We start from the raw sequence: 53,711 nt of genomic DNA on the forward strand, positions 1-53,711 counted from the left end.
TTTGCAGCGCTCTCAAGATCGAGCGCCGCCCGCGCGGCGCATCGCTGGCAAGCCAGCTCCCACATCTGTTTCGGGCCAGTCACTCCTGTGATTGCACCGCTGTCCGCCTTGTTGGCACGACGCGGTATCAGTGTAGGCATTGCAACCGCTGCGCCAGACTCAAGGCATGCACCGCCGCAGGCGCCGCCTCTTGCGCAGGATTACCGCAGTAGAAACAGATTTGGCGATGACCGGTCACCGTCCGACGCCGAGGTTGCCATGGCCAGAACAACGTTGAACCTTCCGGAAGATCTTTTCGACGCTCTCGCTGAACTTGCCAAAGCCAACGGCGTAAAGGCGAGCTGCCTGGCGATGCACGTTCTGGGTGACTACATCGAGTACGAAAAATCCCTGACCGCGCAGATTAGGCATGGGGTGGAAGAAGGCGATGAGGGTGGATTCGCGACCGATGAGCAAGTCGCAGCATTGCGTGCACGGCGCTGGAATTGGAATGTGGTCTGAGCACCGTTTCCAGCCATCCACCCGCGCCTTGGATCGCAGCCAGTGCAAATGGCACTGAGCCTTGAGCGCTGCAGCGTCTCGCCGCTTCAGCGTGGCGCCGATGATGGATTGGGTATACTTTTCAAAAAACCCTTTAAAAACAATCAATTAAGAGCAAGAAGACATTATACGTACCAATTTTGTACCAACGGCTTCTTGCGCCTTTTTGCTTCTCAGCCCACTCCCTCTGGCCCAACTCTAAACCTCACTCATCGCCGCACGCGACTCGACATCTAGACGCCCCTATAGCAGAGTGCCATGATCCATCTTCATTTCTTAAAAGTTTTCGAAACGGCTTAACAAGGAAATTTAATTGAAAGAATTCACCAGCCCTTTCTCAAACATCCCTATGGCCCTTTCTTCAGAGAGACACTTCTCTGAGGCCTTGACCAGATGGAACTACTTCCCCAATCAAAAAGACTCGGCAAGCGAACTCCCCCCTTGCTTCACAACACGACGATTTACGCCGGAAATAGCCGAAGAACTCTCAAAAGTTGCCATTCAAGATCTTCGCAGGCAACACTGGTTCGATCTCGCCGAATACCGTGTAACCAGATACAACAACATCTCTCGAACACTTGGCCTATTACACCCACTTGCTTATGCAAGACTACATGCGAGAATCATGGAAAACCATGAGGAGATATCAAAACTAACCTCCAGCACCCAAAGCGCCATCAAAATAGAAGAGCACATCGACGGACGCATGATTATCATGAATTATGAGAGTCATGAAGCTCGAACCAGTGCTGCTCTCGAAGATACATTTGGAAAGCGATTTCGCGCCCACACTGACATATCAAACTGTTTCGGTTCAATTTACACGCACTCCTTAGAATGGGCCATCCAAGGATACGACGAAGCGAAGAAAAATCTCTTCTCCAAACCGAAACACTGGAGCAGCCTTCTAGACACTGCCTTCAGAAACTCCAAGAGAAACGAGACATCTGGACTACCTATAGGACCAGCAGCATCAAACATTGCTGTAGAAATAATCCTATGCAAAATCGACAAGATACTTGAGAGCAATGAATTCATTTTTACACGATATATTGATGACTACACTGCATACTGCGAATCGCATGACGAAGCGCAGAGCTTCATCCGAATCCTAGGACATGAACTTTCGAACTACAGACTATCCCTAAACTTAAATAAAACAACCATAAAAGAATTACCCGAACCCTTACAAGACCCATGGACCTCCCTGCTAAACAATGCTCTACCCAAACGCACAAATAGTGACGGAGCACTTACCCTAAGCACAAGCGAGGCAATAAATTTCCTTGATTATGCCGTCCGACTTAACAAAGAAACTCCAGACGGAAGCGTACTCAGATATGCCGTTAGTACAATTGCCCCCAGAGCAACTGACGACACCGCGACCGCCGTTCTTAATTACACCTTAAACCTTGCCTGGCATTTCCCAGCCCTTCTCCCGCTACTTGAAAAAATTGACGCTCGATCCGACCAGTACGATATAGACGCAACGCATGAAAAACTTAACAAGATCATTACGATAAATGCTCTACATCGTCGCTCAGACGGAATGTGCTGGGCACTCTATTACTTAAAGCAACTAAGCCGCGAGCCTGGCAACGACCAGATAAAACAAGTACTCGAGTCAAAAGATTGCGCAGCAATAACAATGCTATGCAAATTCAACAACTCCATCGCCTCAGCCAAGGAGTACGCACAGGGAATTATCGACAATGCCACCCTGTATGAATTAGATCAAAATTGGCTATTACTTTACGAGTTATTCTTAAGCAACCACATTGACACCCCTTACAAAACAGAGAACACATTCGAAATTTTGAAAAAATACGACGTTGCGTTTTTATATCCTGCTGACCTTTCAAGTCATGCAGAGCAATACTGCCACGTCCTTTCAAACCCATTCCAGCTCCCCGGTCAAACAGTAAATTTCAACCAGTGGATGCAACAGCGTGTAGCGCCTCGGGCACCCCGTAATCCACCATCTCTTTTTGGATGAAAAATTCAAAATACGGACTCCCCTAGCGTAGTTTGATTTATAGCACACCCCGATTGTGCTGGAGTATTAACGAGAAAAGGCGCCCAGGCCCCTAAACTCAGGGCTTGAGCGCCTTTTTTGCAACAGTGCATCAGGGCCGCAAAGGGCATTGGGTGGCATAGAATGGCGTACGGTTTGCCCCATTTTTGCCCCACTCAACCAGGTCAGATGGCGGGGATCTGCTCTCCCGCTCACCCTTCAATGGCGTATAGGCTTTGGGACACCTCCGAGTGCCGCCGCCACTAACCTGGCCGCGTCTAGAGCATTTCGCACCTCAACCAGCGCACGATCTCTAGCCTCAATGTTCTCCGGCTCAAACGAAGCCAGTTCGAATCGAGCTTCGGCACGCTCAAGACTATCAATTACACTTGCAATTTCAGACCTGACTTTAACTTCAAGACCGTCAACCATCATGCATTCTCGATGATTAATGCGAAATGCTTTTAGAGCCTTTCTGCAGATTAAATGCTTGAGGCAAATGACCGTCGAGCTCCCCTTGCATATCGCCAATGAAGCAAATTTTTGAATTTGCTGGCGCACGTTTCAAAGCCGCTTTGATTTTATTTCTGAGTGGTGTTTCACCAATCTTCAACTCTTGGATGATCAAAGCATCATCACGACCAAGCGGTAAATTTGAAAGAGTTTCAAGTGCCGCCTGCCCGACTAACGTTAGATACGGCTCGCCGTCTTTCACCTCCCCGCCAGACCAGCAGCAATAGTATTTCTTTCGATCATAATCCACTTCAAAAACCATAAATTCAAGAGACTGCCCTGGACGAGCGCCATACTGCGCTTGAATTTTTTCAAGTGTTGCGGCCTCAGGTTTTGCACCTGCAAGCAAAGTGGTTTTGATAGTAGGCATCGTTGCTTCCCTAGATAACGTCACAATTCCGTCACATCCCAACTAGCCAGTTCCCAGCCAGCTGAAGGCACTTTCGGCGGCACGACTCGAACCGACCAAGACAGACGATATCACTCAGCCACCATCAGCTCAAAAGCTGAGCTTAACCGGACGTGACACCAAGGTAGCGTAAAGGACGTGGAGTCCAAATGTTGACACGCCAAGCCGACCACGCTAATTTCCGCCAGTTGCAGTAAATCCTGCAGCCTGGGATTGGCCTCCCGGAAATTCACAGGCGGACGTAATCACCGCTCTATAAGCGGTTTTTTTTCGTCCGCAGCATGGCAACGCCTGCATTATGGGCGGAGCCGTGTGGGCACCCGAGAGGGTGGCCGGCCCCTGTGAGCCGGTAGGCCAACCTGCACGGTTCCGTCCACCCGATTGGCCTCGGGCGCGGAGCCTCCTACCTCACAGGAGATCCACCATGAAAGCCATCGCATCTGTTGCCCCAGTAGTCGTAGAGCTGATTGACGGCCATCCGACTACTACCAGTCTTGATGTCGCCGCCCACTTCGGTAAACGTCACGACGACGTTCTTAAGCGCTTGCGTAGCCTGGACTGCTCCCCCGAATTCACACTCCGCAATTTTGCGGAGTGTTCCCGCCCAGGTTCGAACAACAAGCCTGAGCCGTACTACCGCATGACCCGCGATGGCTTCACCTTCCTATGCATGGGCTTCACTGGCAAGGAGGCGGCGAAATGGAAAGAGGCGTACATCACCGCTTTCAACCAGCTGGAACAGGCGGTCTCCGAGAAGAGTAATCTGCCTGCCGTGCGGGACACCATGGTCGAGCAACGCGCCTTCCGTGGTCACCTCATCCTGATTGCTGAGTTGGAAGGTCAACCCTGGCTCAGCGCCGGAAACCTCTGCTCCGCGCTTAGCCTTGGCAGCTCTGACCGGTTAGTCCGCAGTCTTGCACCCCAGCACAAACGCAAGCTGCGTCGAGGTAATCGCGAACTGTGGATGATCGATACCGTAGGCGCCGAGCGCGCAGCAGACTATTGCAAGGCCGAGCTGGCTGGCGAGTACCGGGAATGGCTTCACCGCCAATTTCCTAAGCCGACATCAGCGAAACCTGCTGATGCTCCATCGCTGATGGGGCGGCGCTGGCTGATATCATTCGATCACTCCGGCAAGGAGCAAATTCGACCGATCCCAGAAGACGCCGGCGTGATGACGCTTCGGGAAATGCTCAGCGCCGTTTCCACCGGCGACCTGTTGCTGTCCACCGAAGAGCTGTTTCAGCTCTCAGCCGCCTTGCACCATCGAATTGAGCAGCGCACGACAAATCAGGCTCAGCAACTGAAGGAGCTGCAGCAAAGAGTTGTGATGGGCCGATAGCACACGAATTGACGGGCCCAGGGCGGCCTGCCCGCCCTACGTCAAAATAGCTGCCCAAGCCCCTCGGGCTGCCAGTTCATGATCACCAGCTCACCGGTCACATCGGCTTTGCCGTGCCGCTGGTTCGCCGTGGTGTAGCGGATATCCAGGCACTCGAAGTGGAAGCCGTCGAAGGCCCGCCGGATGTCCGGGTGGTCGTTGATGCTGACCATCACCCTGCCCTTGCAGCGCCGCATGAAGTCGGCTATGCGCTCGTACTCTGCGAACGGGAAGTCGACGCCATAGCCGGCGGTCTGCCAATACGGCGGGTCCATGTAGAAGAACGTGTGCGCTCGATCGTAGCGCTCGGCGCAGTCGAGCCAGGACAGGTTCTCAACGTAGGTGCCGGCGAGGCGCTGCCAGGCTGCCGAGAGGTTCTCCTCGATGCGCAGCAGGTTGATTGCCGGCCCAGTGGTGGCGGTACCGAACGTCTGCCCAGTGACCTTGCCGCCGAAGGCATGCTGCTGCAGGTAGAAGAACCGGGCCGCGCGCTGGATGTCGGTCAGCGTCTCGGGGCGGGTCATCTTCTGCCACTCGAAGATCTGCCGGGAGCTGAGCGCCCATTTGAACTGGCGGACGAACTCCTCGAGGTGGTTCTGCACTACGCGGTACAGCGTCACCAGGTCGCCGTTGAGGTCGTTGAGCACCTCACTGGTGCGCCCAGGCTGTCGAACTCGATCCCCTCAACCAGGTCAACCCGATCCATGCCGCCGTTCGGGTTGCCGACACGGTCGGACTCGATCAGCTGCAGGCGCGTGCTGAAAATGCAGCCGGGGCGCTCCTGGTCGGGGCTGGCCACGAACACGTCACCCGCCACCATCGACGACACCAGCACCAGGGCCTGCAGCTGATAATGGTTGAGCGTCGCTTCCGCGTCGCACTCCCTCGGGTCATCTGCGTACAGCGACCACAACCGATCCAGCTGGCTGTTGAGCTGCTCGGCCTCTTCCTCGGTGATGCCCAGCGCCTCATGGTCGACCTGGGCGCGGCAGACCAGCCCGGTGCCCACGACGTTGGTACGCAGCCGCGTGATGGCGGCGCGGGCCACCAGGTGGTTGCGCATGGCATCACGGGAGCGTGCCACCAGCATCCGGCGCTCGGTTTGGTTGAAGTCGCGGCGAGGACTGCCGAGGCCGGGTATCCAGCTGGCCACGCTACGCAGCACCCGCGAGGCGCCGCGCCAACGGGTCTCAACACCGCCACCTCCGCCCTGGGCAACTATCGGCTTATCCTCGACCGATGCCCTGGCCACGCGGATCGCTTCGGCCATCAGCTGCTCGGCAGCAGACTCCCGCTTTTGAAACGGCCACTTGCTCCACATGGTCAAAGCCCCACGTAGGAAATGCGGCTGCGGCCACGGCCCTGCTGCGCAGCCCGCTCTTGGGCGACCTGCTCAACGTACTGTTTCTCCAGCAAGCGCAGGCTATTGAGTTCGGCCAGCCGGACCTCTCGATCCTGCCGGCGCAAGCTCTGACCGTTTTTCAGGACACGCGAGATCGCCGCCCGGACCTCGTCAAGGCGTTGTTGTGCTTCAGTCATGGTGACCTCGGTTATTGGACGCGGCTCCGCGTACCCCGACCGCGCGTGACCACCCGGCGAGGAACCGGCGCCACCGCCTGTTCAGTAGTGAAGAGGGTGGGCTGAAGCAGTTGCTGCTCCAGCTGGTCCCACTCGTGATCGCGCAGCAGGTGCGTCTTCAGGCTGCGCGCCGCGTGCAGGGCGTACACCTCGCAGTCCAGCGCTTCGTTGCGCCGGCCGGCTTTCTTCTGCCATACCATCTTGCTGGGCTGGCGGGGGTGCGGGGCCAGAACTTCGTTGGTGACCTGCTCGTAGTAGTCCGCGCGGATCTCGCTGTACCAGTGCATGCGCCCCGGCCCAGCGCCGGTGAGTTTCATCCGGCCATCGATCAGCGTCTTGGCCTTGTGGGTGCCGACGATGTAGACCCGCAACCCGTATTTCGCTGCCTTGGTGTTGTCCTGGCTGGTGTCCGCCGACTGGGCCGGCTTGGTGAAGATCTCCCGATCCCGGCTGTCGATCGATGCGCCCTTGATCGCCATGATGTTGAAGCGTTGGCGATCTCGAACGTAGGTGTACACCGCATCGCTGGTGTTGCCGTCAGAGCTGTCGATACTGACCGCCGACACGGAGAGCTGAGCGCCGCTTTCGGTGGGGATCGGCTTAGCGATCATCTTGTCCAGTTCGGTCCACACCGGATCGTGGGGATCGATGGGGTTGCCGTCCAGCTCGCCCCAGTACAACCGCCAAGACTCCTCCCCGCGCCCCCAGCCCGTGAAGAGCACGGCAAGACGATCGCCCTGCACGTCGACACCGACGGTTACCAACAACACGCCCCTGGGGGCGGTCAGCTCGGCATAAGGCTCGGCGCGCTTCTCCAGCTCGTCGGTCTTCGGTGCGTCGCTCTTGTATTCGTAGCTCTCACCCATCGAGCTGTTGGTGAAGGCGATCAGCCATGGCACGGCACCAACCCCACACGCTTGTCCGACAGTTCCAGTTCGGCGTCGATTGCCGACAGGCCTTTGATGGTCGGGGTACCGCCGATGATGATCTTCGACCGCCGGAACGTCTTTAGGCGTTCCTTGGCGAGCTTGATACTGTCCCCCTGAGCAGCCCTTCGTGCTCCAGCTGGATGAGCAGCAGCTGGCCGCCGCAAGCCTGACCGAATTCGCCAACGCGAGCACGCAGCGCACGTTCAGCGCAGGCGAGCCACTGCGCACTCAGGTGGCCCAGATCAAGGGCGGCCATTTCGCCCTGGCCGCAGTCCACCTGACCCACCTTCCCCATCATGGGGACCGTTCGGGCTACCCCGCTTCCGAGTCCACCCGGACCATCACCGGGGCAAACCGAGGCGAACAAGCACAGGTCACTGCGTCGATGATCACCCTGCGCAAAGGCTCCACCGGCAACGGCACGGGCCACCCCGTAAACGACCTGACCACCGGCAGCGGTCACCACGCGGTCGCTGCATGCCACTTCGAGCAGGCGAACGGAGGCTTCTACAAGGGCGACGGACGAGCAGCCAAGGTACCACTGAGCACCATTCTCGGGCGCGGCACCAACCAGCGCCTGGCCAGTGCGTACCTGGTGAAGTACTACGGTACCGGCGGGCAGTGGCAAGGTATGGGCGAACCAATGCACACCCTGCCAACCAAAGAACGCATGGCGCTGGTCACCATTGTCCAGGTGCCCGCCGCGATCCTGCCGCCCGAGCTGCTGGTGAAGGCTCGCAAGTGCGCTCACTTCCTGCACAAGTATCTGCCGGAACACTTCCCCGAGCCGGTCGACCTGGTGCTACTCGGCGAACACGCACTGGTCGACTTCACCCTGCGCATGCTCAAAGCCCCGGAACTAAAGCTCGCCCAGGGCTTCAGCCCCGACTACATCCTTGATCGCGGCCTGTTCGAAAACCTGGAAACCGGCCAGTTGGAATGGCGCCCCATCAAGAACACCGACCAGATCCGACTGATCGGAAACAGCGTCTGCCCTGACGAGGCCGAGGACTTGATTGCCGCCAATGCGAAAGACCTGATCGACCTGTACCAGCAGGAGGCCGCATGAAACCCACAGCCAACGATTGCCCGGTACCGGACGCCGAAGACAACGCAGCCGCTTGGCTCGGCCAGGCCGGGCTGTACCGCACTCGGTTGGAGGCCGTGCAAAACGGCGAGCAGCACGTGGAGCCTGTTTCCGACGACGAACTGATCGAACTCGCACGCGGCCACGTTCGCGAGGGCCTCTGCCATGCCCAGCCGCAGAAGGAGAAACATTCATGAACACAGCTTTTGTGTTGATGGCGCAGTACAACGGCCTAGCTATTATCTCGCTCGAGCAGGTGTGCGCCGACTACTTTACGCACCTCACGCCGCTAGTATTCCAACGCAAGGTACTGGCCGGTGAGATCAAGCTGCCCATCACTCGACTTGAACCAAGCCAGAAGAGCGCCCGAGGTATCCACATTGCCGATCTGGCCCTTTACCTGGATCAGCAGCGGGATGCTGCGCGTAAAGAGTGTGCGCAACTGAATAAGACGTTACGGGCAGGCTGACTGGGACAGTGCACCTCACTTGATCAGTGTCTATCACGCGCACGATCTACTTGCTTGCTTACGACCCTTCCTGTCAATTGGATTCGCATTGACCACCCTGCAGCGATAGCCGCCTACGATCGGCGGCTATCGACCCAGAGCGGTCGCGCAAAAGCGGACGACAGAGGATTGAACTACTTACCGTTATGGCTTTACTTGGCTTTCCTACCCCCCAGCTCGTTGGGGTGATTCGCTCAGCCACCTAGAATCATTTCATGAGTTGGTCTTAGTGACACTGAACCTCCTTAATCTCGGAAAATAAAAATTCTTCGAGAGAACAAATTAAGGCATCTAAGGAGGGGGATTTACCTCGGACGGTTACATAAAGCTCTTCGTCGCTTAGAGCATCGACCGTTCGATTGATCTGACTTGTTTTTTTCTTGTAAGCCAATCCCCACTCCGAATAGATTTCGTGTAGCTTAACTGCAGGCTGTGGCCAAGCCTCACCACGAGTTGATTCAATATTGTGACCTTTTGCCACAATCGACTCTAAAGTCATGCTGGCGTCGATGCGCTCATAATGGGTATGCTCGTCAATGAACCAAGCTTCTACCTCTAGAATAGCCAATACAATTTCTATTGGTGCGCCCTGCTCCGGAAGTCCGACAGCAAGAAACTGTTGAACTTTTTGCAACTGATCGTGCCCGTGGGGAAACACATCCCGCAACCCTATAATTTTTGAATATCCATTGCGGGTTAGTGCTGCGTGCTGAGCTATGACCTGGGACTTAACTTGCGCATCGTTCTTGCAATTCACCATCAACACAAAAAATTCAGCACCCTCAGTTTGTCGCATTTCCACAAGTTGCAGCAGCCCACAAAATTGCTCTTGAATTTCGAATGTTACCCCCCGCATCCCTGCGATAGACCGGATCAATTTAATGACAAATTGCTGTTCAGTGAAGCCCTCGACAAAAATAGCGACCTTTTTCATTGCTCAGCCTCACATAAAATAATTGGAGGCAAAGAAGTCGAAATTATTCAATCCTATGAATTTAAAATCTTCAAATTCCTTCGGTGAATTCCTTTCATTTACCACACTTACAGTTGTTCCTGTGCGAGTAAGAATAGACCAGTACTCCAACGGCACTTTATTCATAACAAACTGATCATTAGTAGTCATCACAAGCTGACTACCGGACGCTTTCACCTTTGTTATCAAGAGTTCAATCAGTGAATTAGAGCGGCTAAAATCCAAACCTTCGCCAACATCGTCAACCACAATAAGATTTTTATTGTCGTCGAAAATTGAATAGCCCAATGAGATTGTTAGCGCCAATGCCCGATACATACCCTGAGACATTGAAGCGTGGATAACAGGAAATTCAAAACCTTTCTCCCGAACAAACAACCCAAAAACACTAGTTGTCAATCCTGGCACACTCACTGGTATATTCGTGCATCCGACCTCAACCAAATCGTATCCCAGCAGTCGCATATCTTCCATGATTGCCTTATCAAACTCTTCTCCAAATCTTCTATACCCGTCTAGGTACACCTCAATAACATTGCTCGGTTTTTGCAATATCTCTAGAGGGGTTTCCATCCTTGAGTTAACATGATCACGCGTGATCAGTTCTTGTCGTCCAAAATCCGATCCGAAGTGGTACATTTCAGAGGACTCACCCCAACTAATAAGCGGGACGAGAAACGAATGCTGTATTTCATCTTGCTTGTGCGCAATCGCGATCACATCCCGAGGAACTTTAAATTTTAAAAACTTTTGTTCCTCTTCATAAAAAATGTTGCCCGATCCGTCCTCACTGCGATCCAGCTTTAACTCAGAGTTAATATGCAGGCTCTCTTCAACAACAACCCCCCCTGCAATTGACACCTTATATATATAGACATTACCCTCATCTTCGAGCACAACCTTGTACTTGCCTGAATCAAGTCCTTTTTGTGTCTTTCCGGCAAAGATCTGTGTGACTCCAAATATTACTTTTGCAGTTCTAGTTTTGCCGGCAGAGTTTTTACCAACTAGTAAATTTATATCTGTCAACTCAAAGTTGGCAAGGACCCAGTTGTTAGGTAGCCCTTCATACTCACTGTATTTTACTTCTTTAATTCGCATAGATCAGTCCACTCGCTGTAGCCAAGAATAAATCCGGCATGGGATTCCTCACAGTCTATTTCGGAAAAATGCTTTACGCTAACCTTTTGTGCCCTAAAACTGCCCCGCTGAGCATCTCTCGGAGTATGCCTGTGTTGGCACACTGCCTGTGCGGTTATCCCGAACCTGAAAGGCGAGCGCCTCCAAGAGCGGTTCAATTTTTTTGATGGGTCGATATAGGGTTTGGGTGGTGCAGCAATTGGTACTGAGGGCTGGGCATTTTATATAAGTCGTTCGCCACGCTGACCGATTGGAATTGTGAGCGACAGCTCCTGGCCGATTGCTGCACCGCACGAAGGGCAGCTATGGGTCGATTGCAGCCGTCACAGACCTTCGTTGATTTCTTCGCCGGCACCGGGCCTTCTATACTGCCTTGGTCAAACTACCAGGTTATCGCCGTGAAACGATCCATCGAGGGACTAGCAGAAGCTGGTGAGGAACTGATCCAGAAAGCGATCGATGCACAGCGCCGCCTGCGGCAAGCTGAGGCAGACGGTGCGCTGCCTGAAGAGATCGAACTATTCAGGGCAGTCGCGGATTTGCGATATCGATTGGTGACCGACCATCAGCTCATCATCCGCGGTAAGGCACCGCACATCCTGCATTGACGTAGGGGGAGTGATTCGTGAACCGCGATGTGACGAAAGTTCTCCTTCCAGATCACCAGGCCTTCTCAGATGCGATGGAGGCTTTGAAGCGCTACCAGGAAGCAAAGGATTTTGGGGCGCCGCCTGAAGAGATTGAGCGCTTGAAGATCCTGGCCGAGTCGCTGTTCCAAGCCCTCAACGACTACCAGCTGCGGGTGCTCGGCGGACTTGGTTGCACCACCCACTGACAAGGTGTCGCTAATCGGACGTTGCCCAGCCGGACTACTCAACCCGTGCACCGAGGGTAACTGGAGCCCGGATAATCCGCTCTAACCACTTCCATTCTGTGTATCGATCGTCCCGTCCACGCAGGTGGGTATAGCGCCGCAATGAGTTCCAGTCACGATGACCGGACACACTCGACACCCGTGGGATATCCCAATTCATTTCGAACAGCCGGCTCACGCCCTCATGTTCTACTAACATCAAGGTGTTGCTAAAAGACCTCCCTTTGAGTCAACACACTACAATCTTGATGCTGGTAGAGAGATGCGTATGCGCTTGTTCTACACGGATGAGAGCTTTGAGCTGAATGGCGTGGCCTTGCCAGGGATTCCGTTCCTGGCCAACGACGATGCAGAGCTGATCGGGTCGGTCAATCGTTACCTATTCCACATCGCGGTTGTGCGAGGGCGCACTCGCTCTCCCGCCACTTGGCGAACCTACGCTGACCATCTCTACGAGTTTTTCTCCTTCCTCGAAGAGAACGCTTTGTTTTGGACTCGGGTCAACCAGGAGCACATCGCGGTTTGGCGCAACTCGATGCTGGATCGTGGCCTGTCCCGCTCCACAATCAACAAGCGCCTTTCGACCACCAGTGCATATTACACCTGGTGCGCTCGCCAGGGCTTGGCTGAACGGCTGCCATTCGAAACTCAGGAAGTGTTTGTGTCAAAACCAAAGGGTTTTTTGGCCCACGTCGATGCTTGGGGGAATCGCCTGCAGGCCAATGAGTTGACCTTGCGTACTCAGAAGCAACTCCCCAAGTTTCTAAGCATACCGGAGGCCGTCCAGTTTATCGGGGCGCTGTCACCCCGCAGGACGCAACTGGTAGCCTACTTGATGTTGCTATGCGGTCTACGTCGTGAGGAGGCTTGCGCGCTCGATGTTCGGGTTCTGCCGACGCCGGCCGGACATTCCCCCAGTAAGGCCATCAAGATGACGCTCGATCCGCGTCTTACGACGACTAAGGGCTCTAAGGAGCGCTGGGTGATGGTGCCATATGACTTGGCGGGCCATCTGTTCGACTACATGATGCGGGAGCGACCGAAACTAGCCGGCATGTACCACAAGCGCCATGGCGCTGAGACAACCACGCTCTTCCTGACCCGTGATGGAGCTGAATTGTCGCTGGATGGCTTGGATGTGACCTTTCAACGAGCCTCGGCCAAGTCTGGGGTTAAGTGCACGCCTCATCGTCTCCGACACACCTTCGGCACCTACGAATTTTTGCGCATGTCCGAGCGGCGCGGCACGGATGGCGCGTTGCACTGGGTACGGGATCGTCTGGGCCATTCGAGCATCACCACCACCGAGGTTTACGTGCATGCGGCGGACCTGCTGAAACATGATGAGGTGGACGGCTACATTGAAGAGGTTCTGCAGCGCGTAGGGAGTCGGTCATGATTGGTAGGAAGCGAGTTGTTCGGAGAGTTGAGTCCATCACCCTGGAAGGCACTATCGTCGACTTGCCGCCGTCATGGTGCTTCACCATTCGCTGTCAGCATCACGGTGAAATCCGCTTCGATTTCGACCCATGGTGCCGGCGTGGTCGCGATGACCTAGTAATGCATGTACGGGATGCCGTGTGGTCGCTGCGACATGAGCTGGTGGGAGTCACCCTGCAGGGGATATTTCAGCAGCTCGCTACTTACTTCTTGCCATTCTTGGATGAGCTTGAGAAGAGTGGCTGCGTCGTCAGCCGCTTGGCTCAGATTGACGAGAAGGTTGTCAGAGATTTCCTGGCGTGGCTCGAACGACGTATTGCCGGTGGGGGGCGACGAGTCGGCCAACCGCTATCGCTCTCAGCGAAGAAAAACGCCTATACGGCACTGAAGACAGCGCTGACCAACCGAATGAAAAAGACGCCGGACTCGGTCAGCGCCCAGTTGCGGTTCCCCAAGTCGCCTTTCCCCAATATCAATCGCTTGGTGCCGAAGCGCGCGTCCTATAGCAAGGGCGAGCAGAACAGGATCGTTGCAGCGTGCAATCAAGACTTGAAGCGTATCCACGACCAGCGAGGCGGAGACGCTTTGTCGCCAGCCCAGGTGCTGGCGGTGCACCTGATCGTCTTGGCATTGGCCACCGGCCGGAACTTTCAAAGCCTACTTGAGCTACGGCGAGATAGTCTAAAACCCCATCCTCTCAAGGATCGGGAAGTCCTCATCACTGAAAAGCGCCGCGGCGGTTCCACGCAGGTCGCATCATATCGGGCGCAGGGCGCCGACCAGGGGACTGAACAAGAGCATGTACGCACGATCCCCACAACTGTGGGCAACCACTTCCGATGGCTGGCCGACTTCACCCGCTCACTGACCGAAGATGCGCGCGCCGAAGATCGCGAATTGGTATTCCTGTGGCAGGTGCCCCATACCGGACGCCACCCAAGATCAACTCGTCAGGGACAGGTTAACCGCTTCACCCAAGTGGATGCCCGAAACGCCATCGCGGATTTCGTGGCACGACATGAGCTGGTGGATGACCGGGGAGAACGTTTTCTCTTCAGCGTCACTCGCTGTCGCCCGACCTTCGGCACTAACCTGTACGACCGAACACGAGACATTCGCAAGGTCCAACAAGCGCTGGGCCATACATCCGCCGAAACCACCGCACGCCACTATGTGTCGTTACCGGCAGTTGCTGAGCGGGATCATGTTTTTGTCGGGCAAGCGATGGTGGGCTGGATCACTTCCGCAGATGAGAAAAAAACCACGGCGCTGGCCGCCGATGGGAGAATTCCGCTACGGAACGTGCACGAACTCCTGAGTGGCGGATACAACACCGTCGTTGCTCGCTGCAAAAATCCCTTTCGCGAGGGTGGAGAAGTTTGTGGCAAGTACATGGTCTGCTTCAGATGCCCGCAGATGGTGGTTTTCGAAGACGACCTCTGGAAGATTTTTAGCTTCTACTACAAGCTGCTTGCCGAAAGAAACAAGATCGCCCCGCATCACTGGGTCAAGACATACGGCTGGGTCATCAAGACCATCGACAACGACATAGCAACGCAATTTCCGGCTGACCTGGTCGAGGCAGCAAAGAGCAAGGCCGCGCAGACACCTCATCCCGCCTGGGCGGTTGTCGGAGCCGCAATATGATCCCGCTGCAGCTTGACGTTACTCGCCTGGCTGGCCTGCCTTTCCCACAAAAAGCACGTCTACCTGTTTCGGTCGCCGTCAATACGACGGGCTCGCCGATTGTAATCAGCCGGTACGAAGATGACGTCTGGAATTTCTGGCCGTATATCTCGCGAGAGAATGCCAAGGACGGTGAAAAGCGGATCATCTGGAGTATCGCGTTGCCGGATGGTTCAAGGCTGACTGATGTAGCGCATCGCAGGTTGTTGGCTTCGGCCAAGGATTTCATTTGGTCCCTTCATGTCGATCCCATCGAGGGCGGGAAGCGCCCGGGGCTGAAGACACTGATCACCCTGATGGGTAACCTGACGTTTCTGCTGCGTTGGATGGTCAGTCAAGGCATCACCAGGTTTGCCCAGTTGGATGGCAGAACCCTGGAGTACGTAGTGGCAGTAAAGGATGGAAAGGTCGCCAAAAGTACCGTGATGAAGAGGTTGCTCCTGGTCGAGAAGTTGTATGCGCAGGCGGAGAAGATCGATGACTACCTGCCGTCTCATCCCTGGCCCTTTGAAAGCGCTGCCCTGCTGGCCGGCATGGATCAGCGCATGGCCCATCGAGTACCGAAGACGCCGCTGATTCCCGAGTCAGTGTTCGTGCCGCTTGCTCAGAAATCCATTGAATACGTTGAGCAACGAGCATCGGCGATCTTGGCTGTTCAGGCCGAGGCGGAGCAGGCAATGGTGGCAGCCGCGGCGCGTGGTGTGAAAGGACCTGCTTATCGGCATGTATTTGGTACGGAAGTGGCCAGGGCACACGGCTATGCAGGGCTCCGAGAACTGCATGCCGAAATGGCGCTGCTCAGGACGGCCAGCTACATCTGCATCAACATGTTCTCCGGCCTGCGCAACTCCGAAATGATGTCCTTGGAGTCCGGGTGCATCTCCAGGGAGCCCGGAATCGATGGCAGCTATGAGTGCATCTGGTTGCATGGCACGATCTACAAGACCGGCGAGCGACCGCACAAATGGTTGGTTCCGCCGATCGTAGCGCGGGCGGTAGATCTTGCTGAGCGCATGATCGAGCCTCTCCAATTGATGCTTCGAGATGAAGAGCGGAAGGTTCGCAAGCTGGAAACCATCGAGTCGAAGCATGCAAAACGCTTGTCGGAAATATCTAGGAGCAGGAACAAGTTGTTCCTTGCGACGCACTTTAGCCAGCAGGGGCCGGTGGCCGTGATGCCGGGCGGTGCCGCCGTCAACAGATGGCTGAAGGACTTCTGTCGGCATTTCAAGATCCGTGACGACAGCGGTGATGTTTGGGACCTTGCTTCCCACCAGTTCCGGCGCGCGTTCGCATACTACTATGCTCGTTCGGAACTGGGGGATCTGCTGTACCTGAAGGAGCACTATGGGCACTGGAGTCTCGACATGACCATGGTGTATGCCGACGGCGGGGCAGACGAGTACCAGATTGATAACGGTCTGCTGGACGATGTGGTCCGTGCGAAACAGGAACGCCAAGCGGAGATACTGGCCGGTTACCTCGACTCCGATACCCCCTTGGCCAAAGGTGAGGATTGGCTGGGCACCTGGCGCCCCATGGTTCGCACCGCGAAGAACAAGGACGAATTGATTCAGGAGTTGAGCAGCACGATTACTCTCAACGGTACCGGGCATAGTTGGTGTGCCGGTAATGCCAAAGGGGGCAGCTGCGGTGGGCTGTGTCTATTCGAGGCAGATATGTGCGTCGACTGCAATATGGCGCTGATCGGCCCTGAACACCTTCCTGTTTGGAAGGAAATTGCTGGGCAGCAACTAGTGGTGCTGCAACTACCCGATATGGGTGTGCCGGCCAAGAGCCGGGCCAACCGCATTCTGGAGAAAGCGAATCAGGTGATCAGCAAACTCGACGACGGCAGGTCGGAAGCATGAGCCGCATGGATACGGCAGGCAATCCCGAGGCGTTGCGGACGCACAAGGAAGAGTCGCAGCGGCAGACCCGGCAAGAGCTAGAGTTGGCATTCGCTCGCCTGAGAAATGGCAATCCGCGCCGCGTTAAGCGCGGTGCTTCCATCAGCGCAACGACAGTGGCAAGAGAAGCGGGTATAGATCGTTCCACGATTTATCGTTTCCACGAGCCCATCCTTACAGCGATTCGCAAATTCAATGAAACCACGCCGAAGCAACTACTGGAGGCCAAACAAGGGGAGCTGGGGGAAGCGCGGTCCAAGGCCCGCGAGTACCGGGAGGCGCTGAAGGCAGCGCGAGATGAAATTACTGCATGGGCTCGTCAGAACTATTTGCTGACTCATCGTGTACGGGAGCTTGAAGCCACTATCCAGCAGCGCGATAAGCTCATAGCGGAGTTGCAGACTAGATTGGCCGCGACTGCGAAGTCGGCTACGCTGAGGTCGGTCGCGGGGCCCCGCGATGACTCCGAGTGAGCCTTGGGCACTACACTTTAAGACCACTCTACGCATTGCTCACGGCGTTATGAGTCGGCGTTCCGACTCAACACTGCGGGTTACTAAGCCCAGATCACTTGCAGAACGCAGCTAGCCATAGCCAACGGCGCCGTTGGCTCGGATCTTTATTACGCATCGCTTCCATGAGTCGTTCGGCGGCCTCAGCATGGACGGCAGGATCTGCTTCCCGAATAGCCTTCATCAGTTCCTCGCGCCGCCGAGCATTGCCCCCCATGATCTCCGCAAAGCTACTATCTGACTGGTGAAAGTCGCTCATCTGGGCGCTCTCGTGGTTAGGCCTATTCTCTATCTTGCCCTCTATAACGCGCTAATGATCAATTACTGCAGGAGGCTCTAAAGAATTAAGGTGCGTAGATTGGGCCGCTCAGAGGAGCCCTATGTGCCATCATCATTCGGTAGAAAGCTCTTCAAGAGGAGCGCTGTGCAGAAAAAATTTTGTCTATCTCCCTATATTTCTCCATCCTCCCAGTACGGGCAGCGGTGTAAGTCTCTCCGCCAGCGACGACATACATAAATCCTAACTCCTCGGTATCTTCGTAACAGATAGAGCTCAGCTCCAGTAGCGGCTCCAGGCTCCACTCTTGGCGTCCATTGATATGGGGAGGGCTCACCAAGCTGATGCTCTCCACTCGAAGCACCTCTGATGGCTTTTTGAGGAGTCTCTGCAGATCTCTGGCATGAGGGATCATCAGCATGCTGCAGTACTCGTCATCACCGATACCTCGCACTATTTCTACGTAAAACCAAGGCCAGATGATTTCCTGCTCCACGAAGCTCCATACCTGCTTATCCGCGTTTTCCGGGCTAAGGTCGAAATGCATCTCTGCCGCCCGGTAGGTCGTAAACATAGCGCGCTCTCCAAATGAGTCCTATAGATTGTAGTCCTATAGGTTTCGAAGAGGCTTCATTTTCCATTTTGTGGATGCAGCAAAATGGATCTGAATCCGGCCTTTGGCCTTGCTCTCAAGCTGATTCGCAAGCATAAGGGACTAACACAGGAGGATTTTTCGAGCGTGAGCAGTCGGACCTATCTGAGCTCGCTAGAGCGCGGTCTGAAAGGTGCAACGATCGAAAAGGCTGACCAACTTGCTGGAGTCTTGGGTGTTCACCCCGCGACTCTTTTGATATCCGCTTACCTGATGAAGGACGGCCAAGCTACTGATGGCAAGGATGCATTACTGCTGAGAATTCACGACGAGCTTCAGAAGCTGTGTGATTGAAGCGTAACCCCGGAGAAGGGTTGTCCTAACCCCTGAGGGGCCAGGTAAGGCGGTTGTTGCTTGCACCGACCATAGGGAATTCAGATGCACATTCGCCTCGCTCAACACAGTGATGTTCAGGCCATTGCCGAGATCTACAACCAGGGGATCGAAGACCGCAGCTCTACGTTCGAGACCCAGCCGCGCACCGCCATGGATGTACAACCCTGGGTTGCCGATATGTCCCGCTATCCGGTGCTGGTCGTCGAGGTCGACGGGACGGTAGTGGCGTGGGCAAACCTGAGCAGCTACCGCGCGCGTTCGTGCTACGCCGGCATCGCCGACTGCTCGATCTATCTGCACCGTGACTTCCGCGGACGTGGCATCGGCAAGGCGCTGCTCAAGGCATTACTCAGCGAGGCTGAGGCACGTGGTTTCTGGAAAGTCCTCTCCCGCATTTTCACCTTCAACGAGGCGAGTCTCGCGCTCTGCCAGTCCTGCGGTTTCAGGACGGTTGGCGTCTATGAGAAGCACGCTTGCCTTGAAGGCCGCTGGCTGGACTGCGCGATCGTTGAGCGGGTGTTTCCGTCGAACCAACCCGTTCCAGATGACGAAGTAGCTGGGGCATGAGATAGCCCGCGTCAGCCCCTACACCTCTGAGGGTTGCCGAGGCGAAATTCCTTTGCTTGGGCAACCCGACGAAGTATAGGCCGGGCACCTGATCTGCCACGCCGTTTCGCTGCAGGACACGACTTTGCTGGTCGGCGACTGGAAGCTGTGCCAGAAACTCCAGGTTCGGCCGGAAACCGGTGGCGAAGATCAGCGCGTCGGCCTGATGGGTGGTTCCATCCGCCCAGACAACGCCATCGGGCAATACCTGCTGGAACATCGCTTTGCGCTGGAGCCGCCCGGAGTCCAGGGCAGCCCGGTACTTGCCGGTATCCAGCACAGGCGTGCTCTGGTCACTCAACCAGCGCGTGTGCTCCAGCCGGGTGAGTTTCAACCAGGCGTGAAAATCGAGCCCCAGGATCCGCTGCGGGAAAAAGCGGATTTTCTCGCGAGTCGCCAGCACTACCTGCGCAACGCCGGCAAGCTCATAGGCAATTTGAACAGCCGAATTCGCCGCACCAACTACGACGACACGCTGGCCGGCAAAGGCCTCAGGCGTTCGATACGCAGAGCTGTGCAGACAGGTCCCTGAGAAGCTTTCCAGGCCAGGAATGTCAGGCATGTTTGGACGGCTGAAGCCCCCCGATGCCACGACCACCGCACGCGCCGTGAAGGTCGATCCATTGGCGGCGAGAACCTCAAATGCCTTGTCCTTCTGCACGACTTCCAGCACCCGGGTACCGCCCTCAAAAGGCAGCTGAAATTCGGCGGCGTATGCCTCCAGGTACTGCACCACGTCGTCTCGCAGCGGGTAACTCTTGGGATCACCGGGAAACACCATCCCCGGTAGCGCTGAATACTCCGCCGGGGAGAACAGTTGCAGGCTGTCGTAGTAGTTACACCAGTTTCCGCCTGGGCGCGCCTGCTCATCCAGGATCAGAAAGTCCAAGCCGTGCTGCTGCAAATGCCAGCCTAGCGCCAAGCCCGCTTGCCCACCACCGATGACGATCACATCCAACGCGCAAGTCGATTTATTCATGCGTGCGCACTCATGCATGTATCAGGTCAAAAAAGGGCACGAGCTACGGGCAGCACAGCGAAACCAGACCCTTGGTTCGCTGGAGCAATCCCTCAAGGCGCTCGACGATCGCCCCACCATTCACTTCGTAGAACACCTGCCTGCCCACCTTGGTGGCTTTCACGATCTGGGCATCGTGCAGCACCTGCAGATGCCTGGAGACCACCGAGCGCTCCTGCGGCAGCTCTTTAGCGATTTCGCCGACATCCGCCCGGCCCAGCAGAAGCACGCGCTTGAACACCGCGACCCTGGAGGGCTCGCAGAGTGCTTTGAAGAAGGCTTCGTCCAGCGACTCGATGACAGCGTCGATGGCTTGGGTGCGGAGGTTCTGGTTGGTCGTCATGCCGCCAATATATGTGCGCGAATATGCACATGTAAAGCCATCCGTCATCGGCGGGGTTGCGATACATTCGAAAAAGCGTATATTCGAAAAATCATATATACACAGAGTACCTCGTGATGACTGGCAAGATCCGCGTTCTGTTTGTTTGCACCGCAAACGCTGCTCGCTCCCAGCTCGCCGAAGCATTGCTCCGACACACAGACCCTGTGCGCTTTGAAGCTTTCAGCGCCGGCACTCAGCCTGGCGAGGTCGATCCGCGTACCTACGCGGCGCTTGAGCACCTCGGTATCGATGCCAGCGGCCTGCGCAGCAAGTCCATCGATGAGTTCGCCGACGAACACTTCGACTACGTAATCACCCTTTGCGACAAGGCGGCGCTGGAATGCCAGGTCCTGCCGGAATTCGGGGAGCGCCTGATGTGGCACTTCGAAGATCCAGTCCCCAGCGACAAGCACGATGCCTTCCGCCACACGCTTCACGAGATCCATGAGCGCATCAAGATGTTCGTCCTCGTGAAAACCAAACACTGAGAATCGCTATGACTGATCCACTGACCCCAACCAAGGTTTTCAAATGCCTCGCCGACGAGAACCGCATTCGGATGATGCTGCTGATCGCCCGCGAGGAAGAGCTCTGCGTCTGTGAGCTGATCTGTGCACTGGAAGAAAGCCAGCCCAAGGTTTCCCGCCACCTGGCGCAGCTGCGCACGTGTGACCTGCTGGCAGACCGCCGCCAGGGCCAATGGGTTTACTACCGGCTGCATCCAGAGCTGCCCGCCTGGGTACGCGAGATCCTGAAAACGACGCTGGAGGCCAATAGCGAGTGGCTGAACAGCAGTTCCACTCGATTGGACGCAATGGGTGACCGCCCACAGCGCGTCGCCTCCTGCTGCTGATCACTGCCGAGCAAAACCGATGAAAGTTCTGTTCCTCTGCACCGCCAATAGCTGTCGCAGCATCCTGTCAGAAGCCGTGTTCAACCACCTGGCCCCGGCCGGTATGAAGGCCTACAGCGCCGGCAGCCAGCCCAAAGGCGAGGTACATCCGCTGTCCATCTCCGCGCTGCAGCGCGCCGGTATTTCCACCGATGGCCTCAGCAGCAAATCCAGCGATGCTCACGCCGAGCTGGCACCGGACTTCGTCATCACCGTCTGCGACAAGGCCGCCGGCGAAGCCTGCCCTGTGTTCTTCGGGCCGGCAGTAAAAGCCCATTGGGGGCTTTCCGATCCGTCGGACCTGCAGGGCAGCCCCGCCGAGTTGAACGCAGCGTTCGACATCACGCTTGAGCAGATCAAGCGACGCCTCAAGGCATTCCTCGCACTGCCTTTTGAACAACTGGATGCCGCGCAGTTCAAGGCCGAGCTGGCCCGCATCGGAACGCTCTGACGTTTAGGGAGATCCACCATGAGCAAAAGCCGACTTTCCTTCCTCGACCGTTACCTGACGGTCTGGATCTTTCTGGCCATGGGCCTGGGTATCGCCCTGGGCAGTTTGTTCCAGGGATTGCCCGCGTGGCTGAACAGCCTGTCGGTAGGCTCGACAAACATCCCCATCGCGATTGGCCTCATCGTCATGATGTACCCGCCGCTGGCGAAGGTGAAATACGAGGAACTGCCTAAGGTTTTCAAGGACAAGCGCATCCTCGTGCTGTCGCTGGTCCAGAACTGGGTAATCGGCCCGGTACTGATGTTCGGGCTGGCGGTAGTGTTCCTCTCCGACAAGCCGGAGTACATGACCGGCCTGATCCTCATCGGCTTGGCGCGCTGCATCGCCATGGTGCTGGTGTGGAACCAGATCGCCGGTGGCAACAACCAGTACGTGGCGGGCCTGGTCGCCTTCAACAGCATTTTCCAGATCCTGTTCTTCAGCGTGTACGCCTGGATCTTCCTGGGCCTGCTGCCGCCGCTGTTTGGTCTTGAAGGTAGCGTCATCGAGACCAGCTTCCTCGAAATCGCCCAATCGGTGCTGATCTACCTGGGCATCCCGTTCCTGGCCGGTTTCCTGACCCGCAAGATCCTGATCAGTAGCAAGGGCGAGACCTGGTACCAGGAACGCTTCATTCCGAAGATCAGTCCGCTGACGCTCGTGGCGTTGCTGCTGACCATCGTGGCCATGTTCAGTCTGAAGGGCGACATGGTGCTGCAACTGCCGCTGGATGTGCTGCGCATCGCCATCCCGCTGACCATCTACTTCGTGGTGATGTTCTTCATCAGCTTCTGGATGAGCAAGCTGCTGGAGGCCGACTACCCACGTACCACCGCGCTGGCGTTCACCGCAGCGAGCAACAACTTCGAACTGGCCATTGCCGTGGCCATCGCCACCTTCGGCCTCGCATCGCCGGTCGCGTTTGCCACCGTCATCGGCCCCTTGGTGGAAGTGCCGGTACTGATCTCTCTGGTGGGCGTGGCCTTGTGGCTCAAGCGCCGCTGGTTCGATCAGCCCTCTGGTGCCTTGTCTCAGGAGTAAATCATGACCGAACACCACATCCCCAATATCGACAACGAGCTGGTCGACCTGCCGACAGCAGACAAACTGGCAGTCGAGCAGCAGTCCACCCATAAACCGCGCATCCTGCTGCTGTACGGATCGACCCGCGAACGCTCCTTCAGCCGTCTGCTGACAGAAGAAGCGGCACGCCTGCTGGAGCACTTCGGTGCGGAGACGCGGATCTTCAATCCCACTGGCCTGCCACTGGCGGATGATGTGTCCGATGACCACCCCATGGTCAAGGAACTACGTGACCTGGTGCTGTGGTCGGAAGGCATGGTCTGGTGCTCGCCTGAGCGCCACGGCGCGATGACCGGCGTGTTCAAGTCGCAGATCGACTGGATTCCACTGAGCATGGGCGCCGTGCGCCCGACGCAAGGCAAGACCCTCGCAGTGATGCAGGTCTGCGGCGGCTCGCAGTCGTTCAACGTTGTGAACCAGCTGCGCGTCCTCGGCCGCTGGATGCGCATGTTCACCATCCCCAACCAGTCATCCGTACCCAAGGCCTACCTGGAGTTCGACGAGGCCGGCCGCATGAAGCCCTCGGCGTACTACGACCGTGTCGTCGACGTGATGGAGGAGCTGGTGAAGTTCACCCTGCTGCTTCGCGACCGCTCCGACTACCTGGTCGATCGCTACTCCGAACGTAAAGAGTCGGCTGAAGAACTATCCAAGCGTGTCAATCAACGATCCATTTGAGGCTTTGTGAGCATGCAATTGCACCCGTATTCCGTGTTGGCCAATTCCGAACTGGTCGGCCAGCTGATCTTCACTCCGTGCCCAGGTACCAAGGACACCTCGGTATCTCAGGCGCTGGCAACGCTGCGCGAAGCCGGTGCGAGTGCACTGGTGACCCTGATGCCAAGTGAAGAACTGCTCCAGAACGAGATCGATCTGCTGCCCGAGGAGTGCCAACTGCTCGGCCTCGAATGGTTCCACCTGCCGGTGGAGGACGACCAGGCACCCGGCGAACTCTTTGCTGCCGCCTGGGAGATCCACCGGGAACGTCTGAAAGAGTTGGTGATGACTGGCAAGACGATCGCCATTCACTGCAAAGGTGGCTCCGGCCGCACCGGCCTGTTTGCGGCCCGCCTGATGATCGAGTGCGGCATTCCAGTGCAGGAAGCTGTTGCTCAGGTCCAGGCCCTGCGCCCACGTGCAATTCAGAACCCTGCGCACGTCGACTACATCAACCAGTTCGCCAATACCCTCTGACCGTCCGCTGACGGCTACGCGAGAACAACAACATGGCAATCAAAGTAGGCATCAATGGGTTTGGCCGCATCGGTCGCTTGGCGCTGCGCGCGTCTTGGGACTGGCCAGAATTCGAGTTTGTGCAGATCAATGACCCGGCCGGCGACGCCGAGACCCATGCCCACCTGATCAACTTCGACTCGGTCCACGGCCGCTGGCATCGTGAAGCCCGTGCTGAGGGCAGTATGGTGGTGATCGACGGCAAGCGCATTCAGGTCACCGCGAACAAGACCATCGCCGACACCGACTGGTCGGGCTGCGACCTGGTCATCGAGGCCAGCGGCAAGATGAAGTCGGTAGCCGTGCTCCAGGCCTACCTGGATCAAGGCGTCAAACGTGTGGTCGTCTGCGCTCCAATAAAGGAGAAAGGCGCACTGAACGTGGTGATGGGCGTCAACCAGCACCTGTTCGACCCGGCGCTGCATCGTATCGTCACCGCCGCCTCCTGCACCACTAACTGCCTGGCCCCGGTGGTCAAGGTGATTCACGAGAACCTGGGCATTCGCCACGGCTCGATCACCACCATTCACGACCTCACCAATACCCAGAGCATCCTCGATACGCCGCACAAGGACCTGCGCCGCGCCCGTGCCTCGGGCATGAGCCTGATCCCAACCACCACGGGCTCGGCTACTGCGATCGCCGAGATCTTCCCCGAGCTGCGCGGCAAGTTGAATGGTCACGCCGTGCGCGTACCGCTGGCCAACGCCTCGCTGACCGACTGCGTGTTCGAAGTGGAACGTGAGACCACGGCTGAAGAGGTCAACGCGCTGCTGAAGGCGGCGGCCGAAGGCCCGTTGAAAGACATCCTGGGCTACGAAGAGCGCCCCTTGGTGTCCATCGACTACCGCACCGATCCGCGCTCCTCGATCATCGACGCACTGTCGACCTTGGTGGTCAATGGCACCCAGGTGAAGCTCTACGCCTGGTATGACAACGAATGGGGCTACGCCAACCGTGCAGCGGAACTGGCCCGCCTGGTCGGCGCAGCGGAGTAAACAGCGATCATGAAGGCGTTGTCAGCCCTGTCTGCGGAAGTGCGTCAGTACCTGCTGGTTACCGGCAACTACTGGGCCTTCACCCTCACCGACGGCGCATTGCGCATGTTGGTGGTACTGCACTTCCATTCGCTGGGCTACACGCCGCTGCAGATCGCCGCGCTGTTCCTGTTCTACGAAGTGTTCGGCGTGATCACCAACCTGGTGGGTGGCTACCTCGGCGCCCGCCTAGGGCTCAACCGCACCATGAACATCGGCTTGGGCATGCAGGTCGTAGCCTTGCTGATGCTCACGGTACCGGCGGCTTGGTTGACAGTGCCCTGGGTGATGGCCGCTCAGGCGCTGTCCGGCATCGCCAAGGACCTGAACAAGATGAGCGCCAAGGGCTCTATCAAGCTCCTGGTTCCGGACAGCCAGCAAGGCACTCTCTACAAATGGGTGGCCATACTGACGGGCTCGAAGAACGCGCTCAAAGGCGTGGGTTTCTTCCTCGGGGGAGCACTGCTTGCGTTGCTCGGTTTTACCCTGGCAGTGCTGGCCATGGCAGCAGTACTGGCCATGATCTGGATCGGCAGCCTGGTGCTGCTGAAAAAGGACTTGGGCAAAGCCAAGGCCAAACCCAAGTTCCGCGACATGCTGTCCAAGAGCCGGGCCATCAACATCCTTTCGGCCGCACGGCTGTTTCTCTTCGGTGCCCGGGACGTCTGGTTCGTCGTGGCGCTGCCGGTGTACCTGAGCACCGCGTTTGGCTGGGACTTCTGGCTGGTCGGTGGCTTCTTGGCCGCGTGGATCATTGGCTACGGCATCGTCCAGTCGTTTGCTCCTCACATCACTGGCAAGAAGCGTGGTCATGTGCCCGACGGCCGGGCAGCCTTCATCTGGGCGATCGCCCTGGCTGGACTGCCTGCGCTTATTGCCGTGGGCCTATCGGCGGGGTGGTCGGCGCAGGTAGTGCTGCTCGGTGGGTTGATGTTGTTTGGCGTGCTGTTCGCGGTGAACTCATCACTGCACAGCTACCTGATTGTCAGCTATGCAAAGGAAGACGGCGTCTCCCTGGACGTTGGCTTCTATTACATGTCCAACGCGCTTGGTCGGCTGGTTGGCACGCTGCTTTCAGGTTGGGTGTTCCAAGCCCACGGGCTAGAGGCCTGTTTGTGGGTTTCCAGCATTTTCGTATTGGCTGCTGCGCTCATCTCGATCGGGTTGCCCAGACACAGCGAAATGACGCAGCAGATCCACTAATCACAGCGGAATAGCGGGGGCACTCACGCCTCCGCTTTCACCAGAAACTGCTCGATCTCAGCAACAGTGCTCCGGGCTGTGCGTGTCACCCCGATCAAGGTCGCGGATGCAGAGCCTGTCCACTCGCCATAACCCAGCAGCCATAGCCCAGGCGCATCCACTGCACGTGTACCTGTAACTTCGACGCGTCCATCCACCGTGACTACCCCGAGGCTCGCCAAGTGCCCCAGCGCTGGCTTAAATCCGGTGCACCAGATCACACCGTCGGGGTTGAAGAGAACGAAGGGCCGCAAAGCGTGCAGAACATCTCGTTCACGTGCCTCGACCACAGGCGGGACCATCACGATATCGCCCAACCCGCCGACTAGCTGCTCATTGACACGCCCTCCATCTGTGATTTTCAGCGCTATGTCGCCCGTTCGAACACCACTCGACCATCCACATCATCAGACAGGAAAATTGGGCCGGTGGCTGTTACCCAGGTCGCATCCGCGACTTGGGAAGCCTCTGCGAGAATTTGTGCCCCGTACTTGCTGCCACCGACGACCAGTGCCCGCTTGCCCGATAAGGTCTGCGGCTTAACATAATGGACTGAATGCAGCTGCTGACCACGAAAAAGCTTAGCACCGGGGTAAGTAAGGATATTCGGATTGCTTCAGGTGCACGTGGCACTGACCAGTGCTTTGGCATCCCAATACCCGTACGCGGAATGAACACGCAATACACCGACGAGGCACTTGACGGAGGTGACAAGCACTGGCCGCTTAATAGAGAACTGATAGCGCGCTTCGTGGTGGATCATCAGGCACCTCCTGGCGCAGCTGTAGGGTTGCCTGCGATTGTCACTATCGAAGCGTGTGCTGGCTTGCTCTTGATAAATATCGAGGCATCCTGGCACCTTCGCCACCCTTTGCCTGAACCAGTAAGCGGCCATCAAGGCGGCCATCGCTGCGGAGGACACCATCAACGCTCTGACGCGACTGTTGTTGATCTGCCACCATCGGTTGTACCAGGCAACGCCCGGCCTCGGTACGGTCCGCAAACAAGGTCTGCAACGCAAGGTCACGCGACATCCGTTACGCCCGTGCTGCGATCCGCGCCCTCCATTCATCGAGCTTCCAGAGAACAGCAACCTCTTGGTGTCAAGGCGTGGTTGCACTGCCTTCTTCGGGTATCAGATCGAACTGCGCGAGGCAGCGATGCTCATCAGCGAGGGTCAGCGCCCTCAGGCCGCTCACTTCCTGCATCGGGGTCTCGAACAGAGCCAGGCGGATCACCCCATTACGCTCCAGAAAGGTTTGCGCCAGGCAGGTGCACACGGGCTTGCCGACCAACGCCGAAAGCTGCTCTTTTTCGGGCACCTGTACCTGTGCCTGCAGGTTGGCCGCACAGTTTTCCACGATCTGCGCCACGGAGCGCCCGGCCAGCCATACGGTGGCACCGCCCAGCACCGCCAGGAGCAACAGCATACCCATCAGCACGTTCGATTCCCGGGTGATCGAGCGCAAAAATGCCAGCCTGGCCTGCCAGCCCGACTCCTGGCCGTTGAAAATTGCTTTGCCGACCGTGCGTTTCACGCCGCGCTGCACTGCCCAGCCCAGCGCCACACTCAATGCCAGCAGGCTCAGGAGCACGACCGGATCACGCATGGGCATGCGCCAACTCGGGCTCACGGCGCGATAGACAGATGCCGCAAGGAGTATCGCGGCGATGGCCACGATCCAACCTAGGCTGCCCCTGGGGCGGTGTATCCAGGCCCGTAGTTTCGCTCGTGCTTGCGTGTTCATGACTACCTCCATCGCTGGGTTCAGCGCACAGTGTCTATGGCAACGGTTTCCTGATATTCCGGCACGCACACCTGCCAGCCCAGCTCCAGGCTGATGCGCCGTCGCAAGGTGTCGGCGGCATGTGGCTCGCCATGGATGACGTAGGTCTGCCGCGGTGGCCGGGTGAAGCCGCGCAACCACTCCATGATTTCGTCGGCGTCGGCATGGGCGGAAAGATTTTCCATTGCGTGCACCTGCGCCCGGATGGGTACGTCCTCGCCCTGCAGGCGCACGCTGCGGGCACCAGCGACAATATCGGCGCCCCTCGTGCCTCCCGCCTGGAAGCCGGAAAACACGATACTGTTACGCGGGTTCGGGGCCAGCGCCTTCAGGTGGTGCAACACACGCCCACCGCTGGCCATGCCACTTGCGGCAATGATCACCGCCGGCTCGCGCAGCTGGTCCAGATAGCGGGACTCATCGACCGTGCGGATGATCTGTGTGCCCTTGCACATCGCAGCGCATTCCGCCGCCGGTAGCCGATGCTCGTTGCGAAACTGCTGATACAGGGCGGTGGCATCGGTGGCCATCGGGCTGTTGAGGTACACCGGGATATCCGGGATCAGCCGGTCACGCTTGAGCTTGTAGAGGTAATACATCAGCAGTTGGGCGCGCCCGACTGCGAATGAGGGAACCAGGACGATGCCATGGCGCAGGAGTGTCTGGTTGATGACCTGGGCCAGATATTGCTCTGTCGATTCTGCCGGGTGCTGGCGATCACCGTAGGTGGACTCCACCAGCAATACATCCGCCGTGCGGATCAGCTCCGGCGCCCGCATGATCGGGTCTTGCGGCCTGCCCAGGTCACCCGAGAAAATCAAGGTCTGTCCCTCGGCGCTGATCTGCACCGTCGCCGCCCCCAGGATATGGCCGGCCGTGCGCAACAGCAGGTCCATGCCCTCGGCGATCGACGTTGCCTGATGCAGCTCCACCGGGCGCATCAGTGCCAGCGCCCGCTTCGCATCCTGTTCGGTGTAGAGCGGCCGCGCCGGCGTGTGTTTGGAATATCCGTGGCGATTGGCATGTTCGGCCTGTTCCTCCTGCAGCCGCGCGCTGTCGAGCAAAAGCACTTCAGCCAGGGCGCAGGTTGCCGGGCTGGCATAGATCGGACCGCTATAGCCTTCCCTAGCCAGCACCGGCAGGTAGCCGCTATGGTCGAGATGGGCGTGCGTCAGCACGACCGCATCGAGCCCCCGAAGTGTCGGTGGCAAGGGCTCCCAATTGCGTAGGCGCAATTGCTTGTAGCCCTGGAACAACCCGCAGTCGACCAGTATCCGCGTGCTGTTGTGGGTCAACAGGAATTTGCTGCCGGTCACCGTACCGGTGCCACCTAGAAAGGTCAGTTGCATGGCCAAGGCTCCTGGGCTTCGAACACAGAGGGATGAACCGCGAGCACGCTGCACGGAGGGTGGCCGACGATGCGTTCAGTGGTGTCGCCCAAAAGCTTGTCCAGCCCTTTCGGCTGCACCACGCCCATTACCACCGCGTCGACCTCCAGGGTCGCGACCTGTTCGCGGATCACCTGCACCGGCCCGCCCTCCATGAAATGCCGGCGGTCCGGCGCCACCCCTTCGGCTTCGGCCAGGGTGTTGAAGGGCTCCTGGAGTGCTTCGCGCATCTCCTCGACCCACGCCTGGGTGACGCTGATATCAGCCGCGAACACTCCAACCATGTTGTAGGCAGACAGCAGGTGCAACTGGGCATCGCACTGCAGTGCCAAGGCCTGGGCGACACGAATGAGCCCTCGGTTGAACTGTTCCTGAACGGCTGGCGTCTCGCTGAAGCTGGTGTCCACGGCTACGAGAACGCGCCGGGGTAATGAAACGGCTGCCATCGGCACGAACAGAGTAAGCCCCTTGAAGCCGCGCATCAGTGCACAGTCCAACGGTGTGCCGAATAGCCGCGCCATGGCCGAAGCGGCTTCACTGTCCTTGATGACCATGTCCGGCTGCAGTTCGCTGATGTACTCAATGGCCTCGCTGCGGATATCGTCGGCGGCGAGGCTGTCGACCGTCAGCGCCACGCCGCTGCCGCGGTGCCGCTCGACCAGCGTTCGCAATTGCTCGCGATAGTGATCGTACTGGCGCTTGATATCGGCCTCATTGAGCCGCTCTTCGCGCAGCAAGTGTGCCTCGCTCGGCTCGAACAGCCCCAGCACGTGCACGCTGGCTCCGCTGGCATGCGCCAGCGCCAGTCCCCTACGCAGCGCGGCCGAATGCGGATCTACATCGGTAAGTAGCACCAGCAAGTGTCGATATTGACTCATGGTGGACCTCCGGGCTTGCGCCGCTGGGGTGTGATGACCGGGATTTTCCAAGGGCGGTCGCGCTGGCGCTTGATGCATATCAGAAACGATTGATCCAGCCCGAACTTGACGATTGTCAGAACCGCAGCGACCGGCCACGTTACAACGGTTTCAGGCATCTATCCGGATAGCGGGAGGCAACATGAACACACTGCAGACTGAGCATTCGGACGCCGGCGAGCACTGGGTTGAAAAGCTAAATGACGGTACGCCCGTGCTAATACGCCCATTACGCGAGGAAGATCACGACCGCGACCGACGTTTTCTCAGCTCGATCGCTTACGAGGCCCGGCGCTTTCGCTTCATCGCCGGGATCAGCAGCGGCCTGCCCAGCCTGGACCCGCAACGGATGCCCATCGACTATCATCAGCGCATGGGCTACATCGCGCTGGCCCACGTCGACGGCTGTTTGCAGCAGATTGGTGTCAGCCGTTACGCTGGCATACCAGGCAGCCTGCGATGCGAATGTGCAGTCGCGGTGTGTGAAGACTGGCAGCGCAAAGGTCTGGGCACGCGCCTGCTGCTGCACCTGATCGAAGCGGCACGGCGCAATGGATATGAATGGATGATTTCCAGGGACAAGGCGAACAATTACGCTATGCACCGACTGACCAAGGCACAGGGATTCACCTCACTCTACCTGGGCGGCGATGTCAGCGAGATCCTTCACGAACTTGACCTGCGTGCCTGAAAAACAAGGCCCTTGCGGGCCTTGTGTCTTACCCTTGAGAATGTTCGGGGGAAATCACCAGCACGCTGCTGGACAACCGATGCAGTACCCGCTCGGCGGTAGTGCCAATGAACCAGCCGATACCGTGGTGGTGATAACTGCCCATCACCAGCACATCGATATCATTGTTGTCCATGAACACTGCCAGAACCTTGGCCGGGTCGCCTATGCGCATATGGCGGTGCTCGACGGCGATGCCATTGCGCTCGGCAAGGACCTGGAAAGCATCGCTCTGGACCTCGTGAAGCGTCTGGGCGAGGTTGGAATCGAACAGGAACGAATGCTCCCGGCTGCCGTCGGCGTCCAAGTACATCGAACCCAGATCGTAGGCATACAGCAGTTCGATCTGCGCCTTGCACTGCAGGGCCAGTTTCAACGCTTCGCTGATTATCTGGTCGTTGAAGCCTTCGAATTGATCCTCGGGCCTGGACAGGTCCACGGCCGCGAGGACCCGGCGCGGCAGCGCATGGCTGGCCTTGTGCACCAGATGCAACGGAATGCGGGTTTCGCGCAGCAGCTGGATATCCAGGGAGGTGAACATGGCCCGCATCCACCATGGCTCATGCTCGAACTCCTTGATCAGCATGGCGAAAGACTGCTCGCGCAGATGCACCAGAATCTCGTTCAAGGGATGCTGCACCCACACCACTTCGGTGGTAACCGTGACACCGTTGCGCCGCATCGGCTGCGCCTGGCTTTCCAGCCACTCTCGGTGTTGTTGCACATAGCCTTCGCGCATCACTGCCAGAGCCTGGTCATTGACCAGGCCCGCCGTGGCAAGCCCTTCCACATAATCGAAAGCCACGATGTGCAGCGCCATGCCCTTGGCCTTGGCCAAGGCGGCAGCTCGGTCGTAGACGGGGGTTCGGCGCATCAGAGGCGATGCAATCAACAGCAGTCTTTGCGGGGTCTCCATGGCACACCTCGGCGGTTGTGGTACGTACCCGAAGCATCGGTTACCCGTGCTTTGCTGACTTGACGTTTGTCAACTGACGCCCCAACGGACCAACGGCATTTCCAACAGAACGCAATCTTGACGAGGATCAACGTATCGCCGATTAGTGGGCGCACGCTACTCCCATATCAACAACAATCTCCAGCCCCGGAGGCGTGCCATGGCCCTCATGAAAGCAGCGGTGTTCGTCGAAAAGAACCGTATCGTGCTGGACGAAAAACCCATACCTGACATCGGCCCGCTGGACGCCCTGCTACGCATCACCACTACCACGATCTGCGGCACCGACGTGCATATCCTGCGCGGCGAATACCCGGTGGCCAAGGGGCTCATCGTCGGCCACGAACCGGTTGGTGTGATCGAGAAACTCGGCGCGCAGGTTCAAGGTTTCCATGAGGGCCAACGCGTCATTGCCGGCGCCATCACTCCCAGCGGCCATAGCAACGCCTGCTTGTGCGGGTGCAGCTCACAGGACGGAGTGGACACCGCGCATGGCTTCAAGGCCATCGGCGGCTGGAAGTTCGGCAACATCATCGACGGCTGCCAGGCCGAATACGTGCGAGTGCCGGACGCCATGGCCAACCTCTCCCCCATTCCCGATCAGCTAAGCGACGAGCAGGTACTGATGTGCCCAGACATCATGTCCACCGGTTTTTCCGGGGCCGAACGCGGTGGCGTGACTCTGGGTGACACCGTGGCCGTGCTCGCCCTGGGGCCAATCGGCCTGTGCGCGGTCGCCGGGGCACGGCTGCTCGGCGCGACCACCATCATTGGCGTCGATACCGTGGCCGAGCGGATCAGTGTCGCTCGCCGCATGGGCGCCGACCACATCGTCGATTTCAGGCAGGGTTACGTGGTCGAGCAGATCATGGCGCTCACAGACGGGCGCGGCGTGGATGTGGCGATCGAAGCACTGGGCACGCAAGCCACCTTTGAGGCGGCGCTGCGGGTGCTGCGGCCAGGCGGCACCTTGTCCAGCCTAGGCGTGTACAGCGCCGACCTGCGCATACCACAGGGCCCGTTCGCCGCTGGCTTGGGTGACTACCGCATCATCACCACCCTGTGCCCCGGCGGCAAGGAGCGCATGCGACGGTTGATGGAGGTGGTCGCCAGTGGCCGGGTCGACGTTTCGCCACTGGTAACGCACCGCATGCGCCTCGATGACATCGAAGCCGCCTACGAGCTGTTTGCCCACCAACGCGATGGCGTCATGAAAGTGGCGATAACGCCCTAAACCTCGCGGCTGGTCGGCAGGGACGCCTTCACTTCGCATTGTTCCTGCCCATGCATGCTCCGGAGGCAAAAATGAACATCTACGTCGAGTGCAAAACTGAACAGAACCGCTGGTGGGTCCGTATGGACGACTGGCGGGTAAGTTTCAACACGGCTGCTGAAGCCCAACAGTTTGTCGAGCGGCTCAACGCCCGCCTCAACGCCCCCCATTCACTGGACATGCTGGCGGACTGGTCGTCCCGCCCAAGCGTGACGCCCCGCGCGGATCTGCGATATGCGAAGGAGGCCTGAACATGTCAGGCCAACTGAAAGTCACGCTGCTCGAGCAGGCTGCTTCGCCTCCGGTTCACCTGGAACCACTGGAGACGCTGTGTCGCGATTGTCGGGTCAGCGGTTTGTGTCTGCCCACCGGTCTGCCCCTGCATGACAACAGCTGCCTGGGCGTGCTGATAGGGCCGCGCATGCGCATCCGCAAAGGCACGGCTTTGTTCAATGCCAATGCCCCCTTGACCACGCTCTATGCCGTGCGCTGCGGTAGCTTCAAGACCAGCCTGAACAGCGCCGAAGGCCAGGGTGTAGTGATCAACTTCTGGATGCCTGGTGACGTGCTTGGCCTGGATGCCATCGCTACCGACCACCATGTCTGCGACGCGATTGCGCTGGAAGACAGCGAAGTCTGCCCGGTCCCGTATCGTCGCCTGCAAGCGCTTACACGGGACTTTCCGGTATTGCAGCAAAGCCTGAACCGCTTGATGAGCCGGGAGATTGTGCGTGAGCACGAGCGCGTACTGATGCTGTGCAACCTCACCGCCGAGCAGCGCCTGGCCAGCTTTCTGATCGAGCTGTCAAGGCGCTTCGTGAACCGTGGCTACTCCGCCCATGGTTTCATGTTACGCATGTCGCGCGAGGACATGGCATCGTACCTGGGCCTGCGCCTGGAGACGGTATGCCGATCGGTCGCCCGCTTGCGTGCGCAAGGCATCGTCAGTCTGCGTGGCAGGCTGGTGGAGATACTCGACATGCCAGCACTGATAGTGCTTGAACAAGGCGACCCTTACAGTGAACGCAAGCACACCCTGAAAGCGCCATGCTCGACACGCTGAATGTTGGTCACGGCGCCGTGGCGCTGGGCATCGGCATGCTGGTGGGCCTTGAGCGCGAACGCAAGAAGCGTCGCGACGAAGAGCCTGCCGCCGCCGGATTGAGGACCTTCGCCATTACCGCCCTGCTGGGCTACGTCAGCATGCTGCTGGCAGGAGCGGTGCTGGTCGGAACAACAAGTCTGGGCCTGGTACTGATGCTCTGCCTGCAGAACCGCCTCTCGCCCAAGAAAGCGCCGGATGTCACTGGCGAGATTGCTCTCTTGCTGGTGCTTGTCCTGGGCGCGCTGAGCGTTGCCGAGCCTGAACTCGCCGCCGCGGCAGGTGTGGTCTCGACCGTACTGCTGGCGCTGCGTCGTGAGCTACATCATTTCGTGCTGCAGCAATTGAGCGAGCAGGAGCTACGCGATGGCCTGACGTTGCTGACGGTAGCCTTGGTCGTATTGCCACTTACACCCGACCGCTTCCTGGGCCCATATAATGTGCTCAACCCACGTACCCTATGCACCTTGGTCGTCCTGCTGATGGCGGTGGCGGCGTTGGGCCATATTGCCATGCGCCTCATGGGCCCGCGCTATGGCCTGCCTTTAAGCGCTATCGCTTCAGGCTTTGCTTCGGGTTCCGCAACCATTGCTCTGCTGGCCCATGAAGCCAGGCGACAAAGTGCTGCGGTGCGTCCCATCGCTGCGGCGGCGGTACTGTCCAACCTGGCTACCATCACCCAATTCGCCCTAGTGCTGAGTATCATCGACCGCCACCTACTCGCCCCTTTCCTGCCTGCGGTCGGCCTCGGTGTACTGGTTACCGCGATCTATGGCGTATTGTTACTCGCGCCATGGCGCGGGGTATCAAGCAGCTCGGCGGTGCATCCAGGCGATGGTGCCTTCAATCTGTGGACAGCCCTGATCATCACGCTCGCCCTGACCAGCATCGCTTTGCTCTCGGCGTTTCTGCTTGAACACTTGGGACACAACGGGGCCAGCATCGCAGCGTTCGTCAGCGGCCTAGGCGATGCCCACGCAGCAACGGCGTCGGCAGCCTCGCTGGTTGTGTCAGGTCGGCTGCAAATGACCGAGCTGGTGGTGCCAGGCATGATGGCTTTGACGGGGAACACACTGACCAAATGTGTCTTGGCGTTCAGCAATGGTGGCTACGATTTTGCGCGGTACCTGGTCCCGGCGCAGCTCATTATTCTCGGGACGATGTGGCTGGGAATGCTGGCGTAACGACTCCTCACGGGCCAACATTACAAACTCAAAACCCGTTGCTGGCCACCGGTGCCAGCGCAACCGAAAACGTGATCAACGTGCAGCGCGACAGCCAGCGCGGCGTCACCTGCTACCTGCTCAACGACGTCGGCATCAGCTGCATCCCCGACAGCCAGCTGCAGGCCGGGAACGAGCGCCAGCTCTCCCCGCACGAAAACAGAATGGACCAACACCTGCATGTGCCCCGGCGCCATGGAATGAAGAGTGATGTACGCTGCGAGCAAGCCTAGGAAGATGGACATCATCAAATAAAATGTCAAAAGGTGATGAGGAATATCACCTAAACTATCATTTGAATGGCCAGCGTCGACCTCACGCAACGCGGCTCATGCCTGATCTTGCAACCCTTGATCCTCTGAGTACACCAGACTGCTGGCTTGGATGTCAGGCATAATCAACGTCTCTGCAAAGTCAATCCAGTCTTTGAATGCCTTCTGCTGCAGCAGCACGGCCTCTTCCCAAGAGGGTCCACCGATCCGGCCATAAGCAACTTCGTTCATGACTATGGAGGTCGATGCATCCAGCTCTCTAAGCAGCTGGTAGGCTCGGTACCTTTGATCGCTATAAGGCATTTTCAGTCCCTCAACGCGTAACGCAAAAAGTGGGGCCCAAATCAGAGACTAGTGGCACTACCTAATAGTGACAACGAGGTATCGCGCTATGCTCCCTCCACTTTGAACAACTCAAGCCCGCCTAGCTCGGGCATGGAGAGCTATTGCCGTGACGATAGAAAAGCTGGTCGCGCGCCCACATAAGGTACGCACCGCCATCGAGGCTTGGAAAGCCGCTGCGACAACCTGCACCAATGATGGAGGCAGCACCAACCTCAATCGTGTGGTTATTCCTGGTCTGTGGGCCCGCCATCTGCCCAACCTGCCGGGCTATGTGCGGAAGAAGAGCCTCTATCGCCGACAGGGTAGCCATCTGGATACTCCTTAGCCGGGCATCGGTAACCCGCACAGCCCCTGTGTGCAAGCGATACATTGATCACTCAAGGCGCAAGGCGTCGACTGCCACATTGAAGCGAGAAGAGGCCTGCCGGGTTTACCCCAGCAAGCAGCAGGCGCACCTGGCAATCGCAAACTACATCCACGGGTTTTACAACAGCAGTCGACTGCACTCAGCGCTGGGCTATCGTTCACCGAACGAATATGCAAAAGGCTTGAGAAAGGTGGCTCATTAGCCAGCCTCTTGGCGTCCGTTGTCACGGGACAGGCCCATCTTGATGACAATCAATTGGTCCATATTGCCGGAGGCATCTTCGATGGCCCGCTGACGGCTTTCGCAAGTGAGGAAAAACAAAATGGTTGATACCACCTCCGCCGTGAGTAAGCAGCCGCCATCGCAAGCGACTCAGCAACCGATCAGTCAGTCATGCGGAGGTGGGGTATATTTCCTTATCCATAGGTATATTCACGAACCGAAAAACACGTACGATGGCACCACAAACCCCCGCTATTGAATCTTTATAGAGCCGCAGAGCGTGCCGGTGACAAATCCCAATCCGACTTTCCATAGCTACGACGTACTCCTTGAGAGGGTCGCCCACTCATCAAGAGAAATCATTTTCTTTTTCGGATCTGCACTATCCCTACCCGAAAGTGAGGGTGCTCCAGGCGTGCCCAGTGTTGCTGGCATCCTGAGTCTCGTAGAGGAAACGCTTACGGACACACCAAGTGCATTTTCGCCCGTTCGCGATCAACCGGACGTGGGAGCCGCGTACCAAAAGGCATTTCAGCAATTGCAGGCCTACCAAGGACAGGATGCAGCTAACGAGGTAATACGTCGTGCAGTTTTTAAGGCACGCAAGGTGACCCCGAGTCAGGCTAATACACAGGGCACTCTGAACTTTAACGTGTGCAGAGCTCTCGACGAAGATTTTTCCGGTTGGCATCTTCGTCCGTCGCTAATTGCCTTGGGCAAGCTTCTGGCAAAACACTCGGGGAAGTTGGGAAAGACTGTCCTAACGACTAATTTTGATCCATTGATCCAGACCGCCATTCGCACCGCTCACGGTACGTATATCCGCACCATGATGCATGACGATGGGGCACTGAACCAATCCGAAGGCCCAGGTATACAGATAGTGCACCTGCATGGCTATTGGTATGGTACAGATACACTGCACGTTCCGACGCAAATCGGAAGCCGCCGCGACAAACTAAAGCGCTCACTTGAGCGACTGCTGCAGAACCGTACATTGGTTGTTATGGGATGTGGGGGCTGGGACGATATTTTCATGTCTAGCCTTTCAGATCTCGTCAGTGACACCGAGTTGAATCCAGATGTTCTTTGGACTTTTTATGAGTCAGATGAGGGTGCTATTCGCGGCAAGTACGCTCACGTATTTACTAAGCTCGCGCCAGCGATTAATCGCGGCAGGGCTCAGTTTTACGCCGGCGTAGATCTCCACGTTTTTCTACCTCAACTGCTGGAGCGTTTGAAAGACGGGACCGCCTCCGACGAGCAAACCCACATAAACGACATATTGGAGAGATTGGGCGAACTATCGCCAGAACTTCGTCACAGCATTCTCGGGAAAATTGACCCTTCCCTTATTCTAAGAGTCGACGATCTCAAATTGAAGCATGACACTCTTGAAAAAGAGTTAGTGGAGACACGTGACAAATCTGCAGAGCGCGCAACAGCGCTTGAAGAACAGGCTGCCCGTCTCGCTGCAGAATTACAGCAAGCGCAGGCAGCTTTGACATCTTCACGTCTCGCCCTCACAAGCGCAGCGATGAAGGACATATCTTGGTTGACCATGGTCCGGACGCAAATGATGCCCAAGCAGCCGGGGCGGGTACCATTTCACAACTCAAAGGAGGTTGCACTGCGTGGATACCACGCCTCTGCAGGCGCGCAGAGAGTTGTGCCGGCTTTGACCGAAGTTACTTGGTCCCCCGTTGCTTATCAAGAAAACAACCTCCATCGAGGTTATTACGCCGCACTGATATTTAAAGGGGATAATTTTGTGCCAGGCGTAGTGTGGACATACCGCCGAAACGACGAAGGTTTACATTCTGGTAACAGCGATTATTTCTGGAGTCTTCCCAGCATCTATTTCGGAGACTACTTAGAGGTCTCAACTGGTGATGGGGCTCCGGAAGCACCTTTGAGTTGGCGGGGTTATGAGTTTCAGGTTAAAAACCCTGAAGGTCAGGTTTCAGAATGGGTGAAATTTTCTTATCCATTTAACGATACGATGCTAGAAAGCCTTCGTATAGAATTTTTTCGGGTCGGAGTCGAACTGCTGGAGTCAGGAAAGGCTTCAGAGGCAGTAGAGCCATTGAGAAAATCGTATGTTTACACGGATCGTATGCTGGGAATCCACGACCCGGATACCCATGAAAAAAAGGCGATATGGAATCGAGCAATCGACGAAGCAGCGCTGTCGAAGCTCCGCTTTCGCGTCGGCGACCGTTTGACTGTAGTGTCAGGTGAGCGAGATGGAGTATCGGGGACTGTTGAGCAACTGCTATTACGACACCTCCATGCCTATCTAATTCGCCCCGACAACGGTGACGAGCCGTTTCAAGCATCCGACGTACAGGTCAAACTTCGCGAAGCATGATTTATACGCAGGTGGAATATTGCCTAGCTCACATATACCTACGCACTCCCTAAGAATGGCAGCTTTTGGCCGAAAGCTGCCCCTGGCGAGCGGCCGCTCTGTGTCGAAATCGGTAACTTGCGACTGGCAGCTTTCGACCCATAGCGGCCCTTCGCAAAGGACCGCAATCGGCAAAAGCTTCTAGTCACGAACGCTGCCTTCGACCCAGCGCAATCCTTCATCACGTTCGACAACAGCTGACACTGATCGGTGAATTCCGTAGCGCCTGCGTCAGCGCACCGCTGTACCCAGACCGGCTGGATACCGCAAAAACCTGTTAGCTGCTAACGGAACTCGAGGGCAGTTTACGGCTATCCGTTAAAAGCGAAGAGCCAGAAGTACCAGACCTATCAGCGTTTGATATAGACCATATTTTGCCGCGCAGTTGGCACATCCCACTGGCCGCAGAAAGATGATAGCGTGGCAGCCGACAGCGACGAGTCGGATATCGAAGTGATTGTGCGCTCTTGCGGCACATTGACGCCCTGGCAGCTCCTGATTCGTGAACGGCATGAGAGCATCCCAATGCTAGGCAACTTGACTCTGCTGAACCTCAGCGTCAATAGGGCGGCGCAACACTGCGATTTCGCGGCGACACGCGACAAGCTGATGCCAATGCTAGCCTTGGCCTCTATGTCCCACTGATTGCCACCTCTGCGCGGGACGAAGCCGCGATTCCAGCCAAAGCCCATGCCCTCGCCAACATAGCAATGACGATCTGTCCCAAAAACGAATGATGCCCTCCCACTAAGCACAGCAGGTAGGTCTATTCACGCTCCAGACTACGAGCATCTGCGGTGACCGCCTCCACAACCCCCGCCAGCTCCCGCACCAGGTCAGGCTCGAAACGCTCCAGGTAAGCTGCGATAGTCTGATTGCGCAGCATGCGAGACACATACCCCTTGGCAACCACGAGTACCAGCATGGTTTCGCCGAGGGTGTCCTCGACCAACCGGTAATCGTGGTAGAGTTTTTCCATCTCCCGCTCCATGCGTGCAATGTCTTCAGCAGTCACGCCCTCACTGACTTTCTTTGCCTCAACCAGCTGTTCAGGACGCGTTGCGGCCAATACCATTTCGGCGTAGCGACCAGTAAAGCAGTTGGCCGAAATCATCATCTCGACTAGTTCTATCTGGCGCATCGGCTTCATCTTACGCAGCACGCGAAAGACCGCCTGACTGGCCATTCGCGTTTTCAGCATCTCAGCGACTTCCGGCGCAATCCCCCGCAGCAAATGCTGGCGCTCGCGGATGCGTCCAACGTTGACGCTTAAGACTTCGGCAATCCGCTCGGCGGTCGTTCCTTTGCGAATCGCCTCCAAAATCATCTTGTGCTCTTGAATCGGGGTAAGTCGGTTGACCTGCCGGTTGTAGGTAAAACCTTCGTCATCTGTCGCCAACAGGCACAACGCGTCTTCCGCCCCCAACTGTGCGAGCGCAGCTAGCCGCAAATGACCATCCAACAGTAGATAACGGGGCTCCCCTCCCGTCCCGTGAACCGGCTCGGGATGCACCGCGAGCGGCTCGACCACGCCCAACTCACGGATGGAGGCCAAAATCGCTGCGTATCTGACGGACGTCAGCATATCGTGGGTGACTTGGCGAGAGGGCAAGATCAGCGGTAAGCGGACGGTAATCAAATCGGGCTCAAAGGCACGCTTGACGACAGTCATGCGTCCCCCTTAATACGCTCGGCCAATACCTGCGGCATATCATCAATACCTTCACTGCGTAACATTGACCGGAAAAATTCATCGGCCAACAACCGACGCAATGCAGTCACGACGAAGAGCAATCGTTGCTCACCGATGTCCGCCTTCTTCACCATCAGGCGCTGACGGCGCACCTCAGTCTGATAGGCAGTCAGCAACTGGCGAGGAGTGGTCATGCGCTCGCCTCCATGCTGCCTACCATAGCCCTTGCCAAGAACGCGTCTTCGGTCGATCAGACGGCGCACCTTGATGAGTTCATCTCCTTTCAACAATCCACTTTCATAGGCTTCGACCATGGCGGCCTGGACCTGGGCATCGTCAGACCGTGCCACATGGATCGCGACTTTAATCGGTAGCCAGCCCTTTTCGACGGCAGCGATCAGGCGCTCCTCTCCCTGCCGCAACAAGATCAGAATGCCGCCAACATAGGCACGGTCCAAGCAGGTTTTCTGGGCAATCTGCCTGATGGAGTAACCACGCTCGTGCAGTACGTTGATCGCCATCAGCAAGTCGCGGTTCGAGTGCTTACGTCGCGCCAGATTCTCTACCAGGCTGATGAGATAGCGGTCCGCCTCAACCGCCGTCACCACGACCGCCGGAATGGCCGACTCCCCCAGGACCTTGAAGGCTTCGAAGCGCCCCTGCCCACAGATCAGGTCGAAACTCGAACCGTTACGGGTCACCGTGATCGGTCGTTTCAACCCCAGACTCGCAATGTTTTCCACCAGGCGTGCAAACACTTGTTGATTGCGACTACGCGGATTGAGCACGCGAATATCCGCGAGTGGGATCTGCGCAATAGGCGCCGCCTGCGCCACATGAAGTGCAAGATGCTCTCCCGATGTGGCCATTACGCAGCGCTCCCCAGGGGTATACGTCGACTCAGGGCCGCTAGGATATCCAAGCTGCTGAACCGGTAGAGTTCCAATTCACGCGGATTAGTATCTCCCAGACGCAGGTGAGGTGCCGCCAAATCGATCATGGGAAAGAGGTAGTAATCAAGCACCTCCTGCTCACCGGGGAGCATGCGAACAGCGACAGTAAGGTCAGGTAACAAACCGAAATCGAAGCGTAGCTGCCAACGCCTGCGCACTGACTCTGAACATTGACAGCGGCATAGCACCACCGAGATCGAGAACTCATCATTAACCCAAACCAGTTGAGTCTGGGGATCGACCGCAATGCGCCCTCCGACAAGACGAATGCGCTCCTGCGTGTCGGCCAAGATGTGCGGATACAGCTCTCGCAGCCGGCGATTAGCCTCCAGAAAGCTGTAGTCCCGTGCGGGGGAATAGCCAATCAGGCTGTAGCTGCGTAGCAAACTACCAAAGCGCTGGCGATAACAACTGCTGGAGGGGCAATCCTCTTGCTCATCAATGATCAACCCAGATAGACAACCTCGCTCCGCAAATAGTTGCTTCAGCGTGGCCAGCATTTGCTCATCAGTCCAGTGCCGTGACCGCGCTCGAATAATGGCTTGCGCCGCGAGAAACAACGCGTGGTCAACCACTGAGGAGAAGGCACTGTCGGCCCGCACCAACTGATCAACCGGATTGGGTGTACGGGGCTGTTTCAGCTTGCCAGAAGTGCGATTCCAGACGTTGTTACCGATGTATTTTTCGTTGATCAGGACCTGATGCACTACGCCCCGTGTCCACGGTCGCTGGAAGTCTGTAAGAATTCCACGCCGATTCAGTTGCGTTGCAATTTCAGCTTCGGTTCGACCTTCCCTGACAAAGGTCTGGTAAATGTCTTGAACGACCTGTTGCTCGGACTCGGGACCTGGCGTGAGGATCACCCGATCCGTCTGAAGGCTTTTGTACTCTCCCCGATCCAAGATTACTTTACGCTGCCCAGTTTGATCGATAAGTTGACGACGCAATCCATATCCAGCCGGGCCACCTTGTCGGTAGCCTAGCTGGATCAAGCGCGACTGCCCCGCAAACACCTTGACGGACAGCTCACGGCTGTACTCACCAGCCATCATGCGTTTAACACTCTTGATGATGCTGGATACCGGTGAGCCATCGTTAACGAACTGTTCGGCGCAATATTCGACCCTGACACCAGCCTGCCGACATCGAACTTCGTAGCTGGCGCTAACATCAGGGTCCTGAAAGCGCCCCCAGCGACTTACGTCATAGACCAGAACTACAGAGAAATCGGACTGACCCGAGTCGACGTCTCGAAGTAGCTGCTGAAGAGCTTCCCGACCATCCAGGCTCAAGCCACTTTTCCCCGCATCGGTATATACCCGGACGATCTCCAGCTCATGTGCTGCCGCATAAACGTGAATGGCATCCAGCTGGTTTTCAGTGGAGTACTGCTGGTGCTCCGTCGACATGCGGACATAGGCAGCAGCTCTATTGCTGCTGCCCTCGGTCGTGGATAGATGTGCTCGTCTCATTTGTAGATCGATGCCCCCTTAGCGACTTGGGGTCTACACCCATGTCAAGCCGTAGACTGCACTACACCTACCGGCCTACATCAGATGCGCTACTCACGAATATAAAGAGGAGATACGGAAAGATGATCACTAAAATGGGTAATTCATTTCCAATCTGTGCACAAACATACGCCGGTGCCCTAGCTGCTGCCTTACGCACCGAATTAGGCACGTCACATCGCGCAATTAAGACGCTGCGCCATTGGACCGATGCCAGTGAACGCACGGCTAAGCATTGGCTGGCAGGCAGCCATGGCCCGAGCGGCCTTCATTTGATTGAATTAATGCGGCATTCCGACTATGCCCTTCAGGCGGTGCTTGAATTGGCGCAGCGGAACTCGTCTGTGGCAGTGGTCTGGCTTCCCGCTTTGCGCGAGCGCTTGCTTGACGTCGCGGAAATGATCGAGGCTTGCCTGGGTCCTGACAACGCTCACTGACAGCCCTTTGCGCGGTCTCCCGGCCTCTCTAACGCTGTAGCCTGAATCCTCCGTGTTCAGAAGATTCCAAGCCATTGAAACTATGTAGATTCAGCACTTGAAGAGTGCGGGATGTCCAAGGCTAAAAGGCTGGTGGCGGGACTACTGTTCAGCTGGATGTCCGTAGTTAGCCGATTGCTGCCGCTCTCCACAGGCAGCTTTGGGTCGAAAGCTGACCGTCGTGGATGAGCTCCATCGGCCCATAGTGGTCAGTGGCTGTAGACCTTTTGGGTCAAATCACTTTTACCGCGCGGCCAATGAACTTCACCGGCCCCGTCGGCAGCCCGGTAGGCGAACCGCCGGATTTCTCCAATGTCAGCTCGAACAACTGGTTGGCCTCTAGCGGTGGCAGGCTCTGTAGCGGAACACGATAGGGCTCTCCGGGCTTGACCAGGCCCAGTGAAACCGGTGCGCGCCACTGTTCGCCCTTGGTCCAGAACTGAAGGGCCATGCCCTCAGGGACAACATCCTGGCCAAGCGGGATAAGCTCGATCATGCGGCTGTCGCTGGTCTGCACCACCCAGCCGGCGGTCTGGCTGCTCGGCGCAACCAATACCACCACGAATTCAGTGGTGGGCGGGGGCGCAGTAAGCAATGTAAACGCCAGGACCGCGCTTGTTGCCAGCCCCGCAGCACTCAGCCCTTGCCACAGGCCGAGGCGTCGCCACCATTTGACTCGCTGTTGAGCGGCGGGTGCGGCCAGTTCATTCAGGCTGCGCTGGATACGGCCCCACAGGCGGGCGCTCGGTGGCTGCGGCGCAGCCAGCGCGGTCAGCTCCAGCAAACGTGCCTCCCAGGTATCCACGGCGGCGCGCAAAGCCGGATCGCTGCCCAGTCGCTCGGTCACTGTGGCGTGTTGCTGTGGCGACAGTGTTCCGAGTACAAACTCGCCGGCGAGGCTGTCCAATTCCTCGGCAGTATCCGGCTTCATTCCAGGCACTCCCGCAATGCCTTTAGGCTGCGCTTGATCCAGGCTTTGACGGTGCCCAATGGCGCCCCCAGCAGCCCGGCGATTTCGGCGTGGCTGCATCCGTCCACATAGGCGTGCAGGATGCAACGCTGCGGTGCAGGCTGCAGTTTTTCGAGGCAACGGTAGATCTTCGCCGACCCTAACCAGAGGTCAATATCATCGAATCCCCCGTGCAATGTGGGCGTCGTACCCATTTCGGCTTCGTCCAGCACGGTTTCACGGCGCGAATCGCGGATCGAATTCAGTGCCAGGTGGCGGGTGATGCTGTAGATCCAGCCGCGCGCCGAACCGCGTGCCGGGTCGAAGCTGGCGGCGCGGGTCCAGATGCGGATAAACGCATCGTGGACGATGTCTTCTGCGCTGGCGTCGTCACGCGCGATACGCCGGGCAACGCCCAGCAGGCGCGCACCTTCGTGGTCGTAAAGCGCCTGCAGGGCGTGCCGGTCTCCCTGAGAGCAGGCTTCCAGGCAGCGGTGGTAGTCGAACGGGGCGACAGGCGAATTCAACGTGTGCAGCTTCCTTGTGTCATGCAAGGTACCCCGGCGATCCAGCCGGGGGCTTGCCAACGAGCGTAGATGAACGATTGCAAGGTGTCTGCTCAAGTGCGCATTACTTGGCTGTCCAGAACACATAATCGGCCTGGTACTGGACGACCTGCCTGGTACCTTTGTTCTGTGCCGTGCAGTCGCTTGCCGGCGCCACGCCGCCGCGCGTGGCCAGGCGCTGGATGTAGCTGACTCCCTGCATGGCGCCTTGGCCTTCGGCCGGGTTGGCCTTGACCAGTTGATAGGGTATGGCTCCCTTGTCTGCAGGTGCCACCGCCAGCTGGGTGCCGGTGACTTTCGATCCGTCCTTGGCCTGCCAGGTGGCGGGTGGGCCGTAGTAGTCGCCCACCTGTTTGCCGGCACGGTCATTGAGCACGGCCTTGGGGCCGATGAAGGTCCATTCGGTTTGGCCGGGGGTGTTGGCCCTGTCGCGGCACTCGTAAGTAATCTCGCCGACACCGACGGTCTCGAGCATGACGCGATGGCCATCGGGGACCTTGACCGCATCTGGCAGTGCGGATTGGGCGTGAGCGGGTTGCAGCGCCAGGGCGAGGCTGCAGGCGAGCAGGCAGGCGGAGGGTTTGAGGCTCATGGGTAGAGCTCCTGACAGGTCATTTGGCTGGGCAGCCACAGGCCGCCCATAAGCAATACCCGCAAACGGGTGTACTGGATGCACTGAATGGGGAAAAAATTGGTTTCGCCCATCACGACCGGCAGCTAACGACCCAAAGCTGCCGCTTATAAATAGCAACATCCCTTTCTACAGCCAGCGCCTGACCTGTCTGCAGTATTGTGCGTACTCATCTCCGAACATGCTCGCTCCTGCTCCCCGATCTGGAAGAGGTTCGTGTAGATCGCGAGGCCCAGCACACTCTGCAGTGCCGGCGGCCACGCGAGAAAGATTTATCAGACTAGCAATGCCTACAGCAACACCACCAAAGTCAGACCGTTCCGCCGTTCGATAGTAAGTTCCAGGGTACTTAGCCCTTATCACCGTGGCAGCATGCGCCTGAGGGTGTTGTCCTTGATCAAGTAGTGGTGTGCCAGGCCTGCGCAAGCATGAAGCCCAATCAGCGCGTAACCTGCGTTACCTAGCAGCTCATGCCAGTCCTTCAGTGTTCTGGCCAAAGCAGGATCGACAGGAACGAGCGAAGGCAGAGTGATGCCCCAGTACGGCAACGGCTTACCCGCGGCGCTCAGCATCAGCCAGGCCAACAGCGGAGTAACGATCATCAAACCGTACAAGGCCAGGTGCGTGATACTGGCCATCGCCGCCTGCCAGGTAGGTGGCGTGGGTAGGATGGGAGGACGTGGGCTCAGCCGACCAATCAGGCGTACCCATACCAACGCGAATACGGCGACACCCATCAGCGCATGGAATCCCAGCAGTGGGCTCTTCAGTGTGCTGCCTCTTGGCAATGCCCCGCGCAGCTCGATGCCGGCATAAATGCCGATGAACAAGATGAGCATGCTCCAGTGCATGATGATGGACAGGCGACCGAAGCGGTCAATAGTTGAATCACGCGTCATATCCATGGCCTCGAAAATGAGAGAAAGATCCGTGGCCACGAGGTGCGATGCAGAAGCGATTCCCAGCAACCGGACAGTGTCAGGTTGCTGGCTCAAGCTTAAGGAAGTCTGAAGTGGCCAGCCTCAGATGCCAGCTGTATCGTTGGCAGCGACTCTGCTGGGGGATTTAACCCACTGGAAACAGCAAGATGGCGGCTAGCCCGCCGCTTGCTCGATTACGCAGACGCACCTGCCCGCCCATCCGGTCAACGATGGTCGCCACGATGGAAAGCCCAAGGCCTGCACCATTGGGGCTGTTACGGCTGTAGAAACGCTCGAATACGCGCGACAGACTCGCCTCATCGATACCCGGCCCCTCGTCCTCGACGACCAGTTCGAAGTGATTGTCCAGGTGCCTAAGTGACACCGTGATGCGGCCAGCGGGCGGTGAGTGCTCCACCGCGTTGGACACCAGGTTCTGCAGCGCGATGCCCAGGGCGCCAGCATCGATTGCCAGGTGGTGGTCGCCTTCGCCGATGTCCAGCGAGGGCTCCAGGCCGCGGTCCAGTATCCACGGGGTCAGGTCAGCCAAGGTCTCGGTGACCACTTCGGCCAGGTCGATCCGAGTGCTGGCTCGCTGCCCCAGCCTTGGCTCGACACGGGCCAGGGTGAGTAACTGGTTGACAACCCGGGTGAGTCGATCGACCCCACCCATCAGAAAGCCCAGCGCTTTGTGCCGCTCGGCCTCGTTGCTGGCCTCCAGCGCGTTCTGCGCGTGCAGGCGCAGAACGGCCAGGGGGGTGCGCATTTCGTGGGCGGCATCGGCAATGAACCGATGCTCACGCCGCAGCAGGTCCTCGATCTGCGCCAACAGGCGGTTGATGGCGGCCTGCATGGGCTCCAGCTCCGAGGGCAGCGGCACCAACTGCAGCGGCTCCAGCGAATCCGCGTGACGCCCACGGATGATGTTGGCCATGTTCTGCAACGGCCGCAGTCCCCAGCCGATAGCGGCCCAAACCAACAGTGCCAACACCAGGCTGCCGAGCAGGAACGGGAACAGGGTGTGGCGAACGATGCGGTCGATCAAGTCGTAGCGTACATCGTCACGCTCGCCCACCCAGATCACCCAGTGTCGTTCCGGCACCGACAGCACGAAACCGCGCCATTGCTCGCCACCACTGGAAAAGTCGTAGAAACCGGGGACCGTCGGTGGCGGGTCGATGCTCGGCGCACTGGGTGTGTGCACCAGCAGGCCGGCGCCGTCCTGCCAGACCTGGAATGCCAGCTTGCTCTCGTAGGGGTGGCCTACCCGATGGTGACCCGCCTGGGCCAATGCCTCGTTGAATGCCTGGTACATCGCTTCACGCGAGCCGCTTTGCACCGGCAGGCTCATGACGCCCTGCAGCAAGCGAGCGTTCTGGGCCAGGTGCGCGTCGTACACCTCGTTAATCTCATGGCGGCTGTCGTGATAGTTATAGAGCGCCAGCAGGCCGGTCCCCAGCAACAGCAACAACATCACCCGCCACAGGGTGCGTTGGCGCAGCGAGCTCATGCCTTGGCCTCGACCAGATAGCCAATGCCGCGCACCGTACGGATCAGCCCGTTGAACAGCTTCTTGCGAAGGTGGTAGATGTTCACCTCCAGCGTATTGCTCTCCGGCTCCTCATCCCAGCCATACAGCAACTGGGTCAGGCGTTCGCGGGTGAAGACCTTGCCTGGCTGGGCCAGCAACTCGTGCAGCAGCATGTATTCCTTCGGGGTCAGCACCACTTCAACGCCGTTGTAATGAACTTGCTGGGTAGCTGGGTCGAGGCTGACTCCGGCATGCTCGATCATGACCTTGGCGCGGCCGGCGCTGCGCCTGAGCAACGCGCGCAAGCGTGCCTTCAGCTCGTTGAGGTCGAACGGCTTGACCAGGTAATCGTCGGCGCCGGCATCCAAGCCGGTGATGCGATCGTCGAGTGCGTCCCGTGCGGTGAGTATCAGCACCGGCAGGCTGTCACCACCGGCGCGTACCCGCCGCAGCAGTTCAATGCCATCCATGCGGGGCAAGCCAAGATCCAGAATCACCAGATCGAAGGTCTCGTGCTGCAACGCATGCAAGCCGCTGACGCCATCACGCAGCCAGTCGAGGGTGTAGCCCTCCTGGCGCAAGCCGTCGCAGATCCCTTCTCCCAGTGCGATGTCATCCTCAACCAGCAACAGCCGCATGTTCAGTCCTGTTTGTCCTTGATGGCCTTGAGTAAAGCATCGATATCGGCACGCCGACCCTGGTCAGCCAATTCACGCCCCGGCCGAGGCGGAGCCTGCAAGGCTTTCTGCAGGGCTGCAGTTGCTTCAGGGTAGTGCTTTTGTCGGTACAGATGATCAGCCCAGAAGTAGTTGCTGTCGATGCCGTTGGGGTTGATCTGCAGCGCTTTGCGCAGCAAAGCGTCAGCTTTGTCGGCATCGCCGAAACCGATCGGCCAGCCAGGCACTTGGTCGTACAGCGTGCCAAGACTGGTGTAGGCCGATCCCTGCAGGGCGTTGGGGTCCAGTTTCATGGCCTGTTCCAGACTGGTCTTCGCCGCCTTGACCTTGCCCAGTGCGCCTAAACCGCCAACGGCGCCCGCCCAACTGCTGTTTATGATGCCGTCCCAGATCAGAGGCTCAGGTGTACCGGGATACTGATGAACGAAAGCCGCTGCGTCAGCAGAGAGCTTTTCAAAAGCATCGGCCCGTTTGTCCTTGGGCAATTGATACTGGATCTGCGCCCAGCGCTGCTGGAGCTCGCTCAAGTGTTGGGTACCGACCTGGTCCAGTGCCCATGTGAAGGGGGCGAATGCCAACAAGCTGACGACGAACAGACGCTTCATTTGATCGACTCCTTGGAATGGCTACCGATGTAGCGACGAATGACAGGCAGTTGCTTGCGCAGCGCTCGATCGACCACGCCTGGCAACATGCCGTTGATGCGCACGAAGAGTTTTTCCGGCCAGCCCAGATACAGCTCGCTGCGCTCGGACTGCACCGCTTCGAGCACCGCACGGGCGACATCCGCCGGTTCATCCATGCCGACTTTCAGCGCCTGATTGAGCGCCGTCGCAGCGCTGCTGTTCATGGCGGTGCGGGTCGCCCGGGGGGCGGCGTACAGAACATTGACCGTGGTGTCGGCCAACTCACGGCGCAACGCTTCGGAGAACCCGCGCAGGGCGAACTTGCTGGCGCAATAGGTGGCATAGCCGGGATAGCCGATCGAGCCATAGGTGGACCCGACATTGACCACCAGCGCTCTAGGTTGGGCTCGCAGCAATGGCAGGCAGGCGCGTGTCAGTTGCAGGGGGGCTGTCAGATTGATGTCCAGCAATTCGTCGAGCGCGTGCTCGTCCAACTGATCGAGCAAGGCGAAGCGGTTCACGCCAGCGGCGTTGATCAGCACGTTGACTGTGCCCATCTCGCGGACGCGGGCGATGACTTGGTCGCGCCCCGCTTGGCTGCGCAGGTCCGCTTCTTGCCAGCGCAGGCGATCAGGATACCGATTCATCAGGCCAGCCAGCTTGCCCATGTGCCGACTGACAGCCAGCACCTGGGCGCCAGCTGCGCACAATTGTTCGGCCAGCTCCAGGCCGATGCCCCCACTGGCGCCGGTGAGGATGACCACGGATTCAGGCAAGCGCATGGCGCACCTCTGACTGGCCCGCGCGCGGCAAGCCCTGGAACATCTCGGTGTACAAGCGATAGACGACCTTCGCCGCGTGGATGACAGCCTGTTGGTCGGCAGCATCATCGAGGCGGTCCATCAACTGCTTGTAGGTCACCATGTGATCCTGATCGAGCGCACCATGGGAACTGAGGTAGCTGAACGCCTGATCAGGCAGGGCCAGGGTGCTCTGGATGGTGCCAGCCGCCTGGGTGGCCAAGGCTATGCTGGTGCCTTCGAGCACATTGACCATGCCGAACAACCCGACGGGGTTGCCGCGAGCGATCAGGTCATAGAGGTAGGCGACCATCAGCTCGATCGACAATGCCGGGCGACCATCACGTACCGCCTCCCAGTCGCCGCCGCACGCCTTGATGTCGTTGAGGATCCACTGCTCATGCCCGTATTCCTCTTCGATGTACTCGCATACCGCGCCACGCAGCCACTCCAGCCGTGACGGCAAACGTGCGCCACAAGCCATCATCAGTGGGACGGTGTGGCGAACATGGTGGTAGGCCTGGCTCAGGAAAGCGACATAGCTGTCCAGGCTGACCTGGCCAGCCAAGGCTTCACGGATCACGGGTACGGCGAACAACGCCTGACGCTTTTGGGCTGTTTCTGTTTGCAGGATGTCGAAAAAGGACATGGGAAACCTCACAACGAGATGTCGAATAACAGGGTGTGGTAGCGCTGCAAGATCGCCTCGCGTCGCGGGCGGCCGTTGGCAGTCAGGGTTTCGTCACGGGGGCTGAGTGGGGCTGGCAAGCGGCGCCAGGCATGCACCTGGGCGTAATCGGGCAGCTGCGCGTTACAGTGCTGTACGGCCTGCTCGATAGCCTCGTCGCTGGCGGTGGGGTCCAGCGGCCAGAGCAGCGCCAGGTTGTGCGGCAAGGCTTCGCCATGCACGAATGCCTGTGCAATCACGCCGCCCTGAGTCAGCTCCGACTCCACCCACTCCGGGTTGACGTTACGACCGAAACTGGTGATGAACTGGTGCTTTCTGCGCCCGTCAAGGTACAAGTAGCCCTCTTCGTCGAGGTGACCGAGGTCGCCCGTCGCCCACCACTCGCCGGTGACCGGCGCCTCTTCCAGGTAACCCAGCAAGATCGAGCCAGCCACCAGCACCTCACCGTCGTCAGCAATGCGCACCTGCACATGGGGCAAGGGCTTGCCGACGCTGCCAGGGCGAACGGCCCCCGGTCGGTTCAGCGCGACCACCGAGGCACATTCGGACAAACCATAGCCTTCGAATACCGGCAAGCCGACCGCATCGGCCCGAGCCAGCAGGTTGGGTGATACCCGGGCGCCGCCCACTGCCACGAAGCGCAGTGGGCCAACGCGCATAAGGCCGCGCTCGATGGCCGTCACTAGCCCCATCAGCAACTGCGGCACGAGGATCAGGCTTTGCGCGCCACTGAGGGCAATGGCGCCCAAAAGTTGCTTGAAGTCCACTTGGCTCGCACCGCCCATGCCCAGCTGCCGCTGCGGGTACACCTGCACGCAGGCACCCGCCATCAGGGCGGCATATACACCGAGGTCCTCCAGCAATATGCCCAAAGGCAGCACTGCCAGATACTGCTGCGGTTCAGTGGGCCGGCTTGCCGCCTCCAGTTCACGTGCTACCCGCAGCATGGCTTCAGCGCTTAGGCAGACACCTTTAGGCCTCCCGGTACTGCCGGAGGTGTAGGTAATCTTGGCGGTGCTATCAGGCAATTGGACGTCGGTCGAGCGCTCGCGCACCCAGAATTCACCTTCCTGGACAAATCCTTCACTCAGCAGGCGCGGCACCCACTGAGTCGAGCACAGCACGGTTGACGCACCACTCTGAGCAATGCAGTGATCGAACTGCGTTGCACTGAAGAACGACGGTACGATCACGCAGGGGCGTTCAGCGAACAAGGCGGCCAGGTCCCAGAACAAGAGATCAGGGCCGTTGTCCAGGGCAAGTACCAACGCCCCAGCAGGTTGTCGATGCAAGGTATGGGCTCGCAGCCCTACCTCATCGAGCAACTGCTGATAGGTGTAGCGCCAAGTCTGTCCCTGTACTGCTACGGCATCACCGTGATCACGTGCATAAGCAGACAACTGTTCATGGAAACGATCAAGTTCACGCGGCATGTCCGGTCTCCTCGACGAGCGTAGGAAAGCCGAGCCGTTGGAACACGCCGGATCGGGTCAGTGCGTCGAAGCCGTCGCCGATGTTTCCAGCAAACACCTGAGGGCGCTGGTGGTAGTAGGTTCCCCATTGGTCCGCCTGCCCCTGCAAACGATCTGGATCGGCCGAGGCCAAAACGGTAGGCATCAACCCAAGCCTTTGAAAGCTGTTGATCAGCGTCGCTGCCCCAGTGAAGGCGACCCACTCAAGACCACGTGTGCCCAGCAACCAAGTAACTGCAATGATCATGATGCGAGCGCTGCCGGCGCTGAGAGAGGCCAGATTGCCTACCTCTACCATGCAGATGCGGTCCAGTGAGATACCTGCAACCCGTGAAACAGCGGCTTCTAAAGGCACGTCCAAGTAGCGTTCGAGGAACAGAGGGCCCTGGCTAGCTGGACGCATGCCAGCAGCAGCAATCAACCGGCCGTGACTATCATGCAATGCCAACAGTTCTGGGAGAAAATGCTGCACATCGGCCTGG

General features: G+C 58.1%; 58 protein-coding genes and 7 pseudogenes (1 of these 65 running past the window's edge). 32 read left to right on the plus strand and 33 right to left on the minus strand.

The window, feature by feature from the left end; all coding sequences use genetic code 11:
* Positions 1–258: 258 nt before the first annotated feature.
* Both ACQ4N9_RS14750 and drt4 read left to right on the plus strand, forming a co-directional pair.
* Complete coding sequence (locus tag ACQ4N9_RS14750; RefSeq protein WP_390967454.1) at positions 259–501, plus strand: CopG family transcriptional regulator; 243 nt, start codon at positions 259–261, stop codon at positions 499–501.
* 352 nt (positions 502–853) lie between these two features.
* Positions 854–2,536 carry an antiviral reverse transcriptase Drt4 gene (gene drt4 / locus ACQ4N9_RS14755; protein ID WP_390967453.1) on the plus strand — a complete coding sequence of 561 codons (1,683 nt, stop codon included), beginning with the start codon at positions 854–856 and terminating at the stop codon, positions 2,534–2,536.
* 466 nt (positions 2,537–3,002) lie between these two features.
* Here the strand turns inward: drt4 and ACQ4N9_RS14760 are convergent, their stop codons facing one another.
* Entirely contained in the window at positions 3,003–3,437 is a 435-nt protein-coding gene (locus ACQ4N9_RS14760) for a hypothetical protein (RefSeq protein WP_390967452.1), read from the minus strand.
* A 463-nt stretch (positions 3,438–3,900) separates the two neighbouring features.
* Here ACQ4N9_RS14760 and ACQ4N9_RS14765 point away from each other — a divergent pair, with 463 nt between their 5' ends.
* The gene (locus ACQ4N9_RS14765) at positions 3,901–4,818 is read left to right on the plus strand and encodes a Rha family transcriptional regulator (protein ID WP_390967451.1); all 918 of its coding nucleotides are present in this window, start codon (positions 3,901–3,903) and stop codon (positions 4,816–4,818) included.
* Positions 4,819–4,859: 41 nt separating this feature from the next.
* Here ACQ4N9_RS14765 and ACQ4N9_RS14770 read toward each other — a convergent pair.
* The 5 genes and pseudogenes from ACQ4N9_RS14770 to ACQ4N9_RS14790 form a co-directional block, all read right to left on the minus strand.
* A pseudogene (locus ACQ4N9_RS14770) lies at positions 4,860–5,507 on the minus strand (DNA adenine methylase); the annotation flags it as partial.
* Positions 5,507–6,178 (minus strand): annotated as a pseudogene (locus tag ACQ4N9_RS14775) (phage portal protein); the annotation flags it as partial. The pseudogenes ACQ4N9_RS14775 and ACQ4N9_RS14770, both read right to left, overlap by 1 nt.
* Positions 6,179–6,180: 2 nt before the next feature.
* Entirely contained in the window at positions 6,181–6,396 is a 216-nt protein-coding gene (locus tag ACQ4N9_RS14780; protein WP_430933141.1) for a hypothetical protein, read from the minus strand.
* An 11-nt stretch (positions 6,397–6,407) separates the two neighbouring features.
* The gene (locus ACQ4N9_RS14785) at positions 6,408–7,334 is read right to left on the minus strand and encodes a terminase gpA endonuclease subunit (protein ID WP_430933143.1); all 927 of its coding nucleotides are present in this window, start codon (positions 7,332–7,334) and stop codon (positions 6,408–6,410) included.
* Positions 7,322–7,528: a phage terminase large subunit family protein gene (locus tag ACQ4N9_RS14790; protein WP_430933145.1), complete on the minus strand. Its 207-nt coding sequence runs from the start codon at positions 7,526–7,528 to the stop codon at positions 7,322–7,324. The genes ACQ4N9_RS14785 and ACQ4N9_RS14790 overlap by 13 nt, the downstream gene beginning before the upstream one ends.
* Between ACQ4N9_RS14790 and ACQ4N9_RS14795 the strand changes: the two are divergent.
* The 3 genes and pseudogenes from ACQ4N9_RS14795 to ACQ4N9_RS14805 form a co-directional block, all read left to right on the plus strand.
* Positions 7,504–8,433, plus strand: a pseudogene (locus ACQ4N9_RS14795) (DNA cytosine methyltransferase); the annotation flags it as partial. The gene ACQ4N9_RS14790 and the pseudogene ACQ4N9_RS14795 sit on opposite strands and share 25 nt — an antisense overlap.
* On the plus strand, positions 8,430–8,648 hold the full coding sequence (locus ACQ4N9_RS14800; RefSeq protein ID WP_390967442.1) for a hypothetical protein: 219 nt from the start codon (positions 8,430–8,432) through the stop codon (positions 8,646–8,648). The pseudogene ACQ4N9_RS14795 and the gene ACQ4N9_RS14800, both read left to right, overlap by 4 nt.
* Positions 8,645–8,920 (plus strand): pyocin activator PrtN family protein, encoded by a 276-nt coding sequence (locus ACQ4N9_RS14805; RefSeq protein WP_125858015.1) that lies wholly within the window; start codon positions 8,645–8,647, stop codon positions 8,918–8,920. Before ACQ4N9_RS14800 ends, ACQ4N9_RS14805 begins: the two co-directional genes overlap by 4 nt.
* Positions 8,921–9,185: 265 nt before the next feature.
* Here ACQ4N9_RS14805 and ACQ4N9_RS14810 read toward each other — a convergent pair whose 3' ends face one another.
* Positions 9,186–9,893, minus strand: a complete 708-nt coding sequence (locus tag ACQ4N9_RS14810; RefSeq protein ID WP_390967441.1) for a hypothetical protein — start codon at positions 9,891–9,893, stop codon at positions 9,186–9,188.
* Positions 9,894–9,902: 9 nt separating this feature from the next.
* Positions 9,903–11,033: a hypothetical protein gene (locus tag ACQ4N9_RS14815; protein WP_430933148.1), complete on the minus strand. Its 1,131-nt coding sequence runs from the start codon at positions 11,031–11,033 to the stop codon at positions 9,903–9,905.
* 344 nt (positions 11,034–11,377) lie between these two features.
* Here ACQ4N9_RS14815 and ACQ4N9_RS14820 point away from each other — a divergent pair, with 344 nt between their 5' ends.
* Both ACQ4N9_RS14820 and ACQ4N9_RS14825 read left to right on the plus strand, forming a co-directional pair.
* Positions 11,378–11,680 carry a hypothetical protein gene (locus ACQ4N9_RS14820; protein WP_390967439.1) on the plus strand — a complete coding sequence of 101 codons (303 nt, stop codon included), beginning with the start codon at positions 11,378–11,380 and terminating at the stop codon, positions 11,678–11,680.
* A 17-nt stretch (positions 11,681–11,697) separates the two neighbouring features.
* Entirely contained in the window at positions 11,698–11,907 is a 210-nt protein-coding gene (locus ACQ4N9_RS14825; protein WP_390967438.1) for a hypothetical protein, read from the plus strand.
* 34 nt (positions 11,908–11,941) lie between these two features.
* Here ACQ4N9_RS14825 and ACQ4N9_RS14830 read toward each other — a convergent pair.
* Positions 11,942–12,139: pseudogene (locus tag ACQ4N9_RS14830) on the minus strand (site-specific integrase); the annotation flags it as partial.
* 75 nt (positions 12,140–12,214) lie between these two features.
* On the opposite strand from ACQ4N9_RS14830, the gene ACQ4N9_RS14835 reads away from it, so the two are divergent.
* Genes ACQ4N9_RS14835 through ACQ4N9_RS14850 form a run of 4 tightly spaced genes read left to right on the plus strand, consistent with a single transcriptional unit; the run spans position 12,215 to position 17,455 of the window.
* Positions 12,215–13,345 (plus strand): tyrosine-type recombinase/integrase, encoded by a 1,131-nt coding sequence (locus ACQ4N9_RS14835; protein WP_390967437.1) that lies wholly within the window; start codon positions 12,215–12,217, stop codon positions 13,343–13,345.
* A complete protein-coding gene (locus tag ACQ4N9_RS14840; protein WP_390967436.1) occupies positions 13,342–15,033 on the plus strand; it encodes a tyrosine-type recombinase/integrase in 1,692 nt (563 codons plus the stop codon). Before ACQ4N9_RS14835 ends, ACQ4N9_RS14840 begins: the two co-directional genes overlap by 4 nt.
* The gene (locus ACQ4N9_RS14845; protein WP_323830510.1) at positions 15,030–16,943 is read left to right on the plus strand and encodes a hypothetical protein; all 1,914 of its coding nucleotides are present in this window, start codon (positions 15,030–15,032) and stop codon (positions 16,941–16,943) included. Before ACQ4N9_RS14840 ends, ACQ4N9_RS14845 begins: the two co-directional genes overlap by 4 nt.
* The gene (locus ACQ4N9_RS14850; protein ID WP_323830509.1) at positions 16,940–17,455 is read left to right on the plus strand and encodes a hypothetical protein; all 516 of its coding nucleotides are present in this window, start codon (positions 16,940–16,942) and stop codon (positions 17,453–17,455) included. Before ACQ4N9_RS14845 ends, ACQ4N9_RS14850 begins: the two co-directional genes overlap by 4 nt.
* A 94-nt stretch (positions 17,456–17,549) precedes the next feature.
* Here the strand turns inward: ACQ4N9_RS14850 and ACQ4N9_RS14855 are convergent, their stop codons facing one another.
* The gene (locus ACQ4N9_RS14855; protein ID WP_390967435.1) at positions 17,550–17,753 is read right to left on the minus strand and encodes a hypothetical protein; all 204 of its coding nucleotides are present in this window, start codon (positions 17,751–17,753) and stop codon (positions 17,550–17,552) included.
* A gap of 151 nt (positions 17,754–17,904) precedes the next feature.
* Positions 17,905–18,345: a hypothetical protein gene (locus ACQ4N9_RS14860; protein WP_323830507.1), complete on the minus strand. Its 441-nt coding sequence runs from the start codon at positions 18,343–18,345 to the stop codon at positions 17,905–17,907.
* 84 nt (positions 18,346–18,429) lie between these two features.
* Here ACQ4N9_RS14860 and ACQ4N9_RS14865 point away from each other — a divergent pair, with 84 nt between their 5' ends.
* Positions 18,430–18,717: a helix-turn-helix domain-containing protein gene (locus tag ACQ4N9_RS14865; RefSeq protein ID WP_323830506.1), complete on the plus strand. Its 288-nt coding sequence runs from the start codon at positions 18,430–18,432 to the stop codon at positions 18,715–18,717.
* 84 nt (positions 18,718–18,801) lie between these two features.
* Positions 18,802–19,326, plus strand: coding sequence for an arsinothricin resistance N-acetyltransferase ArsN1 family A (locus ACQ4N9_RS14870; protein WP_323830505.1), 525 nt, complete (start codon positions 18,802–18,804; stop codon positions 19,324–19,326).
* Here the strand turns inward: ACQ4N9_RS14870 and ACQ4N9_RS14875 are convergent.
* A pseudogene (locus ACQ4N9_RS14875) lies at positions 19,301–20,344 on the minus strand (flavin-containing monooxygenase); the annotation flags it as partial. The gene ACQ4N9_RS14870 and the pseudogene ACQ4N9_RS14875 sit on opposite strands and share 26 nt — an antisense overlap.
* 43 nt (positions 20,345–20,387) lie before the next feature.
* Positions 20,388–20,726, minus strand: coding sequence for an ArsR/SmtB family transcription factor (locus ACQ4N9_RS14880; RefSeq protein ID WP_323830504.1), 339 nt, complete (start codon positions 20,724–20,726; stop codon positions 20,388–20,390).
* A gap of 116 nt (positions 20,727–20,842) precedes the next feature.
* Here ACQ4N9_RS14880 and ACQ4N9_RS14885 point away from each other — a divergent pair, with 116 nt between their 5' ends.
* The 8 genes from ACQ4N9_RS14885 to arsJ are packed head-to-tail and all read left to right on the plus strand — an operon-like array spanning position 20,843 to position 26,706.
* Positions 20,843–21,256: an arsenate reductase ArsC gene (locus ACQ4N9_RS14885; RefSeq protein WP_323830503.1), complete on the plus strand. Its 414-nt coding sequence runs from the start codon at positions 20,843–20,845 to the stop codon at positions 21,254–21,256.
* An 8-nt stretch (positions 21,257–21,264) separates the two neighbouring features.
* Entirely contained in the window at positions 21,265–21,621 is a 357-nt protein-coding gene (locus ACQ4N9_RS14890; RefSeq protein ID WP_323830502.1) for a metalloregulator ArsR/SmtB family transcription factor, read from the plus strand.
* Between the two features lie 19 nt (positions 21,622–21,640).
* Entirely contained in the window at positions 21,641–22,111 is a 471-nt protein-coding gene (locus ACQ4N9_RS14895; protein WP_323830585.1) for an arsenate reductase ArsC, read from the plus strand.
* An 18-nt stretch (positions 22,112–22,129) separates the two neighbouring features.
* Positions 22,130–23,191: an ACR3 family arsenite efflux transporter gene (arsB, locus tag ACQ4N9_RS14900; RefSeq protein ID WP_390967434.1), complete on the plus strand. Its 1,062-nt coding sequence runs from the start codon at positions 22,130–22,132 to the stop codon at positions 23,189–23,191.
* Between the two features lie 3 nt (positions 23,192–23,194).
* Positions 23,195–23,911: an arsenical resistance protein ArsH gene (arsH, locus tag ACQ4N9_RS14905; protein ID WP_323830500.1), complete on the plus strand. Its 717-nt coding sequence runs from the start codon at positions 23,195–23,197 to the stop codon at positions 23,909–23,911.
* Positions 23,912–23,923: 12 nt separating this feature from the next.
* A complete protein-coding gene (locus tag ACQ4N9_RS14910) occupies positions 23,924–24,427 on the plus strand; it encodes a cyclin-dependent kinase inhibitor 3 family protein (protein WP_323830499.1) in 504 nt (167 codons plus the stop codon).
* Positions 24,428–24,459: 32 nt separating this feature from the next.
* Positions 24,460–25,464: an ArsJ-associated glyceraldehyde-3-phosphate dehydrogenase gene (locus tag ACQ4N9_RS14915; RefSeq protein WP_323830498.1), complete on the plus strand. Its 1,005-nt coding sequence runs from the start codon at positions 24,460–24,462 to the stop codon at positions 25,462–25,464.
* A gap of 9 nt (positions 25,465–25,473) precedes the next feature.
* Complete coding sequence (gene arsJ / locus ACQ4N9_RS14920) at positions 25,474–26,706, plus strand: organoarsenical effux MFS transporter ArsJ (protein WP_323830497.1); 1,233 nt, start codon at positions 25,474–25,476, stop codon at positions 26,704–26,706.
* A gap of 23 nt (positions 26,707–26,729) precedes the next feature.
* On the opposite strand, the pseudogene ACQ4N9_RS14925 reads toward arsJ, so the two are convergent.
* From ACQ4N9_RS14925 to ACQ4N9_RS14940, 4 genes and pseudogenes are all read right to left on the minus strand, one after another.
* A pseudogene (locus ACQ4N9_RS14925) lies at positions 26,730–27,499 on the minus strand (pyridine nucleotide-disulfide oxidoreductase); the annotation flags it as partial.
* A gap of 349 nt (positions 27,500–27,848) precedes the next feature.
* A complete protein-coding gene (locus ACQ4N9_RS14930) occupies positions 27,849–28,493 on the minus strand; it encodes a hypothetical protein (protein ID WP_323830496.1) in 645 nt (214 codons plus the stop codon).
* A 20-nt stretch (positions 28,494–28,513) separates the two neighbouring features.
* Complete coding sequence (locus ACQ4N9_RS14935) at positions 28,514–29,881, minus strand: MBL fold metallo-hydrolase (RefSeq protein ID WP_323830495.1); 1,368 nt, start codon at positions 29,879–29,881, stop codon at positions 28,514–28,516.
* Positions 29,872–30,798: a universal stress protein gene (locus ACQ4N9_RS14940; protein WP_279846654.1), complete on the minus strand. Its 927-nt coding sequence runs from the start codon at positions 30,796–30,798 to the stop codon at positions 29,872–29,874. The genes ACQ4N9_RS14935 and ACQ4N9_RS14940 overlap by 10 nt, the downstream gene beginning before the upstream one ends.
* Before the next feature lie 181 nt (positions 30,799–30,979).
* Between ACQ4N9_RS14940 and ACQ4N9_RS14945 the strand changes: the two genes are divergently transcribed.
* Complete coding sequence (locus tag ACQ4N9_RS14945) at positions 30,980–31,528, plus strand: GNAT family N-acetyltransferase (RefSeq protein ID WP_323830494.1); 549 nt, start codon at positions 30,980–30,982, stop codon at positions 31,526–31,528.
* A gap of 28 nt (positions 31,529–31,556) precedes the next feature.
* Here the strand turns inward: ACQ4N9_RS14945 and ACQ4N9_RS14950 are convergent, their stop codons facing one another.
* Positions 31,557–32,483, minus strand: a complete 927-nt coding sequence (locus tag ACQ4N9_RS14950; RefSeq protein WP_279846656.1) for a universal stress protein — start codon at positions 32,481–32,483, stop codon at positions 31,557–31,559.
* 199 nt (positions 32,484–32,682) lie between these two features.
* On the opposite strand from ACQ4N9_RS14950, the gene ACQ4N9_RS14955 reads away from it, so the two are divergent.
* The 5 genes and pseudogenes from ACQ4N9_RS14955 (at position 32,683) to ACQ4N9_RS14975 (ending at position 36,331) form a co-directional block, all read left to right on the plus strand.
* Positions 32,683–33,756 carry an NAD(P)-dependent alcohol dehydrogenase gene (locus ACQ4N9_RS14955; RefSeq protein ID WP_323830492.1) on the plus strand — a complete coding sequence of 358 codons (1,074 nt, stop codon included), beginning with the start codon at positions 32,683–32,685 and terminating at the stop codon, positions 33,754–33,756.
* A 71-nt stretch (positions 33,757–33,827) separates the two neighbouring features.
* Positions 33,828–34,046 carry a hypothetical protein gene (locus ACQ4N9_RS14960; RefSeq protein WP_323830491.1) on the plus strand — a complete coding sequence of 73 codons (219 nt, stop codon included), beginning with the start codon at positions 33,828–33,830 and terminating at the stop codon, positions 34,044–34,046.
* A 2-nt stretch (positions 34,047–34,048) separates the two neighbouring features.
* Positions 34,049–34,858 carry a helix-turn-helix domain-containing protein gene (locus ACQ4N9_RS14965; protein WP_279846659.1) on the plus strand — a complete coding sequence of 270 codons (810 nt, stop codon included), beginning with the start codon at positions 34,049–34,051 and terminating at the stop codon, positions 34,856–34,858.
* The gene (locus ACQ4N9_RS14970) at positions 34,843–36,081 is read left to right on the plus strand and encodes an MgtC/SapB family protein (RefSeq protein WP_323830490.1); all 1,239 of its coding nucleotides are present in this window, start codon (positions 34,843–34,845) and stop codon (positions 36,079–36,081) included. Before ACQ4N9_RS14965 ends, ACQ4N9_RS14970 begins: the two co-directional genes overlap by 16 nt.
* Positions 36,082–36,119: 38 nt before the next feature.
* Positions 36,120–36,331, plus strand: a pseudogene (locus tag ACQ4N9_RS14975) (hypothetical protein).
* 118 nt (positions 36,332–36,449) lie between these two features.
* On the opposite strand, the gene ACQ4N9_RS14980 reads toward ACQ4N9_RS14975, so the two are convergent.
* On the minus strand, positions 36,450–36,623 hold the full coding sequence (locus ACQ4N9_RS14980) for a hypothetical protein (RefSeq protein ID WP_323830489.1): 174 nt from the start codon (positions 36,621–36,623) through the stop codon (positions 36,450–36,452).
* 383 nt (positions 36,624–37,006) lie between these two features.
* Here ACQ4N9_RS14980 and ACQ4N9_RS14985 point away from each other — a divergent pair, with 383 nt between their 5' ends.
* From ACQ4N9_RS14985 to ACQ4N9_RS14995, 3 genes are all read left to right on the plus strand, one after another.
* Entirely contained in the window at positions 37,007–37,306 is a 300-nt protein-coding gene (locus ACQ4N9_RS14985; protein ID WP_430933172.1) for an IS3 family transposase, read from the plus strand.
* Between the two features lie 300 nt (positions 37,307–37,606).
* Positions 37,607–39,697, plus strand: a complete 2,091-nt coding sequence (locus ACQ4N9_RS14990) for an SIR2 family protein (RefSeq protein WP_430933160.1) — start codon at positions 37,607–37,609, stop codon at positions 39,695–39,697.
* 564 nt (positions 39,698–40,261) lie between these two features.
* Complete coding sequence (locus ACQ4N9_RS14995) at positions 40,262–40,381, plus strand: hypothetical protein (RefSeq protein ID WP_390967462.1); 120 nt, start codon at positions 40,262–40,264, stop codon at positions 40,379–40,381.
* A 121-nt stretch (positions 40,382–40,502) separates the two neighbouring features.
* Here ACQ4N9_RS14995 and ACQ4N9_RS15000 read toward each other — a convergent pair whose 3' ends face one another.
* Genes ACQ4N9_RS15000 through ACQ4N9_RS15010 form a run of 3 tightly spaced genes read right to left on the minus strand, consistent with a single transcriptional unit; the run spans position 40,503 to position 43,854 of the window.
* Positions 40,503–41,408, minus strand: a complete 906-nt coding sequence (locus tag ACQ4N9_RS15000; protein ID WP_323830487.1) for a plasmid partitioning protein RepB C-terminal domain-containing protein — start codon at positions 41,406–41,408, stop codon at positions 40,503–40,505.
* Positions 41,405–42,298 carry a ParB/RepB/Spo0J family partition protein gene (locus tag ACQ4N9_RS15005; protein ID WP_323830486.1) on the minus strand — a complete coding sequence of 298 codons (894 nt, stop codon included), beginning with the start codon at positions 42,296–42,298 and terminating at the stop codon, positions 41,405–41,407. Before ACQ4N9_RS15005 ends, ACQ4N9_RS15000 begins: the two co-directional genes overlap by 4 nt.
* Entirely contained in the window at positions 42,298–43,854 is a 1,557-nt protein-coding gene (locus ACQ4N9_RS15010) for a recombinase family protein (protein ID WP_323830485.1), read from the minus strand. The genes ACQ4N9_RS15005 and ACQ4N9_RS15010 overlap by 1 nt, the downstream gene beginning before the upstream one ends.
* A gap of 122 nt (positions 43,855–43,976) precedes the next feature.
* On the opposite strand from ACQ4N9_RS15010, the gene ACQ4N9_RS15015 reads away from it, so the two are divergent.
* A complete protein-coding gene (locus ACQ4N9_RS15015; RefSeq protein WP_323830484.1) occupies positions 43,977–44,330 on the plus strand; it encodes a hypothetical protein in 354 nt (117 codons plus the stop codon).
* A 271-nt stretch (positions 44,331–44,601) separates the two neighbouring features.
* Here the strand turns inward: ACQ4N9_RS15015 and ACQ4N9_RS15020 are convergent, their stop codons facing one another.
* From ACQ4N9_RS15020 to ACQ4N9_RS15070, 11 genes are all read right to left on the minus strand, one after another.
* On the minus strand, positions 44,602–45,300 hold the full coding sequence (locus ACQ4N9_RS15020) for an anti-sigma factor (RefSeq protein WP_323830483.1): 699 nt from the start codon (positions 45,298–45,300) through the stop codon (positions 44,602–44,604).
* Complete coding sequence (locus tag ACQ4N9_RS15025; protein WP_323830482.1) at positions 45,297–45,845, minus strand: sigma-70 family RNA polymerase sigma factor; 549 nt, start codon at positions 45,843–45,845, stop codon at positions 45,297–45,299. The genes ACQ4N9_RS15020 and ACQ4N9_RS15025 overlap by 4 nt, the downstream gene beginning before the upstream one ends.
* A 103-nt stretch (positions 45,846–45,948) precedes the next feature.
* Positions 45,949–46,476: a DUF3455 domain-containing protein gene (locus ACQ4N9_RS15030; protein ID WP_323830481.1), complete on the minus strand. Its 528-nt coding sequence runs from the start codon at positions 46,474–46,476 to the stop codon at positions 45,949–45,951.
* Between the two features lie 398 nt (positions 46,477–46,874).
* Entirely contained in the window at positions 46,875–47,414 is a 540-nt protein-coding gene (locus ACQ4N9_RS15035; RefSeq protein ID WP_323830584.1) for a cytochrome b, read from the minus strand.
* Between the two features lie 166 nt (positions 47,415–47,580).
* The gene (locus ACQ4N9_RS15040) at positions 47,581–48,945 is read right to left on the minus strand and encodes a sensor histidine kinase (protein WP_323830480.1); all 1,365 of its coding nucleotides are present in this window, start codon (positions 48,943–48,945) and stop codon (positions 47,581–47,583) included.
* A complete protein-coding gene (locus tag ACQ4N9_RS15045) occupies positions 48,942–49,604 on the minus strand; it encodes a response regulator (RefSeq protein WP_315405115.1) in 663 nt (220 codons plus the stop codon). The genes ACQ4N9_RS15040 and ACQ4N9_RS15045 overlap by 4 nt, the downstream gene beginning before the upstream one ends.
* Before the next feature lie 2 nt (positions 49,605–49,606).
* On the minus strand, positions 49,607–50,248 hold the full coding sequence (locus ACQ4N9_RS15050; protein ID WP_323830479.1) for a tetratricopeptide repeat protein: 642 nt from the start codon (positions 50,246–50,248) through the stop codon (positions 49,607–49,609).
* Positions 50,245–51,051: an SDR family oxidoreductase gene (locus ACQ4N9_RS15055; RefSeq protein WP_323830478.1), complete on the minus strand. Its 807-nt coding sequence runs from the start codon at positions 51,049–51,051 to the stop codon at positions 50,245–50,247. Before ACQ4N9_RS15055 ends, ACQ4N9_RS15050 begins: the two co-directional genes overlap by 4 nt.
* Positions 51,038–51,718: a TenA family transcriptional regulator gene (locus ACQ4N9_RS15060; protein ID WP_323830477.1), complete on the minus strand. Its 681-nt coding sequence runs from the start codon at positions 51,716–51,718 to the stop codon at positions 51,038–51,040. The genes ACQ4N9_RS15055 and ACQ4N9_RS15060 overlap by 14 nt, the downstream gene beginning before the upstream one ends.
* Before the next feature lie 8 nt (positions 51,719–51,726).
* Complete coding sequence (locus tag ACQ4N9_RS15065; RefSeq protein ID WP_390967431.1) at positions 51,727–53,190, minus strand: AMP-binding protein; 1,464 nt, start codon at positions 53,188–53,190, stop codon at positions 51,727–51,729.
* Positions 53,180–53,711, minus strand: the 3' portion of a protein-coding gene (locus ACQ4N9_RS15070; RefSeq protein WP_390967430.1) for a thermostable hemolysin. 146 nt of this gene lie beyond the right edge of the window; 532 of the gene's 678 nt are visible here — the last part of the coding sequence; the start codon falls outside the window, past its right edge; its stop codon occupies positions 53,180–53,182. The genes ACQ4N9_RS15065 and ACQ4N9_RS15070 overlap by 11 nt, the downstream gene beginning before the upstream one ends.

Source organism: Pseudomonas sp. ES1, assembly GCF_050586605.1.
Taxonomy (GTDB): domain Bacteria; phylum Pseudomonadota; class Gammaproteobacteria; order Pseudomonadales; family Pseudomonadaceae; genus Aquipseudomonas; species Aquipseudomonas sichuanensis.

Excerpts from the sequence above, each read along its gene's own strand:
- ACQ4N9_RS14800 (WP_390967442.1), top strand. The coding sequence starts at position 8,430 with ATGAAACCCACAGCCAACGATTGCCCGGTACCGGACGCCGAAGACAAC.
- ACQ4N9_RS14985 (WP_430933172.1), top strand. The coding sequence starts at position 37,007 with ATGTGCGGAAGAAGAGCCTCTATCGCCGACAGGGTAGCCATCTGGATA.
- ACQ4N9_RS15065 (WP_390967431.1), bottom strand. The coding sequence starts at position 53,190 with ATGCCGCGTGAACTTGATCGTTTCCATGAACAGTTGTCTGCTTATGCA.
- ACQ4N9_RS14885 (WP_323830503.1), top strand. The coding sequence starts at position 20,843 with ATGACTGGCAAGATCCGCGTTCTGTTTGTTTGCACCGCAAACGCTGCT.
- ACQ4N9_RS14820 (WP_390967439.1), top strand. The coding sequence starts at position 11,378 with ATGGGTCGATTGCAGCCGTCACAGACCTTCGTTGATTTCTTCGCCGGC.
- ACQ4N9_RS14915 (WP_323830498.1), top strand. The coding sequence starts at position 24,460 with ATGGCAATCAAAGTAGGCATCAATGGGTTTGGCCGCATCGGTCGCTTG.
- ACQ4N9_RS14995 (WP_390967462.1), top strand. The coding sequence starts at position 40,262 with ATGCTAGGCAACTTGACTCTGCTGAACCTCAGCGTCAATAGGGCGGCG.
- ACQ4N9_RS14815 (WP_430933148.1), bottom strand. The coding sequence starts at position 11,033 with ATGCGAATTAAAGAAGTAAAATACAGTGAGTATGAAGGGCTACCTAAC.
- ACQ4N9_RS14860 (WP_323830507.1), bottom strand. The coding sequence starts at position 18,345 with ATGTTTACGACCTACCGGGCGGCAGAGATGCATTTCGACCTTAGCCCG.
- ACQ4N9_RS14855 (WP_390967435.1), bottom strand. The coding sequence starts at position 17,753 with ATGAGCGACTTTCACCAGTCAGATAGTAGCTTTGCGGAGATCATGGGG.
- ACQ4N9_RS14840 (WP_390967436.1), top strand. The coding sequence starts at position 13,342 with ATGATTGGTAGGAAGCGAGTTGTTCGGAGAGTTGAGTCCATCACCCTG.
- ACQ4N9_RS14870 (WP_323830505.1), top strand. The coding sequence starts at position 18,802 with ATGCACATTCGCCTCGCTCAACACAGTGATGTTCAGGCCATTGCCGAG.
- arsH (WP_323830500.1), top strand. The coding sequence starts at position 23,195 with ATGACCGAACACCACATCCCCAATATCGACAACGAGCTGGTCGACCTG.
- ACQ4N9_RS14750 (WP_390967454.1), top strand. The coding sequence starts at position 259 with ATGGCCAGAACAACGTTGAACCTTCCGGAAGATCTTTTCGACGCTCTC.
- ACQ4N9_RS14955 (WP_323830492.1), top strand. The coding sequence starts at position 32,683 with ATGGCCCTCATGAAAGCAGCGGTGTTCGTCGAAAAGAACCGTATCGTG.
- ACQ4N9_RS14950 (WP_279846656.1), bottom strand. The coding sequence starts at position 32,483 with ATGGAGACCCCGCAAAGACTGCTGTTGATTGCATCGCCTCTGATGCGC.
- ACQ4N9_RS14970 (WP_323830490.1), top strand. The coding sequence starts at position 34,843 with ATGCTCGACACGCTGAATGTTGGTCACGGCGCCGTGGCGCTGGGCATC.
- ACQ4N9_RS14940 (WP_279846654.1), bottom strand. The coding sequence starts at position 30,798 with ATGAGTCAATATCGACACTTGCTGGTGCTACTTACCGATGTAGATCCG.
- ACQ4N9_RS15020 (WP_323830483.1), bottom strand. The coding sequence starts at position 45,300 with ATGAAGCCGGATACTGCCGAGGAATTGGACAGCCTCGCCGGCGAGTTT.
- ACQ4N9_RS15010 (WP_323830485.1), bottom strand. The coding sequence starts at position 43,854 with ATGAGACGAGCACATCTATCCACGACCGAGGGCAGCAGCAATAGAGCT.
- ACQ4N9_RS15015 (WP_323830484.1), top strand. The coding sequence starts at position 43,977 with ATGATCACTAAAATGGGTAATTCATTTCCAATCTGTGCACAAACATAC.
- ACQ4N9_RS15040 (WP_323830480.1), bottom strand. The coding sequence starts at position 48,945 with ATGAGCTCGCTGCGCCAACGCACCCTGTGGCGGGTGATGTTGTTGCTG.
- ACQ4N9_RS15000 (WP_323830487.1), bottom strand. The coding sequence starts at position 41,408 with ATGACTGTCGTCAAGCGTGCCTTTGAGCCCGATTTGATTACCGTCCGC.
- ACQ4N9_RS14765 (WP_390967451.1), top strand. The coding sequence starts at position 3,901 with ATGAAAGCCATCGCATCTGTTGCCCCAGTAGTCGTAGAGCTGATTGAC.
- ACQ4N9_RS14845 (WP_323830510.1), top strand. The coding sequence starts at position 15,030 with ATGATCCCGCTGCAGCTTGACGTTACTCGCCTGGCTGGCCTGCCTTTC.
- ACQ4N9_RS14935 (WP_323830495.1), bottom strand. The coding sequence starts at position 29,881 with ATGCAACTGACCTTTCTAGGTGGCACCGGTACGGTGACCGGCAGCAAA.
- ACQ4N9_RS14810 (WP_390967441.1), bottom strand. The coding sequence starts at position 9,893 with ATGAAAAAGGTCGCTATTTTTGTCGAGGGCTTCACTGAACAGCAATTT.
- ACQ4N9_RS14890 (WP_323830502.1), top strand. The coding sequence starts at position 21,265 with ATGACTGATCCACTGACCCCAACCAAGGTTTTCAAATGCCTCGCCGAC.
- ACQ4N9_RS15060 (WP_323830477.1), bottom strand. The coding sequence starts at position 51,718 with ATGTCCTTTTTCGACATCCTGCAAACAGAAACAGCCCAAAAGCGTCAG.
- arsB (WP_390967434.1), top strand. The coding sequence starts at position 22,130 with ATGAGCAAAAGCCGACTTTCCTTCCTCGACCGTTACCTGACGGTCTGG.
- arsJ (WP_323830497.1), top strand. The coding sequence starts at position 25,474 with ATGAAGGCGTTGTCAGCCCTGTCTGCGGAAGTGCGTCAGTACCTGCTG.
- ACQ4N9_RS14880 (WP_323830504.1), bottom strand. The coding sequence starts at position 20,726 with ATGACGACCAACCAGAACCTCCGCACCCAAGCCATCGACGCTGTCATC.
- ACQ4N9_RS14980 (WP_323830489.1), bottom strand. The coding sequence starts at position 36,623 with ATGAACGAAGTTGCTTATGGCCGGATCGGTGGACCCTCTTGGGAAGAG.
- ACQ4N9_RS15005 (WP_323830486.1), bottom strand. The coding sequence starts at position 42,298 with ATGGCCACATCGGGAGAGCATCTTGCACTTCATGTGGCGCAGGCGGCG.
- ACQ4N9_RS14760 (WP_390967452.1), bottom strand. The coding sequence starts at position 3,437 with ATGCCTACTATCAAAACCACTTTGCTTGCAGGTGCAAAACCTGAGGCC.
- ACQ4N9_RS15055 (WP_323830478.1), bottom strand. The coding sequence starts at position 51,051 with ATGCGCTTGCCTGAATCCGTGGTCATCCTCACCGGCGCCAGTGGGGGC.
- ACQ4N9_RS15030 (WP_323830481.1), bottom strand. The coding sequence starts at position 46,476 with ATGAGCCTCAAACCCTCCGCCTGCCTGCTCGCCTGCAGCCTCGCCCTG.
- ACQ4N9_RS14835 (WP_390967437.1), top strand. The coding sequence starts at position 12,215 with ATGCGCTTGTTCTACACGGATGAGAGCTTTGAGCTGAATGGCGTGGCC.
- ACQ4N9_RS14780 (WP_430933141.1), bottom strand. The coding sequence starts at position 6,396 with ATGACTGAAGCACAACAACGCCTTGACGAGGTCCGGGCGGCGATCTCG.
- ACQ4N9_RS15045 (WP_315405115.1), bottom strand. The coding sequence starts at position 49,604 with ATGCGGCTGTTGCTGGTTGAGGATGACATCGCACTGGGAGAAGGGATC.
- ACQ4N9_RS15050 (WP_323830479.1), bottom strand. The coding sequence starts at position 50,248 with ATGAAGCGTCTGTTCGTCGTCAGCTTGTTGGCATTCGCCCCCTTCACA.
- ACQ4N9_RS14910 (WP_323830499.1), top strand. The coding sequence starts at position 23,924 with ATGCAATTGCACCCGTATTCCGTGTTGGCCAATTCCGAACTGGTCGGC.
- ACQ4N9_RS14960 (WP_323830491.1), top strand. The coding sequence starts at position 33,828 with ATGAACATCTACGTCGAGTGCAAAACTGAACAGAACCGCTGGTGGGTC.
- ACQ4N9_RS14805 (WP_125858015.1), top strand. The coding sequence starts at position 8,645 with ATGAACACAGCTTTTGTGTTGATGGCGCAGTACAACGGCCTAGCTATT.
- ACQ4N9_RS15035 (WP_323830584.1), bottom strand. The coding sequence starts at position 47,414 with ATGACGCGTGATTCAACTATTGACCGCTTCGGTCGCCTGTCCATCATC.
- ACQ4N9_RS14965 (WP_279846659.1), top strand. The coding sequence starts at position 34,049 with ATGTCAGGCCAACTGAAAGTCACGCTGCTCGAGCAGGCTGCTTCGCCT.
- ACQ4N9_RS14850 (WP_323830509.1), top strand. The coding sequence starts at position 16,940 with ATGAGCCGCATGGATACGGCAGGCAATCCCGAGGCGTTGCGGACGCAC.
- ACQ4N9_RS14895 (WP_323830585.1), top strand. The coding sequence starts at position 21,641 with ATGAAAGTTCTGTTCCTCTGCACCGCCAATAGCTGTCGCAGCATCCTG.
- ACQ4N9_RS14930 (WP_323830496.1), bottom strand. The coding sequence starts at position 28,493 with ATGAACACGCAAGCACGAGCGAAACTACGGGCCTGGATACACCGCCCC.
- ACQ4N9_RS14865 (WP_323830506.1), top strand. The coding sequence starts at position 18,430 with ATGGATCTGAATCCGGCCTTTGGCCTTGCTCTCAAGCTGATTCGCAAG.
- ACQ4N9_RS14945 (WP_323830494.1), top strand. The coding sequence starts at position 30,980 with ATGAACACACTGCAGACTGAGCATTCGGACGCCGGCGAGCACTGGGTT.